Genomic DNA, 57671 nt, shown 5'->3' on the forward strand with positions numbered 1-57671 from the left:
ACACCGGGAATTCCGCTTTCCTCTCTGTCGCTCAAGCAAATCAGTATCGAATGCAATTCCTTGGTTAAGCCAAGGGATTTCACATTCGACTTAACTCACCACCTACACACCCTTTACACCCAATCAATCCGAGTAACGCTTGCCACCTCCGTATTACCGCGGCTGCTGGCACGGAGTTAGCCGTGGCTTCCTCTGCCGGTACTGTCACCCGGCGGCTTTGTTAGAGCCCCCGAGATTCCTCCCGGCTAACAGTGCTTTACGACCCGAAGGCCTTCATCGCACACGCGGCGTCGCATTGTCACCCTTTCGGGCATTGCAAAAGATCCTCGACTGCAGCCTCCCGTAGGAGTCTGGGCAGTGTCTCAGTCCCAATGTGGCTGACCATCCTCTCAGACCAGCTACCCGTCAAAAGCCTTGGTGAGCCGTTACCTCACCAACAAGCTGATAGGACGCGAGCTCATCTCCAAACAGTAGGCCTTGCGGTCCCTACTTTTTATCACAGCTCGATGCCGAGCCGTGGTCTTATGCGGTTTTAGCCTCGGTTTCCCAAGGTTGTTCCCCATTCGAAGGTAGATTGCTCACGCGTTACGCACCCTTTTGCCACTATCCCTTGCGGGATCGTTCGACTTGCATGCCTAATCCACGCCGCCAGCGTTCACTCTGAGCCAGGATCAAACTCTCCAATTGTAAATATGGATAAATTCGATCTTGGCTTATTCCCACAATATATTATTGTAGGGGCTTGGTCGGTTCAAAACTCGTTTACGAAAGAGCAGAAACAAAAAATCCGCCCAGGGGACGGATCTTTAAATCCTTCGACAGGCTCAGGATTTAATCCTGAGTTACATCGAAGGATTAAACAAAAATAGCGTCGTGACGACGCTATTGAAGTTGCATCCTCTGATACCTATTCTATTCCAAAATTGTCAAGGCGAAGTGATCAATACCTTCTCCCCTTTTTGCCATATGTTAACGCTTAATGGCGTGGTATCAATATAGCATATTTCGAATTTATGTCAAGCGTTTTTTTAATAAAAAAGTTACTTTTATTTTTTCAAAGATATTTATGGACATTCTTTAATTTAACGTTATTTTTCTAAAGTTTTTTCCTAATCTTACCTTATATGTTTTGCCACACTTGAGACTACCATCAAAATTATCTTGCCTGATGCCATCTACCTCAACAGCGCCTTCCAATATTTTCCTCTTTGCATCGCCATTACTTTTCGCAAGGCCGGAGGCACATAAAGCCCAGACAAGCGGAACTTCTATCTCATTTACTTCGAAATCTTTTTTATCTGTTATATTTTTATAAAAATTTAAAAATTCTTCATGAGATATAATCTTTTCTTGAGCATCCTGCGGAAAGCCCTTATCTTTGAACGCTCTGTCAAATTCCTCAGCCTGTTTCAGGGCCTCTTCTTCACCGTGGTATTGGGATACTATTATCTTCGCCAGATTGACTTTCGCGGCCTTAGGGTGGAGTGAGCCCGCCGTAACATCCGCCTTCACTTTAGCGACGTCCTCGTCGGTCAATAATTCATAATACTTATACATGAGCTCATCGGAAACGGACATGAGCTTGCCGAACATATCCTTGGCGCTCTCGTTGATACCCACGTAGTTACCGAGCGATTTCGACATCTTATTGACGCCGTCCAGGCCCTCGAGAAGCGGCATCGTCAGGACTACCTGCGCCTCCAGGCCGTATGATCCCTGGACATCACGGCCCACAAGAAGATTGAACCTCTGGTCGCTGCCGCCAAGCTCAACATCAGCCTTCAGAGCCACGGAATCATACCCCTGAAGCAGCGGGTACAGGAATTCGAGCATAGTGATATTCTTCTGCTGTTTATACCGGTTCGAAAAATCGTCGCGCTCGAGCATCCTCTGGACGGAATAACGCGCCATGAGCTCGCCTATCTTCACGATATCCATCTTTCCTAACCATTCACTGTTAAAACGGATCTCTATCTTTTTGACGTCGAGGATCTTGGATATCTGGCGTTCGTATGTCTTCGCGTTCTCCTCGACCTCTTTTTTTGTCAATTGCGGCCTGGTCTTGGAAACACCGGAGGGGTCGCCTATAAGCGCGGTATGGTCGCCTATAAGGAATACGACTTTATGGCCGAGGTCCTGGAAATGGCGCATCTTCCTCAAGAGAACGGTATGCCCCAGATGGATATCCGGGGCGGTGGGGTCAAAACCCGCCTTTATAACAAGAGATTTATTCGTCTTTATGGCGCGCTCGAGCTTCTTCTTCAGCTCTTCGAGCTGAATTATATCGACAGTCCCGCGCTTAATGAGTTCCAACTGTTTATCTATATTCTTTTCCATATGGTCAAAACCTACTTACGGTCGAAGAATGGATTCTTTCCTGTAACGCTAAGCGGTAACCCCAGGGCCTGCTTCACATCTTTCGATAAAAGTTCCAGGGCCAGCGCCGCTTTGCCGATGGAATACATTACCCTGTTATCGACATGCAGCTTTCCGGCTACCGAAACGGCCGATGAGATAGAGATGCCGAGGTCTATGGAATTATACGAGCATACGCCCGGCCCTTTCTTCAATTCGTCGCAGGTCGTATATCCGCAGAACCCGCAATTCAATCCTGCCGGATTTGACTTCACGCCGATGATCACGACAGCCGGAGAACCGGCTATCGCATTGGCGTCGCGTTCCATGCTCGGCCTGGAATTCGACTTAGCGAGTTCCTTCATCTTCTTCGTCAACTTCTCCACAGAAGCCGCGTCATCGATAACTATTATCTCTATATTATCGATGCCGCGCGTCTTCGGCGCGGTCCTCGCCGCAACGGCCATAAGCTGGGAAACGCCGACAACCGCAGACCTCTCCAATTCGGGCGATCTTCGCATTACCGGTTAAACTCCCTTCAAACTGAGCGCTATCTTATGCTGGATGGAATCGACCTTCAAGACCTTGACCTTAAACTCATCACCGACCTTGAACTTCTCTTCCAGTTTTTCGCCTTCGGACAGCGGTATCTCGGAAATATGCGCCAATCCTTCCAGGTCTCTATCTATCTCTACGAACAACCCGAAATTGGCGACTTTGGTGACCTTACCGGACATTACCGTATCCTGGATATATTTGGCCGCTATGTCATCCCACGGGTCGGGACTCAGCTGCTTAACGCCGAGAGATATCCTCCTGTTCGCGGCGTCGACAGCAAGGACTACCGCCTCGACCTTTTCGCTCTTCTTGAAGACGTCCTTCGGATGCCCTATCCTCTTTGTCCACGAGATATCGGAAACGTGGATAAGGCCGTCAATACCGTCTTCCAATTCAACGAAAGCGCCATAGTCGGTTAGGTTCCTGATCTTCCCTTTAACCCTGGTTCCGACCGGGTATTTCGTCTCCACTTCAAGCCACGGATTCGATTCAAGCTGCTTCAAGCCCAGGGATATCTTCTTATTATTCTTGTCGACATCCAGGACCTGGACCTCGATGCGATCCCCTATAGCGAGAAGCTCATTCGGGCTGGCATACTTCTTCGTCCAGGAAAGTTCGGAGATATGAAGAAGCCCCTCAACCCCCTTTTCCAGTTCTACAAACGCGCCATACGGGACAAGATTAACCACGATCCCTTTTATTTTGCTTCCGGAGGCGTACTTTGTGTCTACCGTCTCCCATGGATTCTGCGTTTTCTGTTTTAATCCAAGGGAAACCTTTCCGCTGGCTGTGTCGAAATCCAGCACTACTACTTCTATATTATCGCCTATCGCAAGGACCTCGCTTGGGTGCGATACTCTGCCCCAGCTCATGTCGGTTATATGCAAGAGCCCTATTATCCCGGCCCCAAGATCGACGAACGCGCCGAAATCGGTTATGTTGCGGACTATGCCGCTGACAGTCGAGCCTTTCTGGAGGTTATCGAATATCTTCTTCTTGTCCTCATCTTTCTGAGCCTGTAACGCGTCCTTGCGGGAAACGACTATATTCTTCCTGGCCTTGTTTATCTTCACGATCTTGAACGGGAAAGCCTGGCCTATGATCTGGTTAAGGTTCCCGAAATTCTTGAGCGATGCAAGGCTGGCCGGCAGAAACGCCTCGACCCCGATGTTCACCATGAACCCGCCCTTTACTTTCTTCGAGACCTTACCGTCCACCATATCGCCTTCGCCGTACCTGGCGATAACCATCTCCCACCCGACAGCGCGCTCGGCTTTCTGCTTTGAAAGCACCACCATGCCGTTCTCATCTTCTTTCGACTCCAGATACACGTCCATCTCGTCTCCGATCTTGATAGATTCCGGATCGGAAAATTCAGATATCGAGATGGCCCCTTCGGATTTATAGCCAATATCAACGATGACGTCTTTAGCGGTAACGCCTATCACCTTGCCTTTGACGATCTGCCCCTCTTTGATATTTGCTATACTATCCTGGTACAGTTTCGCAAAATCCGCAGTCGCGCTCACCCCCTCTTCATCTTTTTCCAGCTGTTCTACATCGTTATTGTTTTCTTCGACCATTAACGAAACAACCCCTTTCTGTGTTTGAATTTGACTACACGTTTAAGTTAAAAATTAAAACTCAAAAAGTAAAAGTTATGTGTCGCTAAAGCGACCCTGCATATTTAGGTCCGAAGGACATTACACTTTTGCCTTTTTACTTTTACCTTTTAACTTTATTTTGCTTACTACCTGTCTTACTACCCACTCGGGAGTCGACGCGCCGCTCGTTATGCCTATAGTATAACCTGGCATGAACTTTTTCCCGCGCAACTCGTTCTTACTCTCCACAAGAAACGACCTCTTTAACACTTCCTTACATACCTCAAAAAGCCTTTTGGTATTAGCGCTATCTTTCCCTCCGACCGTCAACATCACATCGACCCTTCTGGCCAACCGTCTTGCTGCCCCCTGCCTCTCTTCAGCATCCTTGCATATGGTGTTGAATATCCTGATCTCTTTGGGCCTCTTCTCTATTATCGTTTTGACAACATCCAGGAAATTGTCCGTCGATTGCGTCGTTTGGGATATTATGCTTACTCTGTCGCTGTGCCGCACTCTTAAGCGGGCAGCCTCCTTCTTGCCCTTGACCACCGATACGCCGTGTTTTACAAAATCTACCAGCGCCTTAACTTCCGGGTGGTTCACATCCCCTACTATCACCACCGCGTATCCTTCGTCGCTCAGGCGCTTGGCTATCCTCTGGGCGTTCAGGACAAACGGGCAGGTCGTATCTATCAGCCTCAGCCCCTGTTTCGATATGCGTGCGGCTATCTTAGGGCTTATCCCGTGGGACGATATCACGATCGTCCCTTCCTTAATACCGCGTATATCTTTTACGACCTTTAACCCTTTACTTGACAGATCGTCTACTACCTGCGCGTTATGTATTATCGATCCGAGAGAATATATAGGCCCCCTTTTTTTCAGGGCGGCCTGAGCCATCTCTATCGCCCTTTTAACTCCAAAACAGAACCCTATCTTCTCGGCCAAGACTATTTTCACCCAGCCCTTTCTTCCTAATTTAGCGCTACTCATAGAAAGGACTGGGTTCATACTTATCTTTTAAATTGGCTATCCTCAGCATTATCTCGTCGCTGATCTTCTGGTACGATTCCTTATCCCTTTTTCCGTAATAACTCTTATCAAATATTATCGGTTCCCCGATGAATACGGCCACAGGGTGACGTCTTAGAGTATTCAATCCTCTCGGCAGCGCGTCGAACGAACCGGCTACATAAGCCGGCACTACAGGCACATTCGCTTTCGTTATGATGAAACCGACGCCCGGTTTGGCGTCCTTCAATTCCCTATCCTTTGCCCTGGTCCCTTCCGGGAAGATCACGAGCGGCTTACCGCTTGCCAGTACCTCAAAAGACTTCTTGAGGGCGCCCAGATCTCCGCCATGCCTCTTCACCGGGAACGCATGGACTTTTCGCATTGTCCAGGCAAAACACGGTTTCTTAAAAAGGTTATCCCTGGCCATAAAGTTCAGGCTTCGGTATACGGAGGTGCCGAGTAATATAGGGTCGAAATAGCTCACGTGATTGGAGACCATGATGAACGCGCCCTTTTCAGGGACATTTTCGCGTCCTACGACCCTGAGGCCCAGATACAACTTAAAAAACACCAGAAAAAGAGCCCAACCCAAAAAGTACATCATTTTTTTTCAGAGATATGTGAGAATAACTTTTCGACGACTTCATCGATCGAAAGACTGGTCGTGTCAACTACCACAGAATCCTTCGCTTTCTTTAAAGCCCCCACGGCGCGTTTCATATCAGATTCATCGCGCTCTATTACGTCTTTCAGTATCTCTTCCAGCTTGACTTTCCGGCCGGAGCCCAGAAGTTCTTTATACCTGCGCTTCGCTCTCTCTCCGGGATCCGCGTCAAGATAGAATTTGTAATCCGCGTCAGGGAATACTACGGTGCCTATATCCCGGCCTTCAAGCACAGCGCCCTGCCTCTCGCCTATGGAGCGCTGCAGTTTTACCATCTCATGCCTGACGCCCGGGACGCGCGCTATGAACCTTACCTTACTCGTAAGTTCGGGTGTCCTTATGGCCAGGCTCACATCCTTACCGTCGAGAAAGACCTTCTTCGATCCGTTTTCGTCTTTCAGGTCTATCGCCGTAAAGCGCGCCATAGCTGTCAAAGAATCACCGTCATCCAGATCCATGCCGCCATTTATCGCTTTTAACGTCAGCGCCCTGTACATGGCGCCGGTATCTATATATAGAAGCTCCAGCTTCTCGGCCAATCTTTTCGATACTGTGCTCTTGCCGCTGCCTGCCGGCCCGTCTATAGCTATTATCAGGCTTTTACCGCTTCTTTCCATATATAACGAATTTATCCCGCTTCGCTTTCGAACGCCGCAATATGCGGACCAGCTTCCCGTAATCTCCGTCAGACAAGGCCTTTTTTATCGTATTGAAATAGTTAATGAATAATTTCCCGGCCTTAACAACCTCCGCCTTGTTCGTCATAAATATGTCGGCCCAGAGTTCAGGGTCGCTCGACGCCACCCTGGTCGTATCCTTAAATCCCTCCGCAGCGTAAGCGATCTCCTTAGCCGGAACTGCCCCTGCCAGGCTGAAGGCTATAATATGCGGAAGATGGCTTATGAGAGAGACGCTCTTATCATGCCTTGAGGGGCTCATCACTTCGACCTCGGCGCCCAATGCCCTCCAAAACCTGGTCACTTTCCTTAACGCGCTTCTGCGCGTCTTCACCGTCTTTACGACTATGCACGGCGCGCCTTCCATCAGGTCGTCTCTTGCGAATTCCACTCCAGTATGCTCTGAACCGGCCATAGGATGAGAGCCGACGAAAAATATCCCTGAACGGCTTGTCATCTTATCGATCTGGGCGGTGATCCATCTCTTCGTGCTGCCTACATCGGTTATGATAGCGCCTTCTTTGGCAAAATCGACCGCGTCGCGCGCTAAGAGCGGTATGGATGAGACCGGCGTCGCGAGTATGATAAGGTCCGCGTCGTGCATTCCATCCCTGACGCTCATTGTGCCCTTATCTACAGACTTGCGCTTCAGCGCCTTCTTCATCGTGGAACTACGCCTGAAGACGCCTGTCACTTCCTCGGCCAGGCCGCTCTTTTTTACCGCAAGGCCGATAGAACCGCCGATGAGACCTACGCCGATTATCGTGACCTTGTTGAACATCCTCATATTTCCCGTCCTACCGCCTCTGCCACTCTTCTCAATTCAGTCATCAGTTTCGCGAAATTAGACGGATACAGGGATTGCTCGCCGTCGGAGAAAGCCTCCTCGGGATTAGGATGGACCTCGATGATCAGGCCGTCCGCTCCGGCCGCAATACCCGCTTTCGCGCAGCTCCCGACAAGCCCCCATCGCCCTGTAGCGTGTGAAGGGTCAACGATTATAGGAAGATGACTTAAGTTCTTCACCACCGCAACAGCCGCTATATCCAGCGTAAAACGGGTCGCGTCCTCAAACGTCCTTATGCCCCTTTCGCACAATACCACATTAAAATTTCCCTCCGAAAGGATATATTCCGCCGACATGAGGAACTCTTTTATTGTATTCGACATGCCGCGTTTCAAAAGCACTGGTTTTCTGGTCTTGCCGACCTCCTTAAGGAGATTAAAATTCTGCATATTCCTGGCCCCGATCTGGATGATATCGGCATACTTTAACATTATATCGATATCCCGCACGTCCATAAGTTCCGTAATGATCTTTAAGCCTGTCTCCTTCTTTGCCTCAGCCAGGAGCTTTAGGCCTTTCAGGCCCATACCCTGGAACGCGTACGGAGACGTCCTCGGCTTGAAAGCGCCGCCCCTCAGTACCGTCGCACCGGCCTTCTTTACCTGCTTCGCGATCTCTATTAAAAGCTTTTTGTTCTCTACGGAACATGGGCCGGCCATGACCGCGATCTTCTTCGATCCTATCTTGACGCCGTCGCCGATATTTACTACACTGTCCTCTTTCTTAAAATCCCTTGAGGCCAGCTTATAAGGCTTCAGTATCGGCATCACCTTTTCTACGCCGGGAAACACCTCTAAAGGCTGGGTCCTTATAAGCTCTTCCTCTCCGATCACGCCGACGATAGTCCGCTCGACGCCTTTCGAGATCCACGGTTTCAGGCCAAGCTTCTTTATCCTGCTTACAAGGTGGTCCAGGTCACTTTTAGTCGCGTTGGGCCGTAATACAATTATCATGCGGCAACTCCTTGTAATAGTAAGTCGTAAGTTATAAGTTTTAAGCTAGTTGTAAAATTTACTTACTACTTACAACTTACGACTTAAAACTTTCTTCAGCGCTCTTATGAACTTCTCGTTCTCTTTGCGCGTACCGATCGTAACGCGTATCAACGTATCAAAACCCCATGCCTTCATGTCGCGCACTATCACGCCTTCCTTCAGGAGGCTTGCGAATACCTTTTTGCAGTCCGCCTTTGCGTCGATGATCACAAAGTTCGTCGCGCTGGCCACATAGGAAAGCTTCATCTTGCGGAATTCCGAATAGAGGAATTTCTTTTCCCGGCCAACATGTGCAAGCGTTCTCTTCAGGAACGCCTTGTCGTCGAGCGCGGCTATCGCCGCCGCCTGCGCCAGGAGATTAACGTTAAAAGGCTCTCTCGTCCTCTCCACATAACTGATCACTTCCGGACAGGATATGCCGTAACCGATCCTCAGACCCGCAAGACCATATACTTTTGAGAAAGACCTGCTCACGATCAGATTCGGCATATCGAGATAATCAAGCCCGTTGGGGTAATCCTTCTTTTCATAATCGGCAAATTCAAAATACGCTTCATCCAGGAAAACGATCGTCCTGGAAGGGATCCCCTCCAGGAAATTTTCCAGCTCGGACTTCGTCACATAGGTGCCTGTAGGATTATCGGGATTGGCGATGAAGACCATCTTCGTCTTCTCCGTTATGGCCTCTTTCATGGCTTTCAGGTCGTGCTTGAGATCTCTTGCCAGCGGCACGAACCTTATCTTCGCGCTGTGCAGCTGCGAGACTATCTCATATATCAGGAATGTGGGCTTAGCTATTACAACCTCATCCCCTGAATCAACGAACGTCCTTACGGCCATCCCTATTACCTCATCGGAACCGTTCCCTAATATTATGCCATCCTCATTAACGCCCAGGAATTTCGCCAGTTTCTTCTTCAGGTAAAAAGCCGACGCGTCCGGATACCTGTTTATATCCTTGATGCTTTTTCTGACCGCGGCAACTGCTTTAGGGGACGAGCCGAGGCAGTTCTCGTTCGAAGCGAGTTTTATGACCTCTTTCAACCCCTCCTCCCGCTGGACCTCCTCTATGGGCTTTCCCGGGACATAGTTGCGGACATTTAGTATATTTTGGCGGACGATATTCTTCATTGTATAACCCTTTTGTGTAATGTTTAATGTGTAACGTGTAATGTGGATTTAATGGCTAATTGTGATGCAAATAATTACTTGAGCGAATTTTCCATTACACATAACCGCATTACACCAGCATTACACATCGCACTTTGCACATTACACATATTACACGCTATCCCCGTTCGGATACGAACCGAGGACCTTCAAGTACGACGAATGCCTCTTAAGACCCTCTATCGCTTTCTTTACTTTCATATCTAAGTAATGGCCTTCCAGGTCGACGAAGAAGTAATACTCCCACGCCCTGACCCTCGACGGCCTCGACTCTATCTTCGTCATATTTATCTTATATTTTTTGAACGGCACAAGCATGTCATGCAGTGCGCCTGCCCTGTCCTTAACCGAGAACATCACAGACGTCTTATCGTCTTTCGTCGGCTTTGCGTCGGTCCTGCCTATAACGAGAAAACGCGTCACATTATGCGCGGCGTCTTCTATGCCTCTGTAAAGGACCTTAAGCTTATACTTCCTTGCGGCAAGCTCACTCGCTATGCAGGCAGAGCCGCGTTCCTTCGCGGCGATAGAAGCAGCCTTCGCCGTGCTGGAGACCTCGATAAGTTCTGCCTTAGGCATATTCGATTCAAGCCATATCCTGCACTGCCCGAAAACCTCCGCCTTGGAATATATCTTCTTTATATCTTTCTTGTTCGCCGCATTCGATAACAGGCTGTGCGATATCTCCAGATATATCTCCGAACATATCCTTAGCTCGGAATCGGCGAACATATCGAGTGTGTGGTTCACCGCGCCCTCTATGGAGTTCTCTATCGGGACGACCCCATAATCTGTCCTCCCCTTTTCAACCTCGCTGAAGACGTCTGTTATGGTGGAACAGCTTTCATAGTTCACACTCGACCCGAATTTTTTCATGCTTGCCAGATGCGTGAAAGTGAACTCCGGCCCTAAATACGCTATCCTGATGGGCCTCTCCAGCTGCAGCGCGCTCGACATCACTTCCCTGAATATCGCTTTTAACGAATCGTTGGATATCGGCCCTTTGTTTTGCGATAGCAGATTACTATAGACGCTCTTCTCTCTGTCCGGCGCATAGATCGACTCCTTTGACTTACCTTTTATCCTGCCTATGTGCAGTATGACTTCCGCCCTTTTGTTCAAAAGCTTCAGTATCCCGGCGTCTATCGCGTCGATCCTTTTACGTAAGAGCTTCAGGTCCACCCAGCCCCTCCTTTTTGGTATCGATGTTCATTTAATCCTATTTAATATAGCCATTTTGACATAGAAATTCTTACCATTATATGCAATAAAATTTTAGAAGGGGCTGGGTCCATTTACTTTACCCTCCCCGCTCGTCTTAAGCCTGCGCATGAGCATGATCTTGCCCTGCCGTCTCTTGCGGCTCGGCGCTCTCTTGCGAAACAAGCTTTCCCGTTTCAGCGTTCACTATATCGGCCTTTTCTTTCTCCTTAACGAAATCGAGATCACTCTCCTTAAACTCTTTCAATTTAGGAAGCTCCTCGAGCGATTTCAGCCCAAAATGCTGCAGGAATTCGGCTGTAGTCCCGTAAAGTATCGGCCTGCCAGGCGCATCGAGCCTGCCTTTCGTCTTTATAAGCTGCCTCTCTTCAAGAGTGCTCAGGACGCCATCCACGCTGACCCCTCTTATCGCCTCTATATCGCTCCTCGTCAAAGGCTGTTTATAAGCTATTATAGCCAGAGTCTCCAATGACGGGCCTGTCAGCTTGTCAGGCGGCCTTTTATAAAGCGCCGATATCCACCGGCTGTATATAGGGTCCGTCAACATCTGGAACCCGCCCGCTATCTCCTTTACGCTGAAGCTCCTGCCGGAAGCGGAATATTCCTTATTTATGTCTTCTATGATGGCCCTGACTTCCGTGGGCTCTACATCCTTTAAAACATCCTTCAGCGTATCTATCGATACGGGCTTATCGCTCACAAAAAGGAGCGCTTCAATTATCCTCTTCCTCTCTTCTCTATCCATTGTCATTACCGGGCTCTTTCTGCTCTGCCCCTCCCTCTGCTTTCGTTTCCGCAACAGGAGGCGCAGGGTTGATAGCCTCCACGTTCCTTTTGATCTCTATTTCTCCGAAATGCGCCGCCTGCCCCACCACAACCTCTTTTATCTTGATAAGTTCCAGGAGCGCGAGAAATATCGTTATGATCTCGGCCTTGTTCTTGGCCGCCTTAAATAGTTCCGTGAATAATATCGTCTTCTTATCGACGAGCATGTGCAGTATGTCGTGGATCTTATCGGATACGGTAAACTCGTCTTTAATTACCTTATAAAAAGCGTCTTTCGGTATATCCTTCAGGACCTTGGTAAAAGCCGTTATGAGATCGAAAAGGCTTGCTTCAAAAAAATCGTCTTCAGCGGGTACATAATCGTCCAGGTTGGCGCCGCTGGAGCCCACCCTGGCAAAAAAATGTTTATGGTGCGACTCCATCTGCAGAAGCTCGGAAGCCGCCTCTTTGAACTTTTTGTATTCAATCAACCTCCGGACAAGTTCGGCGCGCGGATCCTCTTCCTGCGCCTCCTCTTCGGTCTCATCCGGCGGCAGCAATAGCTTTGACTTTATGTGCATCAAGGTCGCCGCCATCACAAGGAATTCTCCGGCTATGTTAAGGTCCAGAAGCTGCATCAGCTCAAGATACTCAAGATACTGGTCCGTTATCTTTGCTATCGGTATATCATATATGTCGACTTCTTCTTTCTGGATGAGATAAAGAAGAAGGTCGAGCGGCCCTTCGAAGACCTCTAATTTGACTTTATATGTCATGATTTGATATATGCGTTCACTTTTGTGTAATGTGTAAAGTTTAATGTGTAATGTTGGTGTAATGCAGTTATGTGTAATGGTAAATTCTCTTCCATTACACAGTAATCCATTACACTCGCATTACACATTACACATATAACATTACACAAAGTTGATAAGTCTTTTCACTTCGCTCATCGTCTCAGCAGCGGCGGCCTTCGCTTTACCCGCGCCCCGGACAAGGATATCTTTCACGTCCGCGTCCGAGATTTTCGCTCTCCTGACCCTTATCGGCTCAAGATTATCTATAAGGATCTTCGCAAGCCTCCTCTTACATTCGGTACATCCTATGCTCGCGCCTTCGCACCATTCCCGCGCATCTTTCTTCGTATCGCCGTCTGCGAACGTAGAAAAGTAACTGAATACATTGCATATATCGGGATGGCCCTTATCATTCAGTTTGATCCTTTGCGGATCGGTTATCATCTGCGCCACTTTCTTCTCTATCATCTCGGGAGCGTCTGAAAGCGAAATAAAATTACCATAACTCTTCGACATCTTCCTATTGTCCAGGCCCAGTAATTTTGCCGTCTTGGTGAGTAACGGCGCCGGCTCCGGAAAAAGCTCTTTCTTATATAATCCGTTAAACCTGCGTATTATCTCTCTCGTCAATTCGAGATGCGGCACCTGATCTACGCCCACCGGTACGGAATTGGCCCTATAAACCGCTATGTCCGCGGCCTGAAGGACCGGATAGCCCAAAAACCCGTATGTTGTCAGCTCCCTGCCTTTTATTTCGCGCAGCTGCTCTTTGTATGTCGGGCATCTCTCGACCCACGCTAACGGCGTGATATCGGAAAAAACCATAGCAAGCTCGAGATGTTCCGGCACGTGCGACTGAACAAAGATGACCGCCTTATCAGGGTCGAGGCCCGCTGCCACAAAGTCCCTGACCATCTCATAGGAATTCTCGCTCATCCCTCCGGGGTCTTCGTATTCGCTCATGAGCGCGTGCCAGTCGGCTATCATGTAAAAACAGAGATACTCGTCCTGCAGCTTCACCCAGTTGCCCAATGCGCCTACGAGGTGGCCGAGATGTAATTTTCCCGTCGGCCTCATTCCGCTTAAAATTCTTTTTCTCATCGCAAACCCGTACTTTAGTAGTAAGCTATAAGCCGTAAGCTGTAAGTAATTTTAAAACTCTAAAATTCCATTTCATATAATTTTTACCACTTACGACTTATGGCTTTTTCGAATCCAGTCTCCGCGCGACCTTCTCTATCTGGTATATCTCTATCAGATCGCCGACCTTTATATCATCATGCCTGTCGAGGCCTATACCGCATTCGACGCCCTCAGCGACCTCGCGCACATCGTCCTTGAACCGCTTGAGCCCCGATATCTTGCCTTCGTACACGACCTGTTTGTCCCTGATCAGTTTCACCACCCCTGCGCGAACCATCTTGCCCTTGACCACCGTGCATCCGGCTATCGTCCCGGCCTTCGTGACCCTGAAGACCTGCTTCACGGAAGCCCTGCCGACGAAGACTTCTTTCGAATACGGCTCGAGCAAACCTTCCATGGCGGCGACAACATCCTGTATCGCTTCATATATTATCCCGTATGCTTTTATCTCTATGCCCTCTTTCGCGGCCAGTTCCTGCGCGCCTTCTTCCACTTTTACATTGAACCCTATGACAACGGCATTCGATACGACCGAGAGCATTACATCCGATTCGTTGATATTGCCGACATCGGCGTGGATAATATCTATCTTCACATCTTTCGTATTCAATTCCAGCAACGATTTCTTCAATGCCTCCACGGATCCCTGGACGTCACCTTTTAAAAGAATAGCGAGCTCTTTTGCTGTGCCTTCTTTCATCTGCGAATAGAAATCTTCCAGAGTCACCCTCTTGGCCGTCTTCAGCTTACGGGCGCGCGCCTCATCCTGTTTCAATAGTGACAGGGTTCTCGCCTTCTTCTCGTCTTTTACGGCAAAGAATTCATCCCCTGACATCGGGACGCCCGACAATCCGAGTATGCTGACAGGCTTCGATGGGGGCGCCGATTCGATGCGGTTGCCCAGATGGTCCATCATAGCCTTGATCCTGCCGTAATGCATGCCGGTAAGCACCATATCTCCGACACGCAAAGTTCCGTTCTTAACAAGTATCGTAGCTACAGGCCCTTGCCCGCTTGAAAGCTTTCCTTCTATGACAACGCCGCGCGCTCTAAGGTGCGGGTTTGCCTTCAGCTCCAGCAACTCTGCCTCCAGGAGGAGCATCTCGAGCAGGTTCTCTACGCCTTCTCCGGTCTTGGCCGATACGGGTACAGTTATCGTCTTCCCGCCCCAGTCTTCCGCCATCAGCCCGACCTGGGAAAGCTGGCCCTTGACCTTATCGATATTAGCGCTGGGAAGGTCGCACTTATTAAGTGCAACGACGATCGGAACGCCTGCGACCCTCGCGTGATCCAGAGCCTCTTTTGTCTGAGGCATTACGCCGTCGTCGGCCGCAACGACCAGAACGACTATGTCCGTCGCGTTCGCGCCGCGCGCCCTCATTGCCGTGAACGCCTCATGGCCGGGCGTATCGAGGAAAGTAACCGAACTATTCTTGAACTTTACTTCATAAGCTCCGATATGCTGGGTTATGCCGCCTTTCTCCTTATCCGCAACCTTTGTCTTTCTTATAAAATCGAGAAGACTCGTCTTGCCATGGTCAACATGGCCCATGAATGTGACCACGGGAGGACGGCCCGCGATATGCTTGATATCCTGTTTCTCCTCAAGCTCCCTGTGTTCTTTTTTGATCTGGTCCTCTATTTTCGGCGGCCTTTTGAAATCTATCCCGTAGTCCTTCAAGATCCCGATCACTATGTCTTCACCGAGGTTCTGGTTGATCGTGGCAAAGATATTCTTCGTCATCATCTTTCCGATCAGCTCATTAGCCTTCACTCCTATCTTGGACGAGAGATCTTTTACGGAGATGGGGATCTCGAATTCCAACACTCTCGCTTTTTCTTCCTCTTTAACGATTTGCGGTTCCGGGACAACCGGCTTTTCCGCAACGGCTGCCGCAACAGGAACTGCGGGCTTTGCGGCCGGACCTTGCGGCTTTTCAGGAAGCTTCGGAGCCTGGCACGGTTCTACTTTCACGGCCTGCGGCCTCACCGCTGGGGCTGCGCTTTTCGGTACCGCAACCGGCGGCTTTGCCGCCGGAACTTGAGTCTTTACTGCCGGCTTCGGTTCAATTTTCGGCGCTTCGACAACCTTCTTCTCTTTGATAACGGCAACTTTCTTCTTTACAGCAACGACTTTGACCGACTCTTTTTTCGGTTTCTGCTTTGTTGTATGAGCGGGTCTTGGCGACAACGCTTTTACCGGCTTTGAGACCTTCTTTGCCGAAGCTGCCTTTGCCTTATCCTTGGAATCTTTGGGTTTTTTTATCATTTCATCCCTTTGGCTGAATTGATTATCTTCTCAGCCGTCTTGGGCCCTATACCTTCGAGTCTCTTCAGGTCTTCTACGGCCAGACTCCTGATCTTTTCCACTGTATCATATCCGGCCTCTATCAATATCTTCTCGGTCTTCGCGCCGACGCCGTCGAGCTCGGAAATATTCGTAAGGCTTTCCGCAACTGCGGGCTCTGCATCCTGTTCGGATGGCCCTTCTATAACGGCCTCCTTAAGAACCTCTCCCTCTTTGGCGGGCTTTGCCTTTTCCTCTTTGCCCCTTATATCCATCTCCCATCCGATAAGCCTGGACGCCAGCCTGATATTCTGGCCGTGTTTGCCGATTCCTATCGAAAGCTGGTCGTTAGGGACGATCACTTCGATCTTCTTATTGGCTTTATCGACTCTTATCTCCTGTATCTCGGTAGGGCTCAATGCCGCCTTCACATATTCTTTGATGTCGTCGCTCCACCTGACTATATCGACGCGCTCGCCCTGCAGCTCCCTTACTATGTCCTTTACCCTGGATCCTCTCATGCCGACACACGCGCCGACCGCGTCCACCTTTTCGTCTTTAGACCACACGGCAAGCTTCGTCCTCTCCCCGGCATCGCGCGATATGGACCTCACCTCAACTATCCCCTCCGCTATCTCGGGCACCTCTATCTCGAAAAGTTTTTTGACGAACATCGCGTCCGATCGAGAAAGCATTATCTGGGGCCCATGCGACGTCTTGTTGACCTCAAGTATATACGCGCGAATCCTGTCGCCCTGTTTATAGCGTTCTTTGGGGCATTGCTGCGACCTCGGCAATACAGCCTCCGTCTTCCCAAGGTCTATTATCAAGTCGCCTTTTTCGAATCTATGGACAAGCCCGCTCGTTATCGTCCCGACTCGTTTTTGATAGTCTTCAAACACTATGTCGCGTTCGGCCTCTCGTATCTTCTGGACGATGACCTGTTTTGCCGTCTGTGCGGCTATCCTGCCGAATTCAGCCGACTTTATATCTTTTCCTTCGCTCAATATCTTTATCTCGCCGGTAGCCCTGTCGATAGTAGCCGTTATTTCGGCCTCTTTATTCCCGAGAATCTTCCGGGCAGCGCTGGCAAGGGCAGATTCAATAGCCTTGAACAGAAACTCCTTATCTATCCCTTTTTCGCGTTCCATATGTTCCAGGACTGTTAACAATTCTTCATTCATCTTTCACCTCGTAAACACTTTTGTGAAATGTGTAAAGTTGAATGTGTAATGTCAGTGTAATGGAAATATGTGTAATGGAAAATTCGCTCTAATTAGTATTTGTTTTGCATTACACGATAATCCAGTACACCTGCTTTACACATTACACATAAAACATTACACAAAGTTGCCGTCAGTCATTTAAAACTCTAATCTCAACCGTGCCCTGGCTATCTTGTTCTTAGGTATAACGGTGCTCATCCCGTTCGACTCTATGACCACATTCTCTTTATCCATTCCGACGAGTTTCCCTTCATGCGTCTTCCTGAGGTCGATAAGCTCGAAAGTGGATATATCAAGCTCTTTACCCATGGATCGCTCAAAATCCCTGTCGGTTATTATCGGCCTGTCAAGCCCTGGGGAAGAGACCTCCAGTATATAACGGTCCTTGATCATCTCCTCTTTATCCAATAAACCGCTTAAATAGCCGCTAAGATCTTCACATTCCTTTATGCTGATACCTTCGGGCGTGTCGACCAGAAGTCTAAGGGTCAAACCTCCCTGCTCGCGCTTATAAGTGATCTCCACCAGCTCTATGCCTTTTTCCTGTAAATAGCTGTCTATCAATAACTTGACGCGTTCTGTCATGTCCATATTTTAATCCTGGATTTTTGTCCCGAAAGATGGCCATTATCAAAAATTATATGCCTCTAAAAGGTATCTTTCGGGATTAAATTAGCCCCAACACAAAGACATGCAGCAACTTATGTCGGCCTTCGGCCTTCCATAAGTTGTGGGCTAATCTAACAAAAAAAAATGGGTTTATTGAACTAAACCCACTTTCCCCCCTTTACGAAAGTATGAATATTTATACTATAATAAGGGTATCATGTCAAGAAATATTTTTTATGGACTTAAGGTGGGATTCCAGGTCCTGAGACTTGACCTCATCGACCTTTCCGGTCTTCCTGTCTTTCACTTCCACAATGCCCTTCTTGGCATTGCGCTCGCCTATAACGATCTTTATTGGTATTCCGATCAGGTCTACGTCTTTAAACTTAATTCCTGCTGAGATCGACCTGTCGTCATAAAGGACATCGTATCCGTCTTTCGTAAGGTTATTGTAAACCTCATCCGATAGCTCTTTCACCTTCTTGTTTTCCGCGTTTAGCGCCAGGATAACGATCTGATAGGGCGATATTGCCGCCGGCCAGATTATGCCGTCTTTGTCGTTTGACGTCTCTATTAGGCTTGCGATTATCCGGTTTACGCCGATACCATAACAACCCATAACGACTATGTTCTCTTTACCTTCCTTATCGAGGAACTTCGCGTCCAGCGATTGTGAATATTTTGTGCCGAGCTTGAATGTATGGCCTATCTCTATCGCCTGCTTTATCTCTACCGGCTTTCCGCAGGAAGGGCATCCGTCGTCCCTGGTTATAACCCTCAAATCGCCGAACTCCTTTACCTCAAGATCCCTGTCCATATTGACGTTTATGAGATGCGCGTCTTTCTTGTTCGCGCCTGTGATGAAATTGACCATATTCTTAACGCTGTCATCCGCAATTATCCTGACAGAGCGGAGCCCGACCGGGCCGGAGAAACCTACCGGCGCGCCGGTCGCTTCTTCGACGGTCTTTACGTCCGCAAGTTCGAGGACTGCGCACTTCAGAAATTTTTTCATTGGCTTCATGGTCACCCCTTATAAGCACCGCGATTATCCTGTCATCGGCTTTATATAGAAGTGTTTTGACGAGTCTCGACGGTTCGGTCTTTAGCAATTCGGAAACTTTTTCGATCGTAGTAATCCCGGGCGTCTCAACCTCGGTTATCGGCATTTTCTTCTCTTTTGAACCCTTGCCTGCCCCGCCTCTTGTTCCGGTTCCGGCGGGGCCCTTTGCCTCATCTTTACACGCCGCTACCTCTGTGCTCGCTGCGTACGAACACTTGGAGCAGACGACGATCCTGTCCTCACCCGCTTCCGACGGGACCATGAACTCGCAGGATGCGCCTCCTCCCATCATCCCGGGATCGGCTTCGACGGCGACATACGGAAGTCCGCACCTTTCGAATATACGGCAATACGCCTCATGCATCTTCCGGTAACTCTTCTCCATGCCTTCGGCGTCGCAGTCAAAGCTGTAAGCGTCCTTCATTATGAATTCGGATGTCCTCATAACGCCGAACCTAGGCCGCGGCTCATCCCTGAATTTTGTCTGTATCTGGTAAAATATCTGGGGCAGATCTTTGTAAGAGCTTATGTTGTTCGCCACAAGGTCTGTTATAATCTCTTCGTGGGTAGGGCCGAGGACGCACTCCTTGCCGTGGCGGTCCTTGAACTTTATGAGGACCGGCCCGAGCACATCGTAACGGCCTGTCTTCTTCCATATCTCCGGAGGATGTATTGCCGGCAGAAGCACTTCCTGGGCGTCTTTCGCGTTCATCTCTTCCCTTATGATCTTTTCGACTTTTTCTAGAACGCGAACGCCTAGCGGAAGATACGAATAAGCCCCCGAGACGAGCTTCCTTATAAAACCGCCCCTTACCATAAGCTTATGGCTTATGACCTCAGCGTCCTGCGGGTCTTCTTTCAATGTCGGTATAAAAGCCTGTGTCCAGCGCATAAAATAGCTTTCAGCCGTCAGCTATCAGCTTTCAGCTTAATGAATTTTAATATCTCTTTTACAAAGTCCGATTCTTTTACTCTCTTTACAATTTTACCGTTTTTGAACAGCACACCTGATTTTTTCCCGGCGGCTATACCTATATCAGCCTCTCGAGCTTCCCCCGGACCATTCACCTCGCAACCCATAACTGCGATCGTAAGCGGACGTTTAGCTGTAAGCGGTAAGCTGTAAGCTGTAAGTTTACGCTCTAACTCATTGACAATCGCTGCCAGGTTGACCTGGCAGCGGCCGCACGTCGGGCAGGATATCACGTCAGGGCCAAAATTCCTCAAGCCTAACGAGCTCAATATTCGCTTACCCGCGATCACCTCTTCTACCGGATCACCCGTAAGGGAGACTCTTATCGTATCGCCTATGCCATCTAAGAGAAGCGCCCCAATCCCTATAGACGACTTCACTATACCTTTATCATATGACCCGGCCGCCGTAACCCCCAGATGGAGCGGATAGTCGCAAAGTTTGGCCATACGCCTGTATGACTCGACCGTTGAGACTACATCTGACGCCTTAAGCGATATGATTATATCACGAAAGTCGAAATCCTCAAACAGTTTGATATATCCGAGCGCCGCGTCAACAAGAACGGACGAATTACCCTTTCCCCGCACCTTAATGACAGATCCTGAATTAACGCCTATCCTCACCGGTATCCGAGCCTTCTTCGCTGCCTTGATTACCGCCGCGATCTCGTCCGAATCGCGCATGTTACCGGGATTAAGGCGTATCTTGTCCGCCCCGCCGGCTATCGATTTGAGAGCCAGGCGATAGTCAAAATGTATATCACATATGAGCGGTATATTAATGCGCTTCTTTATCGCCCTGACAGCCTCGGCGTCCATAAGGTTCTTCACGGCGACGCGTACAATATCGCAGCCGCACTTCTCCAAAGCGTTTATTTGCGATACAACGCGGCCGACATCGGCAGTCTCTACCTTTGTCATCGACTGGATAGTGACGTCAGCGCCGCCTCCGATCTTCACTCCGCCTACATTTACCTGTCTGGTCTTTTTTCTATTTATCATCGAGTTAACCTTGACCCATGCTTGACCTACTTCTTAAAAATCCCCATTACTTTGGTCCCGATACCGAACTTTACAATATCGTTATAAAATATGAATATAGTAAGCAATATGAGACAGCTTATGCCTATATTCGTTATTATCTCCTGCGTCTTAATAGATAGAGGCCGGCCTCTCAGTTTCTCCAGCGCCAGAAATATGATATGCCCCCCGTCGAGAACCGGAAAAGGCAATAAGTTAAAGATGGCAAGCGAAGCGCTCAATATTCCCATAAGGTGAAATATATAAATAAACCCCATCCTGGCAGCCTGACCGGTCACCACGAATATTCCTATCGGACCGGTCATCGATTCTTTCACAGAGATCCGTCCTATAAGGATCGACCATAGGGCCTTATATGTCATGACAGTCAGGTTTATCAGTTTCTTCCACCCCATATTCAGTGAATCGAGAAAACCGTACTTAACTTTCTCTATCTTCTGAGAAGGGGATATCCCTATAAGGGCAACCTTGACCTCTTTGCCGAAAATATCCTTCGTCTTGCGGACTACAGGCGTAATATCTTCTTCAAATGTCTCCCCTTTTCTCTCTATTAGAATACGCATTGACCCTTCCGTATGTTTATATATGGCCTCTGTCATGTCTTCCCAGTATTTGACGTTCTTCCCATCGATGGACACTATCTTATCCCCTACGGCTAAACCGAATTTTTCGGCGGGATAATCTTTTAAAAGGCCTCCGATCTCCGTCGTCATGGTCGGGCTGCCGAACATGAATATGACGGCAAATACGATGAAAGCGAGCAGGTAATTGGTGAGCGGCCCGGCCAGTATTATCTGCGCGCGGTCCCAGACCCTCCTGGAAAGAAATTCCCACTTCTCACGTTTAAGCGCTTCATGCGGCTCATCGCCGGCCATCTTGATATATCCGCCAAGCGGTATGGCTGACAGCACGTATTCCGTCTCGCCTCTTTTTATCGACCATAACTTCGGGCCGAAACCGAAAGAAAATACCTCAACTCTTACACCAAGGCGCTTGGCCGCGGCAAAATGTCCAAGTTCATGCACAAGCACAAGAACGCTCAATACGATAATAAAATATACTAATGACAGCACAGTGACCTCGCTTCCTCTCTGGCCCACCTGTCCGCTTCAAGGACATCGTATATGGAGGGCTCACGATCTATGTTTTTATGGCGCGACAGGACTTTCTCTATGTTTTTCGGTATATCCGAGAACCGGATCTTTTTACCGAGGTACGCGCCTACCAATTCCTCATCGGCTGCGCATAGGGCCGCAGGCGCAGACCCCCCGTCCCTAGCGGCCTGCCGCGCGATCGACAAGCACGGGAATTTTTTGACATCGGGCTGGCGGAAAGTTAGTGCCGCGATCCTGGAAAAATCGACGTTCCTCGCCAGGCTCTTCAGCCTGTTCGGATACGTAAGCGCGTATTGTATCGGAGAGCGCATATCAGGCGCCCCCATCTGAGCCAGGATCGCGCCGTCTGTCAGCTCCACCATGGAATGGATGATAGCTTCCGGGTGTATCAATACCTCTATCTCCTTTTCATTGATATCGAACAGGTGTTTAGCCTCTATTATCTCCAGCCCTTTGTTCATCATGGTCGCCGAATCGACCGATATCTTCTTACCCATTTTCCACCTCGGGTGGCGAAGAATAAATTCTCTCGGCAATTTATCGAACTTTTTTACCGGCACATCCAGGAGAGGCCCGCCGCTTCCGGTAAGATATATTTTCGCCAGGAACCTCTCCCTGCCTTCAATACATTGGAATATCGCGCTGTGTTCGCTGTCAATAGGCACGATCCTGACATTATGTCTCCTGGCTTCGCTCTTGATTATCGAGCCGGCGCAGACAAGCGACTCTTTGTTCGCGAGGGCTATCCTCTTCCTGTGTCTGATCGCTTCGATAAGTGGTATCAGGCACACTGCACCGCTAAGCGCGAAGAGCACTACGTCCACATCGCTCCTGGACGCGATCTCTGCCAGACCGTCCATCCCGCAGACGATCCTCGTCCCGGAGGGTACGGTCCTCTTCAGCTTTTTAGCAAGCTTGTCGTCTCGTATAGCTATGACCTTGGGGAGGAAGGCGCGGGATTGTTTTGAGAGGAGCTCTGCGTTGGAATCCGCGGAGAGAGCGACTACTTCGAACCTGTCTTTCAGGCTCGATACTACCTCCAGGGCGTTCACTCCGATAGATCCTGTAGAACCGAGTATGGCTATTTTTTCCATCATTTAAGAAGTATCACTACGTAGAAATAAAATATCGGCGTCGTAAACAAAAGGCTGTCTATCAGGTCGAGAACTCCCCCAAACCCGGAAAGGTTAGCGCCTGAATCTTTCACCGCGCAATCTCTCTTGATTAGAGACTCCGCAAGATCGCCGACTTGAGCCAGAATGCCGAGAATGGCGCCCAGTACCAAAAGATGCGCGAAATGAATTTGCGGCAGGTATGGTTTGCTCGCAAACGCGCTCAATATGCTGCAGGCGAGCCCTCCCAAAGTCCCCTCAACCGTCTTGTTCGGGCTTATCCGCGGTATAAGACTGTGCTTGCCGAAAAAGTTTCCGAAAAAGTAGGCCCCGATGTCGCCCATCTTTGTGACTATTATAAGGAAAGCGACGAGACGCGTGCCGCCGGGCAGGAACTTCAGCTTTATGAAAAAGGAGAAGAACCACGCTATATATAAAAGCCCGAACAGAGTAACTGCGATGCTTGCAAGGGCCTGAGAGCTGTCCCGCCTTATGAACTGAAGAACGAAGATGAAGAGGCATGCTATGACTATAAAAAAAGGCTCAAGCGTAAAGTAGCCCTCGCTGCCCATCTGAAAATATATTATAGCCGGAACAAGCATTCCGACGATAATGCCGAAATATTTATATACGAATATGCCCTTCTTTTCTACTATGTTGAAATACTCAAATAGGCCCACCCCTATCATCGCGGACGCCAGGAGAGAGAATGCCCAGTTTGGGAAACAGAATGTCACAAGCGCCGCCAAGGTTACGATCAAAGCGCTTGTGCCTATACGCCTTGAGAGACTGTAGCTATCCACCGTACCTCCTCTCCCTGTTCTGATATTCCATAACGGCTTTTTTCAGATCGGCCTTCCTGAAATCGGGCCAGAGCTTCTGTGTTATATAAATTTCCGAATACGATATCTGCCACAGCAGGAAATTTGATATTCTGTATTCCCCCGATGTCCTAATCAGAAGGTCCGGATCGGGAAGGCCTTTGGTATAGAGCGCTCCGGAGAACATCTTCTCGTCTATTTGCTCGACGGGAACGGAACCACTTTTCACCTCAAGCGCGACAGCCCGGACTGCATCCAATATCTCCGCCCTGGATCCGTAATTTAACGCGAGATTGAGTATCATGCCGGAATTGTTTTGCGTTGAAGAGATCACGCGCCTTATCCGGTCTTGCGTAGGAGCGGGAAGCTCGTCTATATGTCCAATGACGGATAGCCTGATATTGTTCTTATTGAGAGCGGCCTCTTCTTTATCGAGATATCTGTCGAGCAATTTAAAGAGCGCGCTTACCTCGCCGGGCGGCCTCTTCCAGTTCTCCGTCGAGAAGGTATAGAGCGTAAGCACCTTTATCCCCGATTCACGAGCGGCCGTGGTTATCTCATCGACGGATTTAGCCCCTGCGCGGTGGCCCGCTATCCGCGGAAGGCCGCGCGCCTTTGCCCAACGGCCGTTGCCGTCCATTATGATCGCTACGTGTTGAGGGATGTTCTTGAACTCATTCATCGATTCTCTTTATCCGCCTTCGCCATGTATGCAGCAAGAAAGCTTGGCTTCGGCGGATTGTTTAAATATCAACTATTAGAATCCGATATCTAAACAACAATGGGGGATATTTACATCCCCCACGTTGAGCTTCCGTCTATTATCTTATGCTTGATACCTATTTTACGGTCTCCTGACCTATCTTTGATTCCTCGGCCTGTTTTGCCTCCTCAGATATCCTGCCCTGCGTCTCCTCATAAGACTTCTTGGTAATATCTTTAGGCAATATTATGATCTCGACCCTGCGGTTCCTGGCCTTGCCCGCCTTTGTCTCATTCGACTCTATGGGCCTGAATTCGCCGTACCCTATAGCCGACAGCCGCTTAGGTTGTATTCCGCAGTTGTCTATGAGGTAATGCAATACGCTCGTTGCCCGCGCGGCGGAAAGCTCCCAGTTCGATTTCCAACCGGAATGCTTGATCGGCACATTATCCGTATGTCCTTCAACGCCGATATCCCTGTTCGGAACGCTTTCTTGCAGGACGCCGGCGATCTTGTTCAATACGGGATGGGCGCTCTTTTTCAGCTTCGCCTTACCAGAATCGAACAGGACATCGTTAGTCATAGTTATAATGAGTCCTCTCGACGTCTTCTCCAGGAGTACCTGATTGCCACTTATCTCTCCCGCGAGCTTATCCTCAAGCAAACGCTTGGCCTGCTCCAACTCTTCGATCTGTCCGGTCAATTGCCTTATCTTTTTCTCCTGCTCCGGCTTTCCTTTGTAAAAATTCATTGCGCAGCCGCTAATCGTAACGGCAAAGATCGCTGTCAAGAACAATAGACCTAATTTCTTCATAGCTCACTCCCTCCATTTATGTTATACGAAAAATATTATCACCCGGCTGTTTCAAAGTCAAGGATATTCCAGAACGCCCGGCCATTATGCCTTCTTTGTGAATGTCTGTTTCCTGTCAGAACCTACCGATATCAGCACTATCTGCGTTTTCAATATCTCCTGGATCCTCTTCAGGTAGTTCTTAGCATTCTTCGGGAGTCCTGCGTAAGACGTTATGCCTGTAGTATCCTCTTTCCATCCGGGAAGCTCCTCATAAACGACTTCGCAGCCGCCGAGCGCGTTAATATCGTAAAGAAAATCCTTATATGTCTTACCTTTATATCTATAAGCAGTGCCGATCTTCAGCGTATCGAGGTCGTCCAGGACGTCGAGTTTCGTCACTACGATCTCATCTATGCCGTTCACCATTACGGAGTGTTTCACAACAAGGCTGTCGAACCAGCCGCAACGCCTGGGCCTGCCTGTAGTCGCTCCGAATTCCTTCCCCTTCTTCCTTATCCTGCCCATCAGGCCCTCCGAAAACTCTGTCGGGAACGGGCCTTCTCCGACCCTCGTCGTATACGCCTTGACTATGCCTATGACCTTATCTATCTTAGTAGGGCCCACTCCTGTGCCGGTAGACGCGCCTCCCGCGGTCGAGTTCGAGGATGTAACGAACGGATATGTCCCGTGGTCGACATCGAGGAGAGTGCCCTGCGCGCCTTCGAATAATATGCTCTTATTCTTCCTGATCGCGCTATTCAACAACAAGGTCGTATTGCAGACGTATCCCCTGATACGATCGGCGTAATCGAGGTACTCTTTATACAGGGAGTCGAAAGCAAATCCTTCTGCGCCGTATATCTTAGTAAGGATAGCGTTCTTCTCTTCAAGTATCCCTTCCAGCTTCTCCTTAAAAGCTTCTTTTTCCAGAAGATCCATTATCCTTATGCCGCTTCGTGCGACCTTGTCGGCATAACACGGCCCTATCCCTTTCTTCGTAGTGCCTATATTCTTTTTTTTCTGCTCTTTCAGTTCATCTAGCCTCTTATGGTATGGGAATATCACATGGGCGTCTTCGCTGATGAACAACCTCCCATCGGTGGCGATGCCTTTGCCCTTCAGCATCTCCATCTCTTCCAGCAGCGCCTTGGGGTCGATCACCACTCCGTTGCCGATTACGCATATTTTCTTCTTGTGCAATATCCCCGACGGCACGAGATGGAGTATGAATTCCTCGCCGCCTATTACAACAGTATGGCCGGCGTTATTTCCGCCCTGGTACCTTACGATGAAATCTACCTTGGGGGCATATATATCAATGACCTTGCCTTTGCCTTCGTCGCCCCACTGCGCTCCAAGTATCACTATATTAGGCATACCTCATCATCTCCTTGGGATCGAAGGCGGCTGCGGCGGCGTTTTCGGGACCTGAGGAACGCTTGCCGGCGCAGACGGCGTTTTAGGGACTTGAAGAATGACCGGCGGGCGCGATTGACCGGCGCGAGCGGCCTGTACCTGGGCATTTATGACAGCCTGCTGATGAGCGGCCATAACAGCCTGCTGGCTGGCCCTCGCAGCTTCGAGCTGCCTGTTCAATACCTCCGCTCTCAACCTTCCGACTTCATTGTTAATACGGTTAAAGAACTTAAGCAATGTCTCTTTATCCGACATCTCAAGCTTCTTGCCGCTTAATTGGTATGATATATTGTCCTGCTTATCCTTTATCGCTTTTATTTCCGGGATGTAGTCTAGGACTTCGGGATCGTTCTCGAGGGTAAATTTTATCTGTTCGATGAGCTCTTCTTTTGTCAGCTGGCTGACAGGTTTCCTGGCTGGTGCGTCTTTTTTTGATATCTTGGCCGCGGCGGGCTTGGCCGTCGTATTCTTTTCTTCCGGATAAGCCGTCGAAGAAAAATAGAGCAGGCAGGCCCCTACCATCAGCATCTTGATTATTTTCATAATATCTTCTTTTTTTGAGGAACTAGGGCGCCATCGTAAATATCTGGCGGGCTATCTCCGGATATTTGGCTATGAACCGTAATTCGTCTTCTATAAGCGGCCGCTGAGTATGCACGTTGGCATATCTGACCAGCTCCAGTATCTTCGTAGCCTCTTTTTCGTCATTAAATTTCACTTCGAGCTTATCATAAACGTTCCTGAACCCTTTTATACCGCTGTATTCGCCCGCCGTGATCTGTCTTCCCGTATCTATTATCTCGGGCTCCCCCCTGCCCAACTCCTCAAAATCGTAGAGCTCGTAATTTCTCCTGTCCTTCAGGGCTCCGTCCGCGTGTATCCCGGACTCATGAGCAAAGGCATTAGCCCCTACTCCGGGCTGATTGATAGGTATGGGAACGCCGAATGCGTAGGAGGCGTATTTGGCTATCTTCCATGCATGAGATAATTTGATACGCTCATCGAGTATGTACCTGCCGCTGAAGCCGCTGGAATATTTAATTGCCAGGATAACGCTCACCAGATCCGCGTTGCCGGCCCTTTCCCCCATACCGTTGACCGTAGTGTTTATATAAGCGTCCACGCCGGCATCGATCGCTGCTTTTGCCCCGGCGACAGAACAGGCCACGACCATCCCGAGGTCGTTATGACAATGCAGCTCTATGGGCAGCTTGACCTCTTCCGCCAAAACCTTTATCCTCTCATAGATCGTGAAAGGATCGTCATATCCAAGCGTATCGCAATACCGTATCCTGTTGGCTCCCGCCTTCTTGGCCGCGCGCGCGAACTTGATAAGATAATCTATACGCGTCCTCGACGCGTCTTCAGCGTTAACGCCGATCAACTCTATGCCGAGCCTGCGCGCCGCGTGGAGGGCTTCGACCATCTCCTTTATCACGTCTTCTTTTGTGTATTTGCCCTGGAACTTCCCGTTTATCATCTGGTCCGATGTGGATATCGAAAGATTGAGATTTTTCACCTTGGTCATCTTGCAGGCCTTCTCCACGTCATCCTTAATAGCCCTTATCCAACCGCTCAATTTTATCGGCTTCAATGCGCCGCTTCTCACAAGCTCCAGGTTTGCGTTCAGGTAATTGGTCTCGTGCCTTGTAACGGGGAAACCGAACTCAGATTGCGAGACTCCCATTTCGTTTAAATAGATATTGATCATCGTCTTCTGCAGTTTAGCCAAACCAAGCCGCGAGGTCTGCACGCCGTCGCGGTTCGTCACATCGAGGATATATATCTTTTTTTGTTTTTTCATGATCGATTACCTTTCTAAGATAGTTGTAAGCTATAAGTAGTAAGTTGTAAACAAATTGTTTATAGCTTATAACTTAAAACTTACGACTTACAACTTAACCAGCTTGACTTCGTTGATATTCTTCGCCTTCCGCATCTCTTCCAGGACCTTCTTCGGGACATCGCTATCTATGTTGAGTATGCTGACGGCCCTGCCGCCTTTTTCGTCGCGGCCGAACGACATGCCGGCTATATTTACGCCGTTCTTACCTAATATGGTGCCGATCTGCCCTATTATGCCGGGGACGTCATTGTTACAGATCACCAGCATATATCCTTCAGGCACGGAATCGACGTAGAACTCGTTTATCTTGACTATCCTGGGATCGACCTTTGTAAATAATGTGCCTGTAAGCACGTTTGTCATCTTGTCGGTCTCTACCTCGACCTCTATCAGGTTCGCGAAATCCTGCACCTCGGCCGTCCTGGACTCTATGATATTTATGCCTCGCTCTTTTGCTATAACGAGAGCATTCACAAAATTTACGGTCTCCTGCAGTATAGGCGTGAGCATGCCCTTCATCAGGGATACCGTCAGGGGCGAAAGTTCGTATTTAAGTATATCGCCGACATACCTTATCTTCACTCTCTTGATGTGCCCCTCGGCAAGCTGCGACTGCATAGCGCCTATCTTTTCCGCCAATTTAAGGTAAGGGTCGATTATCTTGCATATCTCCGGATCTACACAAGGAACGTTCACTGCGTTGCGCACGCCGCGGCCTAGAAGGCAGTCGCGGACAGTATTCGCGATATCAATAGCCACATTTACCTGCGCCTCTTCCGTAGACGCGCCAAGGTGCGGCGTAAGAACTACCTTGTCAAATTTCAGCAGCTTCGAGCTCTTCGGAGGTTCTTCCTCATATACGTCTAGCGCGGCTCCCGCGATCTTCCCGGACTCTAGCGCTTTTATAAGGGCCTCTTCATCTATAATACCGCCTCTGGCGCAATTGATCACTCTTACGCCTTTCTTCATTACCGCGAATTCCCCGTCAGATATGATATGCTTCGTCTCTTCTGTAAGCGGTGTATGGACAGTTATATAATCCGCCTCTTTGCATAACGTCTCTACATCTACAAGTTCTATCCCGAGCTCCTTAGCCTTTTCGGCCGAAAGGAACGGATCATAAGCCAGGACCTTCATCTCGAAGCTGATGGCCCTTCTTGCTACTTCCGTACCTATCCTGCCAAGCCCTACTATTCCCAGGATCTTTCCATAAAGTTCCACACCCATAAATTTTTTACGTTCCCATTCGCCCTTCTTCATCGAGTGGTCGGCCTGCGGAATGTTGCGTGAAAGGGCAAGCATCATCGAAAAAGTATGCTCGGCTGTCGAGATGGTATTGCCGCCCGGTGTGTTAACTACGATCACGCCCTTCTTGGACGCGGCGTTGACGTCGACGTTATCGAGCCCCACACCCGCTCTTCCTATTATCTTAAGCCTGTCCGCAGCCTCTATAACGTCCTTCGTGACCTTAGTGGCGCTTCTGACCAGAAGCGCGTCATAATCTTTTATGACCTTCTTAAGGTCTTCCGGCGTCAGTTTAGTATTGACGTCGACCTTAAATTCCTTTTCTCTTTCCAGTATGTCCACCGCTTCCTTTGAAAGTGAATCGCTTATCAGAACCTTGAATGACATGATCTTCTCCTTGCTTAACCTAGTATCTTCTTAGCAGCTTCTAATCCGCTGCCTGTTTTAAATTTATATCCCAATTTCGCGAGGGCCTGTTCAAGCGCCTTAATGGATTCTATCGTATGCTCTTCGTCGATCCCGCCCATATGAGCGGCCCTGAATATCTTTCCCTTAAGCTGTTCCTGCCCGCCGGCGAAAGTGACCCCGAACTCGGTCTTCAGGAGCTTTATGATATCGTCCGCATTTATTCCCGCGGGCGCGTTAATACCTGTTACGGCCGACGACGGGGATTTCGAAAATATCTGCAAACCAAGCGCATTGGCGGCGGCCCGGAATGCTACGGCCATCTTTTGATGTTCAGCAATAACCTTGTCGACGCCTTTGGCGTTGATCTTCTCGACAGCCTTCTTCAGCCCTATAACGAGCGTAATAGCCGAAGTAAAGGGTGTATCAGTATCGATATATGCTTTCTTGTATTTTTTAAAATTGAAATAGAACTTAGGCAGCTTCGACGTCTCAACCGCTTTCCATGCCTTCTGGCTAACCGTACAGAACGCCAGGCCGGGCGGTATCATAAGCCCCTTTTGCGAACCGCATATCGCTATATCCACTCCCCAGGCGTCATTCTCAAAATTATCAGCGCCCAGTCCGCTTATAACGTCCACTATGAAGAGGGCGTCTGTCGCTTTCACGACCTCCCCGATCGCCTTGATGTCAAATACCGTTGCTGTCGACGTTTCGCAAAGCGTAGTATAAACCGCTTTCACAGACGGATTCTTCTTAAGCAGATCCTTTATGGCCTCCGGCTTAGGGCCGCTTCCCCATTCAACATCAACGGGTATTACCTCTACGCCATAAGCCTTTGCTATGTCGCCGAACCTCTCGCCGAATTTTCCGCCCCTTACCACTATTATCTTATCGCCTGCCGAAAGGACATTGACGATAGACGCCTCCATGGCGCCTGTGCCGCTTGAAGTGAAGGTGAACAGGTCCCCGGAAGTCCTGAATAACTTTTTTAAGCCTTCGGTGGCGTCCTTAAATATGCCCTGATACTCTTTAGTCCTATGGTGTATTATAGGTTTCGCCATTTCGTTTCTTATGTCTTCAGGAACCGGCGTGGGTCCCGGGGTCATCAGGTATTTTTTCATGCGCTATCTCCGTATTTTAAAGTTACGTAACGTTACGTAAGGTTAGTGAATGTTGCATAATGTTACAAAAGTACTGCAACCTTACGGAACCTTAATTAACCTTCTCTAACATTACGTAACTTCTGATTTATTTCTTCTTAGAAATATTGGCAATTACCTCGTCGACTAATCCGTATGTCTTTGCCTCGTCCGAAGACAGGAAGTAATCCCTGTCCGTATCCTTCTTTATCTTATCTATCGGCTGCTTTGTATGTTTAGCCAGTATCTCTTCGATCCGCGCGCGCAGCCTAAGTATTTCCTGCGCCTGTATGCTTATGTCGGTGGCCTGCCCCTGCACTCCTCCCCATGGCTGGTGTATCATTATCCTGGCGTGAGGGAGCGCAAAGCGCTTCCCGGGAGTACCGGCCGCAAGCAGCACGGCTCCCATACTCGCCGCCTGGCCTACGCAATATGTATTTACGTCAGGCTTAACGAACTGCATGGTATCGTATATCGCCAGGCCGCTCGTCACCGAACCGCCGGGCGTGTTTACGTAAACGTCAATATCCTTCTCCGGGTCTTCCATCTGCAGGAATAAAAGCTGCGCTATTATCAGATTGGAGACCATGTCATCTATAGCGGTCCCGATAAATATTATCCTATCCTTGAGAAGCCTAGAATATATATCGTATGCCCTCTCCGACCTGCCGGTCGTCTCTATTACCATCGGCACCAATACGCTCATACGAACCCCCCCGATTTGTTGTAATTTTACTTCTCTATTTACTTCTCTGTCACCTGCGCGTTTTTCACCAGGAACTGGATGGTCTTCCCTTCGCGCAGCTTCTCGATAAGGTTGTCAACAAGCCCTTCTTTTGCATAATATTCCTTAACCGCATCTTCGACCTTCCCGGTCTGGGCCGCTATAGATGCGTACGCTACCTTCAGGTCTTCTTCATTGACATCTATCTTTTCCGCGTTCGCTATATCGTCCAGTATGAAAAGAAGCCTCACCTGGCGTACTGCGTCATTTTTGAACTTATCCCTGAACTCGGAGTCTTTCTTATCGAGGTCTTCCTTCTTAAAGCCTTTTTCCAGCAGTCTCTCTTTCGCGTTATCCACCATGAAAGCAAGCTGCCTCTCGACATAACCCGCAGGGACCGGAAAGACGTTATCATCCGAAAGCCTGTTCAGCGCCTGATTTTCCATGTCGACCTCAGCGGTCATCTTCGCGCGCGACTCTAACTCTTTGCGGATCTCTTTCTTCAATTCCTCCAGGCTCTCTTTGCCGAGGTCTTTTGCGAACTCATCACTTAAGTCGGGCAATTGACGCTGTCTTATCTCTTTTGCCTCCACATGGTATATTGCCTTCTTACCGGCCGCTTTCTTATCCGGGTACTTCTCCGGCAGGGTAACCTCTATATCTTTCTCCTCGCCTTTCTTCATACCTAACATCTGTTCCGAAAGGCCGGGTATCATCGACTCCTTCTCCATGCACAGCCACAGGTTCTCCCGTTTCTTGTGTATCGGCTTGCCTTCTACCATGCAATCGAGGTCGCTCACCACGTAATCGCCCATCCGCACAGGTCTCTCTTCCGCCACCGTGTATTTAGCGTTCATCTCCCGAAGATTGTCCAGCGTCTTCCGGATATCCTCATCGCTGACCGCTACTTTCTTCTTCTCGACTTTAATGCCCTTATAATCTTTGAGCTTGAATTTCGGCCTGGTATCAACCCTGGCTTTAAAAGAGAGCAGCTTGCCTTCTTCAAATTCGACATCGCTTATCTCGGGCATCCCGACCGGGTCGATGCCGTGCTCTTTCAGGGCATTCCTGTAAGCGTCGGGTACGAGCCTCTTAAGGGCTTCCTCTTTAGCGTCCTTGGCATAATGCTTCTTAACCAGCTCAATCGGCGCCTTCCCCGCCCGGAAACCGGGTATGTTCGCCACTTTTGTCATTTCATTATAGATCTCATCGAACGCCTTGGAGATCGTCTCGCTCTTCAGCTCTATCTCAATTAATGTCGAGCAATCTCCCGCAGATTTTACTTTTGACTTCACCCCGCCCCTTCCTTCCTCCCCCCCTTTACCCTTCGGTTGGAAGGGCGGGGTTCATCGTTCTCCTTATTATTGAAGCGAATATTATATCACAAAAAAATTACATTGTAAATTTTTCGCCTAAATATAACTCCCTCGCCTTCGGGTCCGATATCAGGTCCTCTTTTGTGCCCGATATCAATATCTTCCCCTCTGCCATGAGATAGGCGCGATCGGTAATGACAAGGGTCTCCCTGACATTATGGTCGGTCAGGAGTATACCTAAACCCTTATCCCTGAGTTCCTTGATTATCTCCTGACATTCAGCCACAGCTATAGGGTCGATCCCGCTGAACGGTTCGTCCAGCAATATGAACATCGGATTCGTAACGAGCGCCCGCGTTATCTCAACGCGGCGCTTTTCCCCGCCGGAGAGGGTGTAGGCTTTGTTCTTCCTTAAATGCGTTATCTTCAACTCGTTTAAGAGTTCGTCGCACCTGCGGCGCCTTTCCCTGGGGCAAAATCCCAGCGTCTCCAGGACGGCCATTATATTCTCTTCTACGGTCAGTTTCCTGAATATGGACGGATCCTGCGATAGGTATCCTATGCCGTAACGTGCGCGCATATGAAGCGGCATGTTGGTAATGTCCTGCCTGTCAAATATGATCTTTCCCTCGTCGGGCTGTATTATACCGGTTATTATATAAAATGTCGTGGTCTTTCCGGCGCCGTTCGGACCGAGAAGACCTACGACCTCGCCCCTCTTGACATTGATGTCGACAGAATTCACGACGCGCCTTCCGCCGTAAGATTTCACCAGCCCTATCGTCTCGAGTAGATGCATATCACTTCTTCCTCATAATATTCTCTTCCAGGCCGCCTTCCTGGTATATCACAAGCCTGGGCCTGCCTGTCAATAATATCCTCTTCTCCGCGTCTATATAAGTCGCCTTTTCGCTGTAGGTCGTGTTTTCGCCTCTTGTTATCTTCACGTTGCCGTCTGCCACTATCTCTTTCAATTTCTTAGTGGACGTGTCCATATATATCGTTATCTTATCCGCGTCGATGGTGCCTTCATCATTGACCACCTTGACGTTCTTTGAGAAATATGCCTGGTTCTTTTCGTAATCGAACTGCACTTCGCCATCGCATGTAATGACCGTCTTGCGCTTCTTTGCTTTCTCCCCGCCGAACGCTTTGGCCTTATCAATGGGAGGCGAAGCGCCGAACATTGATATATCCCCGGTTGCGTCGACCTTATTTTCGATAGTGGCCTTTACGTTCTGCTCAAGCTGCACGTTATTCAGCGCTTTATTATACACCCCTTTGTCAGCCGTAATGGTTGCCGAAGCCTCATCCCCGTACGCCCTTGCGACTATATTGTCGAGCTTTATCTTATCGCTGGTAATGGCTTCCGCCGACTCACCCGTGACATCCCATTTCTTTTCGCCCTTCTCCGTAACGCCTTCAAGATTGAACGACAGTATCTTATGCTTCACGGAATCACCGCCGATGCCCGACGCTTCCGTATTTTTCGGAGCGGTCTCCGCTCCGCTCGCGCCTGTTATCGCGAACGACATAACGACCGCCAGGATTATCACCGCAATCTTCATGGATATATACACCATTTTTGCCTTTTTACTTTTCGCTTTTTACTTTTATCGTCTTCCATCTCCGATGCATCCACACCCACTGATCCGGGTATTTACGTATATATGTTTCCAGGACATCCGTCCATTTCTGCGTATTCGTGACCATGTCTTTTTCTTTGTCGCCCGTATCCGTCAATTCTATCGGCTTTTCTATCTGCATGGTATAGCGCGTTCCGTCCCTGATCATGAACACCGGTATCAGGTCGGCGCCGCTCGCCTTTGCCAGGGCCGCGGGACCTATAGGAGTATAGGCGTTCCTTCCGAAAAAATTTACGAATACACCTCCTACGGAATCTACGTCCTGGTCGGCCAGAATGCCGAGTATCTGATTATTACGGAGGATCCTTAACATACTCTTCGGCGACTGGTCCCTGTAAATGACATTGACATCGTGGACCTTCCTAAGGCGGTTCAGAAAAGCGTCGTATTTCGAGAAATATATGCGCTTTACGATAACGACTCCCGGATATCCCTTGACCCTGAACGTCGCCCCGACGAGCTCCCAATTCCCGAAATGGGCCGTCAGGATAATAGCGCCCTTACCTTTTCGAAAAGCGCCGTCAACGATCTCTATTCCTCTGATCCTGACAAATCTGTCTATATTAGATCTGTTTATTTTAGGGAAATTGACAAGCTCAACACCGCCCCTGACAACATTCCTGAATACCGATTCGGCTATCTTCCTTATCTCTGTCGGGCTCTTTTCAGCGCCGAATACGGAAGTCAAATTATCGACGGCAACGCGCCTGTATTTTCCGAGTATCCTGAAGCATATAGAACCTAAAATATCGGCCAGGACGCGGCCGGCCTTCAGGGGGATGATAAAGACCAGAAAGGCTACCGTCCTCCCTAAATAATAAAGATAATACCTCCTCAATTTGAACTTCATATAGCAAGCCAAACCTTCATATTATGACACTATATAATACTGATAATGAATTGTCAAGGATACCTTTAGGAGGGGCTATCGCTTTAGCGAACTATCTTTAGTGAAAACGTCTCTTTGCCGTCGCTGACCAGGACGGTATCGTTCGATATGTCGAGAACGCGGAACTTGCCTATCGTAGATCCTACGGAGACGATGATATTATTGATAATGGCCTTGTGCGGGCTATCTTTGGATGACGTAATGCCCATGAGCTTCAGGCTGGAGACCTTACTAAGGTCCCCGCTTGAGCTGTCTTCAAGCATAAAGGGGTCTCTTCCCCAGCCAAGGCTGGAAGTGTCCTTTTTTGCCGTCGTCTTTGTGGTAGAGAATAGCGGGCTCATCGCTTTCGTTTTCTCGGGCGCCGGCTCGGCGGACGCCTTAACACCCCGCATCTTCTGCATGGTCTTCTGGAGATTGATTATAAACGACAGCCCGAAGACCATCAGCAAAATCCCTATAGCAATAAGTTCAAGCTTCTTCTTTTCCATAAGCCCTGCTGTTATCCTCGGCCGATAGGCCGTTGCCTTACTCGGGGCAATACTGAGCCGGCTATTATCTGACCGCTCTGTAACCGGCATTGTGTTTTGGCCGCGAATGTATAAGCCCTGCTGTTATCCTCGGCCGATAGGCCCATTCTCCTTATGACACCGGTTTCGGCGATATGAGATAAGTATTGATACTAAGAGCGACATTCAATACGGGAGAGTCCTTGTCTCCCGCCTTAGCTATATTTACGTTTTCTATCGTCACAAATATTGGGAACTCCTCTTTCAAGGCCCTCAAGAACTCCCCGAGCTTCTTATAACTAGTCTTTAATGCCATGGATATGGATATCTCCTCCACGACACAGTCTTTGATAAGAAGATCCTGACCCTCGGCCCCTTTGACAACTACTTTCTTTGACGGGTTCATCGATGTTATCTCTATATCCATACCCTGCGCCAGCGAAGATAATTCCTTGAATACTATTTCCTCTTTTCCGGGGAATTTTTTGCCTAAGGCCTCTATCCTGCTCCTGAAAGCTATTATGCTTTGCTCAAGCGGCTTATCGGCGCCTATCGTCCTCCTGAATTCATCTATCTCGGTCTGTATGGCATTATATTTTTGCTTAAGGCCTTTCAGGCGCGCATCTGCCGGCATATATATGAATACGAGAAATACGGTAAGCGCCAGCAAAAATACCGCGGTAAATATTATTATCTTCTGTTGACGTTTTGTTATCATATTTATCATACTACTGTCACTCCAGTGAGCACGCCATGCTGAAAGTTGAGGAATCCTGGCTTCCGGCCTTGCCAAGCTGCAACGAGTCGAGCTGGGCCTCCTTGAAATATCTCGAGCTTTCCATATCCTCCATGAACTTTGCCAGGATAGTTTGAGCCGAACTGCCGGGGCCGTAAACAAAACCGCTCATATTAACGGTCTTCGCCTTTTTGTTCATAGTCAGATTTTGCAACACTACATTCTGCGGTATTATATTGCTCAACTCCTTCATTATGTTCTCGACCGGAAGCTCGCCTGCCTGCAGGCTCGACAGGAACGCCTCCCTTTCCACAGCCCTGTTTCTCAATTCCTTGACCTGCGCAACCACTTCCTGCTGGATCGGGGCGGTCTTTATCCTACGATCGTAATCGTCTATCCTGACCTTGGTAAAAAAGAACGAGACCCACAGCGCGACGACCAATATGGACGCCAGCGCCCTAAGCGAAACCTTCTCTATAAATTCAACCTTTTCGGTCCTGTATTCATGAGGCAGCAGGTTCAGGCATTTGCGATATGACACAGCAACGCCTACAAGCGCCGCTATGGACATGGCGTCATCGGCGTTCAGGGCAACCTTTGAAGTATTTATCGAAGGCGGCATGGCGATCTTCGCGACCGGGACATTCAACTCTTCCTGCAGGTACCGGTCTAGATTTTTAAGCCCGGCTCCCCCGCCCGCAAGATAGGCCTCGGAGATGTTTTCCACGCCGAATTCATGGACATAATATTCTTCGGAACGCTTTATCTCCTTGGATATCCTCTCCAGCACCGGCCTCATCAGGGAAAGGATCTGCCGGGAACTTATCCCATTCTCTAATGTGACCGCATCATACGCTATGCCAAGACGCTTTTTAGCGTCATCAGCCTGTTCTTTAGTTAGAACAATCTCCTCGCCTTTGTCGGACAGGAATTTTGATTGCAGGGCATCCGAGATAACACCGGATCCCAGAGGAATGGGACGCACGAATTCAAGCGTTCCGTTCCTGAACATAGACACCTCCGTCTTCATATTACCGGCGTCGACGATAAGCGTCGTCTTAGGATGCTCCTGCTTTGGCCCCATTTTCAGTATCGCCTCCAGGCCGAAAGGCTCTACGCTCACCGCCTCGACAGAGAGATTGGCATCCTTGACAGCTTTGATCTTCTTTTCGATCACCTCGCTTGAAACGGCGACGAACATGATATCGAACGCTTTTGAGCCGTCTTCCTTCTGGACCTCGCCTATCACCTGGAACCCTATAGCCGCGCTGGATATATCGAAATGAACCAGGTCCTTGGCCTTCCATCTTAATGCCTCGATAACCTCTCCATACGGCATATGAGGCATCTCTATCCGCCGAATGGCTATAGCTTCATCGCTGAAAGTCAGCACCGCGCTTTGGGATGAAAAGCTATTCGCCTTTACCGTCTTCTTGATCGTATCCGTAATATAATCATTGTCGCTGCCCGTAGGTATCTCAATAATGGAATAGAAAGCGATCTCGACTTCCTGCGCAAGCCGGACGCCCACTATCTTCAGGGTACAGGCGCCTATATCGACACCGATCACATTGGCGGCTTTCTTCCCAAAGTTGAATATCCTGGCGATATTCGCCGGCAATTTGATCTGCGGCATCTTGACCTGAGGCATTTTGAATTTCGTCATATTCATATCATTCTAAAAAATTTTTATCGGTACTGTTTAATATCCACCCCTGAAAGGGCGCGGAAAGAGGCCTCCCAATCCTTAAAAAGCCCCGCTCCGGTAGTCACTGTTATGCCGATGTCAACACGGCGTATTTCATGTAAATTTGTCGGGGGGGTTCCTGACGCTGTCCAGGCCGTCCCGTCAGATTTGAAATAACTGAAAATGGCTCCGGAAGATAGTCCGGTAATGTTTATATCAGGGGTGATATAGTAAGGCACCGTCTCCCACGAGCCGTAACTTCCGGACCCGGCTGAACCGAGATCCGTGTATCTGCGCTGCGGCTTCGCGCCGTTCAACGCCAGCTCGACGTCTCTCATGTCCCCGGAATAAGGATAACCGACCCGATATGAGACGCTCGTGGAGTTCGCGGCCAGTATCATATTTGCGTATCTTAATCCCATTACACCCCTGTCGCCTTCGATGAAAGAATAGAGCGCCTCCTGCGCCACTAACCTTGCCCTCGTTTCCTTCGGCAGGTATACTACCATCTGCAAAAGCGACAGCACAATCCCTGCCGTCGTCCCTGCCATGACAGCCAGTATGGTAACGGTCACGATTAACTCAACAAGCGTGAAACCTTTCGCTCTTCTATTACCATGCATGATAGCGCTCATGGATAACTGAAGTCATATATGGTATAAGGCGATTCCGAGCCGTCCACAAACACATAGGAGATAGCTACCGTATACCGGTACATCGTCCTTCCGAAAGAAAAAATAGCGCCTCGGCCGTCCTGATACGGATATATGGGATCCGACTGGACGTAGAAATACGGCTTGAATTCCACGTATTGCGGCGAACCCGTCAGCTCGAGATTCATATTACGAGCCGTCCTATCGATAAGATTGACAGATATATAATTCAACGATTGATACGGCGGAGCCGGGCAATATATCTTAACACCCTTAATGACAAGATTAGGCTTCCTGGTGTTCTTCAAAATAACGTAATAAATCCCGACACTTCCCTTAATGCCGCCCGATACGTTCAAGTAATCACTTTGCAGGCCGCCCGCGCCTTCACCGGAACTGCCTGCTCCGTAAAGATGGGCCTGGTTTGTGCCATATGTAAGAACCCTGTATACGGCGCCCGTCGAGAACGAGCCTTCGCCGGGGCAGACGCTCAACTCCACAGGGTATATATACGACTTATACAGGCTGTCCACGCGGGTCTCCAAATCATAGCCAAACCCGCCGTAGTCGCTGCTGCGCGTTATGCCCGGGCTGAGCGACCCATCGTTCTGCATACACCTGACTTCCGCCATACGCCTGTTGACCAGGCTGATCACTCTGGTGATCGAGTCTCCTTCGACGACCACACGAGAATACTCCAGAAGCATCAGCGCTATCGGTATCATCACTATGCTCATCAGGGCAATGGCTATGATCAACTCCGAGAGGCTGAAACCCCTGCGCCCGGCCGCTGTCATATATGAGCGTCCGTCTCTACCCAGGATGTCACCTTGTCCGTATTTACATCGTAAGCGGCCTTTATGGTCCTCCTGAATGTAGCCGGGCCGGCAGTTACCCTGCCGGTAGAGGTTATCTGAAACTCATTATTACCGCTGTATCCGTTCCTGATTATCACGAACTTTCGCGGTTCCGGCGAGGCCGCGAAATAGAACGACACCACTATGGTCGCGGTAGACGGGACATCGTTGTCGAAGTACATGCCGAACCCCACGTTTTTCTGGCCGTATTTCATAGTAACATTGCTGCCGAAATTTACAAAGTCCCCGGAAGAAAAATTGACCCAGTAAAACCGGCCATTCCAGTAATAACCGACGCCGGTATTCGTCATTCCTGTCCATTCGACTTTCATCTTCTGAAGAGGATAAAAGCCGTTCATGATGTAATATCCGCTTATATTAGTGATAAAAATATTTCCTACCCAGGAATCCCCGGCATGATTCTCTATTACCGGATTAGAAGCGTTGATCAATAAAAAATCCGGAGGGCTGAAAGCTTTATAATATGTATCCGGATAACTGTAACTCAGATTCAGGGGATTGCTTGAGCCCGAGGCCCTCTGGTCCAGCCTTGTTTCAGTCCCCAGCTGCATATACGACGATCGGCTCATCGTAGGATGCATTTCTTTGTATTTGCGGATAACATCGTATACGCCCGCCTCCGCCGCATAAAGCGCCTTGTCTCTCGACATACGCATGGTGGTCAGCATTGCGGAGTTTGAGATACCGCTGGCTATAGCCAGAAGAGCGATCGAAGCGATAACGATAACGATTATCACTACGATCAAAGCCAGGCCTTTTCGGTCGGACGTATGTATCATAATCATATAGTATGTGGAAAGTATATCATTATTTTCTCGCAAAGGCAATATAGGAGAGAATAAAAATGAGCGTAATGGCGCTTAAGACAAGCCCCAACTTGAATGAGAACGGGTCAAATACGAACTTTACGACGTGCGCCCCGGGCTCCAAATAGACGGCCCTAAGTATATAATCGGCCTTATAGAGCTTTGCCCTCTTATTATCGACGTAGACCTTCCACCCGGGGTACCAGGTATCGGCCAGCACCAGGAATTTGGGAGAGTTCAACGTCGATCGGATAACTACTTCATTGATGGAATATTTTGTTATTTCCGCCTTTTCCGGGGACTCCCCTTTTATCACCCAGTTCCTCGAAGGTCTCATAAAAAGGACCTTCTCCCGCAAATCCGGTTCTTCATCAAGAAGTACCTCTCTTGCCGGATCGAATTCCTTAGACATGAACCTGGCGACGAAGTCCTTTTCGTTCTTTAAAACTTTGAAAGAGTCCACTAAAAACGCCCTGGGCAGGACATTCGTATTCTCGTATAGATATCCGGATGCGCCTTCCACAGGCCGGTAGCCGCGATCCTCTACTTTCTTCTTCGATACCAGGTACTTCATGTTGAGCATATCCAGTATTCTCGTAGCGGCAGGAGAGGGGGATGTCTCTAGGAGGTTCGTGATCTTTCTATAATCCATCAGTTGTATCGAATCATATCCGCCGACATCAAAAAATCGGTACAGCATCGGCGTGTTGGCAGTCAACATGTCCTTGCTGTTCAATATCGCTTCTTCGAACGTCCTGCCTTCAATATAAGCGCTTTCCTCTTCTGTCTTAGGCGATAAGTAAAACCTGAAAAGACCAGTGTCTTTCTTCAGGTGCTCCACATTCGGCGTAGGCACATCATAAATCTTAGGATTGACAATAGGCTGATCCCCGATGGTCGCTGTAAACAGGTCCGCGACGATTAGCGATATGAAACAGAAGCTTACAACACCCTGCCTCATGCGGATGCGGGAGGCCCCAAGGAAGAGTATCAGACCTCCGAAGGTAAAGAACCCCGCAAACCTTGCCGAATTCTTAATGGCCGCTATGATGCTGAAAAGGATCGACGAATTTTCCGTAAGCCTGCTGCCTACGCAGAAGCTGAACGCTCTCTCTATCAACTTATTCGCGCATGTGTGCATCAGGAGAAGATACAATGCGCTTAATAGTAAGATCGGAAGCAGGATCATTGAGAAGGCCTTCAATCTCGGATCCTGGGATGCCCTCGCCCTGATATAAGCGTCAAAACCCGCGCCGCAAAGCATGGCCGCGGCAAATATAGTGACATACAGAAACCGAACAGGGTACCTTATCATCTTGAACCCCGGCACGAACTTATAGATAAGGTAATAGAAAGGAGTATTCCCCCCAAACGAAATGAATAGAAAGAGAATGCCGATAAACCAAAGGAACCATACCCTCCACCCTTTTTTGAAAAAGATCGTCATGGCCAGCAGGAGCGCGGAAAAGACACCGAGATAAACCAGGGCAGCCCAGCTCTGTTCGATCCAATAGCTCTCTTTGGAAAAATCCGTCCTGGAGATGAAGGGGATGAAAAAATTGAAAGTATCCCTGACAGGCATCGACCATGTCGTGGCGCCGCTATAAGCGCCTAAAAGCATTGCCCTGTCCGAGAACCTCATAAGCTCTATAAAAGGCGCAAGATGGACCATCGATAGCAGCGATCCGAAGATAACGGTTGCCGAATAATAGGAACCGACGCGCATCAACGGGCAGGACTGCCTGTTGTTCAGCCGAAAGAATAACGCGTAAAAGAGAAGGACCCATAGCGTTGAATAGAATATGGACGGCTCTCCGCCCAGGAACATCGTCCCTAAGAAAAGCGAAGAGATAAGGATGTATTTCATCTTATCATCCGTAAGTCCCTTGTCAAAAAATAGAAGTACGGCCGGAAGCCATATAACACATGAAAGAGTCGTTGGAAGGTTCAGCAATGATATGACATATCCGCTGAAAATGAAGGTTATTGCGGAGACCAGGGAACCGGAACTGCCCATACCCCATCGCCTGGCAAGGTAATAAACAAATACGCCCGCAAGCGGTATGTGGATTAAGAGGAAGACGTTAAAAGCCAGGCAGAACGGCAGGAGATAGTAGACGATACTTAGAGGATAAAATACTGCTGCCTGCTGGAACGCGAGGTTCGGTATGCCGCAGAATATATACGGGTTCCATAGCGGTATGGTCCCGCTCTTCATAGCCTCTACTGTAAAGAGCCTTACAGGATAGAAATATCTCGATAGATCCCTGAAAGCAAGGAATCCATTGCAAAATAGGGCTTCCGCAAAATAGCATGCGGTAAGCCCTATAAGCAAAGCCACTACAAATAATCCTCTATTCCTCAAAGACGCGTCTCTTACCAACTCGTGTTGTGAGCGGCAAAGATCTTGCCATGATCTGAATTTGCCGTATTATTAACATACACCCAACCTGCGGCAGTGCTGGTACCCTTACTTGATGTTGTCACGATTAAGGTGTTGACATTAGTGGCCATATTCGCGTTGGCGGGTACCCCCTGCGCCATCCAGTTTTTTATCTCATCTGTAACAGAAGGAAATCTCGCATCGTTGCCCGCGGCAGCTTGAGCGTAAAAAATAGATATCGCTGAACGGAGGCCGCCCAAAGCGCCTTGAGTGGCCGCGTTCTTCGCCTGGTTTGTAAGGTCAACAAACTTCGGCATAGCTACTGTAGCGAGTATACCCAGAATTACTATGACGATAACAAGTTCAACAAGCGTAAAACCCCTCTTCATGATACCCTCCCCTTTTTTGTATGCGCTGAACAATTTTTTACCAGTCCGTGTTGTGAGCAGCGAAGATCTTGCCATGATCTGAATTTGCCGTATTATTAACATACACCCAGCCTGCGGCAGTGCTGGTACCCTTACTTGATGTTGTCACGATTAAGGTGTTGACATTAGTGGCCATATTCGCGTTGGCGGGTACCCCCTGCGCCATCGCGTCGCTTATTTGAGTGGTATCGCTTGGAAATGCCGCAGTACCGTTAATAGCAGACTGCGCGTAAAATATAGCTATGGCCGAACGAAGGCCGCCCAAAGCGCCTTGAGTGGCAGCGTTCTTAGCTGAATCGGTAAGGTCGACAAACTTCGGTATTGCCACTGCCGCCAGGATACCCAATATCACTATCACTATCACAAGTTCTATCAACGTGAAACCCCTCTTCATGACACCCTCCCCTTTTTGTATGTGCGAAACAATTTTTTACCAGTCCGTGTTGTGAGCGGCGAAGATCTTTCCATGGTCTGGGCTTGTCGTATTGTTAATATATACCCAGCCTGCAGAAGCATTGGTAGCCTTGGCAGTCAATGTTGTGATTATGGTATTGATATCGGTGGCCATATTCGCGTTGGCGGGTACGCCCTGCGCCATCGCATCGCGTATCTCATCGGTCACGCTTGGAAACCTGGCAGTTCCGGCAACGGCATTCTGTGCATAGAATATGTATATTCCTGCTCTCAAGCCGCCCAACGCGCCCTGCGTAGCCGCGTTCTTAGCGGCATTTATAAGATCCGCGTATTTCGGGATCGCTACCGCGGATAAGATTCCTAATATGACAATGACTGTGACGAGCTCGATCAAAGTAAAACCCTTCCTCATCATCAACTCCTTTCCGCCCGCAAAAAGGGTCTAAGAGTTCCCCTTAAGCACAAAAATGATAAAAAAAATTACAATGAGCTCAAAAATTTTATAAACTCTCAAATTATGCGTAAAGTATACCATATGTTTTTAGGGTTGTCAATGCTGGAAGAGGGATATGAGGTTCCACATGGGCAAAAATATGGCAAGAGCCATGGTCAGGACCATCGCTCCAAGGACCACCACGAAGACAGGCTCCATTATGGTAGAGAGGTTCTGGATGATATAATCGGCTTCCTGGTCATAGTATTGGGAAATATTCATCATCAGCTCGTCGACCTTACCGGAGCTTTCTCCTATGGCGACCATATTTACCACAAGAGGAGGAAAAGCGCCGCTTATACGCATCGGTTCGGAAATACCTTTACCTTCTTTTACACTCACAATGATATTATCAACTGCCCTGGAGATTACCGCATTTGAAGCCGTCTTGGAAGCCATATCGAGTACCTGCAATATAGGGAGCCCGCTCCTTATCAATATCGACATAGTCCGCGTAAATCTCGAGATCACGAGCATCGTCATAGGTTCCCCGAATATGGGAGCTTTCAGCTGAAACGAATCCCATCGATATCTTCCGCCCTTTGTGTTTATATACCTATTGAAAAGGAAAGCGATGGCGCCGCCGACAACAGCCAGGATATACCAGTATTTACGCATAGCGACGCTCATGCCCATGAGTATCTTCGTCGGAAGCGGCAATCCCGTCTTGAACTGCGCGAATATCGTCGCGAATTTCGGTATTACGAACGTGACGACGACAAAGAACGCTCCGGCGAGCGCGCATAAAGTTATTATAGGATAACGGACGGCAGCTTTTATCTTATTCTTTGTATCGAGCTCTTTTTCCGTGAACTGGACGAGCCTCTCCATAATCTCATCCATCTGGCCGCTCGCCTCCGCCGCCCTTATCATATTGACGTAAAATTCGTTGAAGACCTGCGGATATTTCGAAAGGGCGTCCGAGAAGCTTACTCCCCTCTCTACGTTGGACGCGACGTCCTTTATTATACTCCTGAAAAATTTATTCTTGGTCTGCTTCTCGATAGTATCCAGGTTGGACAATAAAGTGACTCCCGCTTTCTGCAGGGACAGGAGCTGCCGCGTGAACATTATAAGGTCCGCCTCTTTCACTTTATCGAACCTGGCGAGGAATTTGGAAATGGGGTCGTTCGACTCCTCCGCTTCCGCTATCGAGATCGGCACATACCCCATAGCCCCCAGGCTCGCCGCGACAGCCTGCTTGTCGGCTCCGCTTACAACGCCTGACACGGACCTGCCGAATTTGTCTCTCGCCTTATATTTAAAATCCGCCACTTTTGCTATTCCTCCGTAACGCGTATGACTTCTTCGGGGGTCGTAATACCGCGTATGACCTTATCCAGCCCGTCGCCGCGCAGCGTCGTCATGCCTTCGCTTATCGCCACTTTTCTTATGTCGAGCGCGCCGGCCTTGGCGATGATCAATTTCTTGATCTCGTCGCTGATGACCATGAGCTCATGGATACCTGTCCTGCCTCCATAGCCCGACCCCTTGCAATGGCTGCAGCCTTTAGCCTTGTAAAATTTGACCTGTTCCTTTATTCCCAGTTCTTTAAGCGCCGCCGCTGTCGGCGTATAAGCCTCTTTGCATTCCGGGCAGAGGACGCGCACAAGCCTCTGCGCCAATATCGCCAGCACCGAGCTGGATATCAGGAACGGCTCTACCCCCATATCGATAAGACGCGATATGGAGCTGGGCGCGTCGTTCGTATGCAGGGTCGAAAAGACGAGATGGCCTGTAAGGGACGCCTGGACTGCGATCTCGGCGGTCTCTTTATCCCTTATCTCTCCCACCATCACTATATCCGGATCCTGCCTAAGTATGCTGCGCAGTCCCGCGGCGAAGGTCAGGCCCGCCTTAACATTTACCTGGGTCTGCCTGATCAAAGGTATCTCGTATTCGACCGGATCCTCTACTGTAATTATGTTCTTCTCAAGCGAATTAATGGCGGACAGGGCCGAATATAATGTAGTCGTCTTGCCGCTTCCCGTCGGGCCCGTTACCAGTATGATGCCGTACGCCGCGCGTATAAGCTTGTTAAAACCGTTAAAATCCTTTTCATTAAAACCAAGCTGTTCTACCCCGACCATGACGCTCGTCTTATCCAGGATTCTCATGACGATGTTTTCGCCGTGGATCGTCGGAAACGTGGATACCCTGAGGTCTAGGACCTTATTCTCCATCTTCATGTTAATCTTGCCGTCCTGCGGCTTCCTCGACTCCGCGATGTCGAGCTTGGACAGTATCTTTATTCTCGATGAGATTATATTCTGCAGTTCTTTCGGAGGTGTGGCTATCTCATGCAGGATGCCGTCGATCCTGAATCTCACGCGGACGAGATTCTCTTCGGGCTCTATATGTATGTCGCTAGCCTTCTCTTTTATCGCCTGCATCAGTATCAGGTTGACCAGCCTTACAACGGGCGCCTCTTCCGCTGCCTTGGTCAACGCCTTGGATCCCTGGCCGTCCGGAGTGATGGCGGCAAGCTTGGCGGCATCTATCGTCTTTATGACCTCGTCCAGCCCCCCGGGAGAACCATAATATTGGTCTATGGCAAGCCTTATATCGCTCTCCGTTGAAAGGACAGGCTCTATTATAGGTATCTTAGACTTCATCCTTACTTCATCGATCGCCATTATATCACGAGGATTTGCCATGGCAAGGGTCAGGCTGTCGCCGACCTTGAAGAGCGGGATCACCTTGTGTTTTCTGGCGAGATCTTCGGAAACATTGACGAGAACGTCCGGGTCTATCAGGTAGTTCTTCAGTTCGATGACCATCACGTTCATCGATTCGGCTACAGCGTGAGCTATCTTATCTTCCGTAATATATCCTAGTTTCGACAGCGTCTTATCCAGGGGAAGCCCTGTCTTCTTCATGTCCTCCTTGGCGCGGTCTATCTGATCGGCCGTAACGAGCTTCTTTGCCAGCAGGATATCTATGATAGCTTCTTTTTTAGCCATACCCCTATTCTCTCCGGATCAGACTACTTTGACAAGTCCCAGCGAGGCGACGAACGTCTTTCCTTATTTGTAATAAATGCCGAGAGCAGGTCTTTGTCTTCGTTGGATATCTTAGTGAATTGTATGCCCAGCCTGTAATGCCCCTGTGACTTCATTGAGCAGGACCTGACCGAGCCGGTCACTCGCATCGGCTCTTTGCGATCCTTGCCCGCTTCTGCGGCAAAAGGGGCGGATTCTATATTAATATCCAGGATAACGCCCGGCGGTATCAGATAAAGCGAATCCAGGCCGCAACCCTGCACGCTTATATCCAGAAGCCCTGCTTTCTGAAAGACCGCTTTGCCGGACGCGTCTTTCGCGGGCACATTCAATTTTATCGTCTTCTCTGTCGCTTCATCGATCGCGTATTCCGCGAGAAAATTAACGGGCTCCCTCTTTTGCCCTCTCGTTTCCATCGGCGCCATAACTGCCTCCCCGTATTCAAACTTTTTCTTTTTTACTTAAAGTATCTTTCGGTTGCCAGGTCCCACTTCCCCTGCGTCTTCAATATCATGTCGCATATCTCGCGCACCGCGCCGCGGCCGCCCATCTTAGAAGTCACATAATGGGCTTCCGCTTTCACTTCATCCATCGCGTTCGGTACGGCTACGGCAAACCCGACCCTTTTCAATACGGGTATGTCTATGAGATCGTCCCCTATAAAACATACATCTTCCGGCGACACTTTAAATACCTTTAACGCCTTATTGAAAGGTATCAGCTTATTCATGAATCCCTGATATGTTTTCGCGACCTTCATGTCACGACCGCGCAATTTGACTATCCTGGACTTCTTCGCCGTGATTATGGCGCTCTTTATACCGGCCCTATTCAGGAGGGTTATCCCGAAACCGTCCTGGACGTCAAAGAATTTCAACTCGTCGCCGTAGATGCTGTATATTATCCGGCCGTCGGTCATCACACCGTCGATGTCTAGGATCAACAGCTTGATGCGTCTTGCTCTCTCGGTAATTTCCTGATTTATAGAATTTAACATTTAGGCACCAAGAACAGTTATAAGTTGTAAGCTGTAAGTTTTAAGTAAAAATTTTAAGATATTCCTCAAACTTATAACTTACGACTTAAAACTTACTACTTTCCACGCTATTTTTATGCCAGCTACACCAGTCCCGCCTTCAGCAGGTCCTGGACGTCTATCAGTCCTATCGGCCGCTTTTTGTCGTCGACAACCGGTATCTCATCTATCTTTTTGGAGCGGAGTATATCGAAAGCTTCCGCGGCCAGTTTCTCTTTCTTTATCACGACCGGACCTTTAGTCATCACGTCCTTGACCTTCATGTTTATAAGGCCGGGTTTAGATTCGAGGTGGCGCCTGAGGTCTCCGTCCGTGAATATGCCCGTAAGGGCGCCTTTACGGTCGACTACGCTCGCGCTTCCCGCCCTTGCTTTCGTTATCGCCAGGAGCACGCGCTTGACGGTAAAATCTTCGCCTACCACAGGGCTTTCGTGCCCTTTTCTCATTATGTCACTCACCTTCAATAACAGACGTTTGCCGAGTATGCCGCCCGGATGATAGAAAGCGAAATCCTTCTCTTTAAAACCTTTCTTTTCCAGAAGGGCGACCGCAAGAGCGTCGCCCATCGCGAGCATTGCCGTCGTCGAGGTCGTGGGCGCCAGCCCCATGGAACAGGCTTCTCTTTTTACTGATACATCGATGGTGTAATCGGCGATCCGCCCTAGCGTGGAACGCACATTACCGGTCATCGCAATAATACGCGCCCCTATCTTCTTCACTATTGGCAGGAACTTCACTATCTCGTCCGTCTCGCCGCTATTGGAAAGCGCCAATATCAGGTCGTCCTTCGTCACCCGCCCAAGGTCCCCGTGAAGAGCTTCGGCGGGATGGAGATACAGGGAAGGCGTGCCGGTCGAAGAGAGCGTGGCGGATATCTTCTGCGCGATAAAACCCGGTTTACCCATGCCCGTTACTATCACGCGCCCCTTTATCCTGCAGACCGCGTTGACGATACCTTCGAAGTCGGCGCCTACCCGCCTCATGAGGCTGGAGAGCGCGTCGCGCTCGATCCTCAATACTTCCCTGGCGATCCTGTCTGACATTATTTCACCGCCTCTTCCACTTTTCTAAGCTTTACCAGCATCTTCTCCAGCTCGTCCAATCCCAGCGAGTTAGGCCCGTCGCTCGGCGCTTTTTCGGGATCCTCATGGACCTCCAGGAAGACCCCGTCCGCGCCGCAGGCTATCGAAGCCATGGCCAGATACGGTATAAATTTGCTTTCGCCGCCCGAACGCTCCCCCAGGCCTCCGGGCATCTGGACGGAATGCGTGGCGTCGTATATCACAGGATATCCGAACTCTTTCATGATCATTATAGAGCGGAAGTCGCTCACGAGATTATTATAACCGAAGGCAACGCCTCTCTCAGTAAGGAGTATATTCCTGTTCCGGGCGGATTCGATCTTTTTTATAATATGCCTTATGTCCCAGGGCGCGAGGAACTGCCCCTTTTTAATATTGACCACTTTGCCGGTCTGGGCGGCGGCTACTATTAGATCGGTCTGTCTCGAGAGGAACGCCGGTATCTGGATGATGTCGAGGACCTTTGAAGCCTCTCTTATTTCGGCTTTGCAGTGGACGTCGGACAATATGGGGACCTTGAGTTCGTCTTTAACGCGTTTTAATATCTTAAGCCCTTTTGTCAGCCCGGGGCCGCGGTAGGAATCTATTGAAGTGCGGTTCGCTTTATCGTAACTTGATTTATATATGAACGGGATGCGCAGACGTTTGGTAATATCCTTAAGGGCTTTGGCGTGTTTAAGCGCGCTCGCTTCGGATTCGATCACGCATGGCCCGGCTATCAGGACAAAGGGGCGGCCTGCGCCTATCTTCACGTTGCCAATATTAATTTCTCGCGTCATGTTCATGTCCAGGTTACGTAATGTTAGAGAATGTTAATTAAAGTTACGTAAGGTTACCGCACTTTTGTAACATTACGTAACCTTCACTAACCTTACGTAACATTATGTAACCTTTTTCCTATTTCTCCCTCTCCTTTAACAGCGCATCCTCGGCCCTTTTCAGGTCTTCGGGCCTGTCTACGCCGACCGTGTCGAACTTCGTCTCGACGGTCTTTATCTTATATCCGTACTCGAGGACCCTCAGCTGTTCGAGCTTCTCGGCATTCTCCAGCGAGGATTTCGGGAGGTTCCTGAAAGTGAACAGGAAGTCTTTTGTAAAAGCGTATATGCCTATATGTTTGTAATAGACGGGTCTCTTCTTCTCGTCTTTCGACGCGGTCCTGTTGTAAGGTATCGCGTATCTGGAAAAATATAAGGCGTATCCGTTCCTGTCGACGACCACCTTGACCACATTTGAATTCGTAAGCTCTGAATCGTCCTCCACCTTCTTTATCACGGTTGCCATCTGGGCGATCTTCTCTTCGCCGAGGGCGATCACGAGGTTGTCTATTATTATAGGTTTGATCAGGGGCTCATCCCCCTGGATATTCACGGCGATCTCTACGTCAAGAGGATTCACCACCTCGGCAAGACGGTCGGTCCCGGAAGGCTGGTCCGGGGAGGTGTAGATGGCCTTGCCTCCGAATCCCTGGACGACCTTCAATATCCGCTCGTCATCGCATGCGACGACAAGGTCGTCCAATGTCTTAGCCTTTTTGGCGTTCTCCCACACGTGCTGAATAACGGGCTTGCCCAGCAGGTTCGCCAGTACTTTTCCCTCGAATCTCGTCGCGCCCCAACGGGCCGGTATAACTCCTATCGCTTTCACTTTTCCAGCTCCCTCTTAATTCGTTCTATAAGCTCACCCGGCGTAACGACAGCTATGCCGACCTTCCCTACGACTATCCCCGCGGCGCAGTTCGCCACATGCGCCGATTGCACAGGATCGAGTCCGGACGCAAGAGACAGGGTATAGCTCGCTATGACGGTATCGCCCGCGCCGGATACATCGAAGACTTCCTGCGCGACTGTTGCTATCTGCTTCATCGGTTTCGCTTTCTGGAATACCGCCATCCCGTTCTCACCCAGTGTTATAAGGGCGATCCCGCATTTAAGTTTTGACAGTAATTTCCTGCCGGCGCTCACCAGGCTCTTATCGTCCTTGATCTCGAACCCTACGGCTTTAGACGCTTCGTGGTTATTAGGAGTGATCAAGGTCACGCCTTTATAGAATTTAAAGTTCTCCTCTTTCGGGTCGACCGCGATTATCTTCTTGTATTTTTTTGCCAGAGGAATGACTTTGCTTAGCAACTTAGGCGTTATGACCCCTTTGCCGTAATCCTCAATGATCACGGCGTCGACCGACCTGATGACATTCCCTATGCGGCGGATCATCTTCTGGACGATCTCCTCGCTTATGGACTCCGCCCTCTCTTTGTCGATCCGGACGACCTGCTGGTGCTGGGCAACGACCCTCGTCTTCAATATCGTCGGCCTGGATTCGTCCTTAAATATTCCCGTAGTATCTATACCATCCTGTGAAAGAACGCCTTTCAGCACGGCTCCCCGGTCGTCGTCTCCCACTACGCCTATGAGCGATACATTCGCGCCTAACGACCTGAGATTGTTAGCGACATTCGACGCGCCGCCGGGCATGTAACTCTCTTTTTTGACCCATACCACCGGGACGGGCGCCTCGGGAGAGATACGGCTGACGTCGCCCCACAGGAATTCGTCCAGGATGAGGTCTCCGATCACAAGGACCTTCACCTTCTTGAATCCCATTATCGTTTTTTTAATGCCGGCTATGCCTAAAGATCTCATATCTTCTCGATTATGGAACGGTATAAAAGCGGCATCATTATCTCGTGATGGCCGATCATGTTATATGCCTTACCGCCCGTGGACGTCGGCCTCGAAAGGATGTTCTGATGCGGCCTGTACTGGTTTATCATGTCAAAATTGGCGGTAGTGAATACCCTGGCCTTGTAGCCCAGGTTCCTGGCGACGGTCAATGCCTTTAGGAAGACCTCGGGCAGTATTACCGCCGAACCGAAATTTATCGCCACGCCTTCGTCGAGCCTGGAGACGCTGTATATGAAATTTTTAAAATCGAGCAGCGACCCTTCTCCTATGGCTTCTCCGTTAGCGGACGGATGTTGATGTATTATGTCGGTCCCTATGGCAACGTGCACTGTAACGGGCGCGTCCATGGCATGACCTGTCGCGAGAATACTCAGATCCCTGTGAGGCAGCTTCGAACTGACTATGCTGCCGCCCACAGACTCTCCTATTCCCATGCCCTTAGAGAAACCCGAGTTTATAGCGTCGTTTATGAAACTGGCCGTCTCTTTGGCCATCCCGAAAGAACCGTCGACTATCCCCTCGCCCACATCTTCGCTCGTCCTTCCTATCATGGCTATTTCCGTGTCGTGGATTATTCCCGCGCCGTTCAACGCGACGGCCTTAACGACCCCTCTCTTCATAAGGTCTATGACGAGCGGCGAGAGCCCGCATTTTATCACATGCGCGCCCATCATCAATATGACCATCTTATCTTTTTTATACGCCTCGACTATAGCGTCAGTAAGCGCTCTCAGATTCCGGCTCGCGAGGATGTCCGGCAGGCCGTCGTAAAAGTCCTTGAAACCGGAACCCTTCTTCGTGACCTTGGCGAAATCCTTTATCGCTACTTTGCACTTCCGCGCGTCAAGGGATATCGTCTTTATTTTGGTCAGGTCGACCTTTTCTCTTTTCATGAATATGTCCTTATTATATATAAAACGTTATAAGTTTATCACGACAGGAGCATATCGTCAAATATTAATATCACGGGCCTCGGGCCTCTCACAGGCCGCCTATTTCCCAGTCCTTGCTCTTGAACCTTTTCAGCTCCCCTTTGATGCCTATTTCCACGACCTCGGTTATCCTGACCTCAAAGATGACGAAGTTCTCGGTAATGACGACTTCGAAGCTCTCGTGCTTCGACGTACCGCGCACGTCATCTATAATGTGCTTGGCGGTAAGGCGGATCTCCTTGTCGAGCATCTCCTTGCGCATCTTCTTATATTTCGGCCCCTTCTCTATTATCTTTACCGTGCCGTTCAGCTGATAACCTTTAAGCGTGCTGGGATCGATGAGCGACATCGACGCCCTCGGATTGATCTTCAGGTTCCGCCATGTGGTGCTTATCGTATAATCCACAAGATACATGAATTCATTATCCGTCTTCAATAGGAATTTGGGCGCCGCGTTAGGCCGCCCTTTAAAGTCGCACGTGGCGATACTTATGAACTCCCTCGTCTCCAGCAATTTTATCAGCTCTTTTGAAAGCATCTCTGTCTCCCGGATATCAGGTCGCAATAATAAAACCTGTTATCCCTTAATATGGTCTCGCCTGTTTTGAATTCAATTTTTTTCCCGAATATCGGGCCGTCGAAAGCGAATGAATGGAATTCGCCGTTCTCGCCGCATGGGTCTACATTCGCCGGCAGCGAGTTTAGCAGCTCTTCGTCGAAGACCCTGCCGGCGAACGAGCCGTCAAGCGCCTTCGAGTCCACGCATGTCAACACGCTCCGGAATCCGGAGCGGATGAAATCACGCGCTAACTTTGCTGTATCACGCTTCCATAAAGGAAAGACGCCTTTCAGCCCCACGCTCGCCAGTTTGTTTTCGCGATAAAGTCTTAGGTCTTCCAAGAATATGTCGCCGAATATCACTGATGTCACACCGGTAGCCGCATATCTCGTCAGGACTTCGGCCATTGCCTCTTCATACTTAGCGTTATCGCAGTCCTTGCTGATCAGCGCCTTCTCGAGCGGCAGGCCTATCGAAGCGGCCTGCTCTTCGAGGAGGACTTCGCAGACGCCGTGCATGCTTACTCTGCCGTAATCTTGCGTGACCGTCGTAAGAAGGGCGACGACATCATATTCGCGCAGCTTCCTTATTTCATAAAGGGCCATCGCGGAATCCTTCCCGCCTGACCACGCCATTATCGCTTTTTCCATCCATGCCTTTCGCTTCGTCCATCTACGCGTCTAATAAAATTTACGGGTCCTGTGAAATTCGCGCCAGCGAATTTCATCCCGAGAACGCGACTATTAGGAGCGTTCGAGGGACTACCACTAAAGTTTTTTACTCAAACCTAAGCCTCGTTATTCGAGCACTGAAAATATTCGCTTATAATAAATTTTTACGGGTCCTGCTGCTCCTTCGACTTTTTCTTTTAAAGGGCTCGTATGGGTTTACAATCTGACTATTTCTTTATACTATGAGGGGTAGATAACGGTCTAACTTGACGCTCAGTTATTTATATCGGTATATTCTGTGCGCGTATCTATGTATCCCGAACTACATCTCCTTAACATTCGGGCACCCCATCCAATCCGCCTGTCATCAGCTCCATCGGATTGGGTTTACAATCCCGTGAATTCTATCGCGTATCTATGTGCACCGAACTACTCTCTTCTGTATTCGGGACACCCCATCCCTGCCCGCCAGACTTAGCTTGCTGCGATCAGGCGGGCATACTTCGCCCTTTATTGAGAAAAAGTCTGGAAGGAGCATCACCCGTAAAAATTTCCAGCGCCATCATAACTTAGTATGCGGTTTATTATTTGTCCCCGATCGTAAAGCACTCCTGACTATCTTGAAATAACTGCTATCCTCAATGTAAACTATTTTCGCTTCTACCTCTTTCAGATCTTTTATTATCTTAAGAACATCTTTAAATAAATATTTTATAGCTCCATCATAAATAATATGACCACGATGGAATATAAAACAACTATCATGCGCAGGAAAATTATGCACAAGCCCATTTCGCAAGTTATTGAAATATTGCAGCTTCTTGATATTAACGGCTTCACAACATTTTCTTATTTTTTTTATTATACGAATCTTCCTGGCAAAATCTATACTACTCAACACATCTATGGTAATAGATTGTCTTGCATCTTCTGAGCATGTATTACAGTATCTTTTTAAAATTATTCTATCTATCAGAAACTCCATTACCACGTAAATTTCTAGAACAACGTATCGAATTTCTGAAAAAACTTTAGAATAATCACTCTTTATCTCTTCGGATCTAAAAAAATCAAAAAATACGGTTACAGCATCAGATGCCTTCCGTATTTTTTCTTTTGCCTCTTTAGCACTATATTCTAGTACATGTGAATATTTCATTTTATGCCTTCTTTGATAGCTAAACCTAAGGGACACTTATAAATTTACAATTAGACCTGTCCCTTGTTTCAAAAAGCTCATTTCACTCTATTTAATCACCCACCGGCTTCACTCTGTTAGTGGTCTAGTTGTGACTTCTGCCGGTGAAAGTTCATCAGCAAATTTTTCGCTCCTCAGATGGCGGAAGTTGCGGGCGGTTGCCGAAGCGAATGTCGTAAAATTTCGATACCTTATGGCGGTCTTCCCGCCGAAGGCGGGAAACAAGGCCGAGTAAACCTGTCAACAGCATGCCCTCAGTCCGGGTTACGAGGCCATCGAAATTTTACCACAGCAAATTTACATGCCTAATCATTGCTGTCCAAATTACCAAAAAGTTAACTGGGCCTGTTGCGATATCCCAGTAGGCATTTTACTTCGTTCATGGAACGGAGCGCTGAACCAGTCCCATAGGTCGCGCCTGGCGAAGAGATTCACAGGCAGTATCGAGCAAAGTGTGTAAAGTGACCAACCGAACTTTGACTTGAATTTTAGATACGAGAGCATAAGATATGCCGTTAACGCGACCCATAATTGGGACAGCAGGGCATTTTTAGACGTGCCTACAAAGCTTTTTACCTTTAATTGCTGTTTAATGGCTTTGAAGAACAGCTCAATCTGCCATCGTTCTTTGTAAATACGGCCTATTGTCTTGGCGCTCCAAGTGAAGTTATTAGTTAATATATCGATAGTCTTACCGGTATCAGGGTCTTTGGAGCGAACGCGGCGTAAGAGATTGGCGCATTTATCTTTCGTCTGATATCCTGTCATCTTTATTGTCTGGTCACTTAGTATGTACCTGAACTTTGAGACGTCTCTGCGCTCGACAACGGTATAAACAGCGTTCTTCTTCAACCTGGTCACGAATATGATGCCTTTATCGTCGAGAGATTTAAACCACGAGAAGTCGATATAGCCCATGTCGAATATAGCGACGTCATTCTTCTCCAGCGGTATGAAGGGAGTGGCCTTATTGTCATTGTCTTTACCGTTTGTTACTATCATAAACGTAGGCAGATATCCGGAGTGATCGAGTTTTATATGGATCTTAACGGCGCCTTTTATGGCCCTAAACTTAGCCCAGTCATAGAGCGACAGGCAAAGGTCTACGGTTGTGGCGTCTATGCTGTATAAAGGGTTCTTAAAACAGAATTTATGCTTAGGGGCGATATCCTGACATTTGGACAGCATATCAAAAAAGACTTTTTTAAAGAGCTCGTGCGGCCTATGCTCATTGGCATAAGCAAGCGTCGACCGATGGGTTGGGGTTATGCCTAAATGATAGAGAGCTTTTGATTGAGTGGCAAGACCAGCCTCTATGGTCCTTAAGCTATCC

The 57671-nt window shown here is 49.0% G+C and carries 57 protein-coding genes and 1 rRNA gene (1 of these 58 running past the window's edge); all 58 read right to left on the bottom strand.

Features of this window, described 5'->3' with window-relative positions; all coding sequences use genetic code 11:
• Positions 1-687, bottom strand: a 16S ribosomal RNA gene (locus WC592_06120); the annotation flags it as partial.
• 390 nt (positions 688-1077) lie between these two features.
• Positions 1078-2337, bottom strand: coding sequence for a tyrosine--tRNA ligase (tyrS, locus tag WC592_06125; protein ID MFA4982025.1), 1260 nt, complete (start codon positions 2335-2337; stop codon positions 1078-1080).
• Between the two features lie 11 nt (positions 2338-2348).
• On the bottom strand, positions 2349-2876 hold the full coding sequence (locus tag WC592_06130) for a DUF2148 domain-containing protein (GenBank protein MFA4982026.1): 528 nt from the start codon (positions 2874-2876) through the stop codon (positions 2349-2351).
• Between the two features lie 6 nt (positions 2877-2882).
• Positions 2883-4496: a 30S ribosomal protein S1 gene (locus tag WC592_06135; protein MFA4982027.1), complete on the bottom strand. Its 1614-nt coding sequence runs from the start codon at positions 4494-4496 to the stop codon at positions 2883-2885.
• A 120-nt stretch (positions 4497-4616) separates the two neighbouring features.
• Positions 4617-5480, bottom strand: coding sequence for a 4-hydroxy-3-methylbut-2-enyl diphosphate reductase (locus WC592_06140; protein MFA4982028.1), 864 nt, complete (start codon positions 5478-5480; stop codon positions 4617-4619).
• Positions 5481-5505: 25 nt separating this feature from the next.
• On the bottom strand, positions 5506-6105 hold the full coding sequence (locus tag WC592_06145; protein ID MFA4982029.1) for a lysophospholipid acyltransferase family protein: 600 nt from the start codon (positions 6103-6105) through the stop codon (positions 5506-5508).
• Positions 6106-6134: 29 nt separating this feature from the next.
• On the bottom strand, positions 6135-6815 hold the full coding sequence (cmk, locus tag WC592_06150; GenBank protein MFA4982030.1) for a (d)CMP kinase: 681 nt from the start codon (positions 6813-6815) through the stop codon (positions 6135-6137).
• Positions 6799-7662, bottom strand: coding sequence for a prephenate dehydrogenase (locus tag WC592_06155; protein MFA4982031.1), 864 nt, complete (start codon positions 7660-7662; stop codon positions 6799-6801). Before WC592_06155 ends, cmk begins: the two co-directional genes overlap by 17 nt.
• A complete protein-coding gene (gene aroF / locus WC592_06160; protein MFA4982032.1) occupies positions 7659-8675 on the bottom strand; it encodes a 3-deoxy-7-phosphoheptulonate synthase in 1017 nt (338 codons plus the stop codon). The genes WC592_06155 and aroF overlap by 4 nt, the downstream gene beginning before the upstream one ends.
• 69 nt (positions 8676-8744) lie before the next feature.
• Positions 8745-9848, bottom strand: coding sequence for a histidinol-phosphate transaminase (hisC, locus tag WC592_06165; GenBank protein MFA4982033.1), 1104 nt, complete (start codon positions 9846-9848; stop codon positions 8745-8747).
• Positions 9849-9998: 150 nt separating this feature from the next.
• Positions 9999-11069: a prephenate dehydratase gene (pheA, locus tag WC592_06170; GenBank protein MFA4982034.1), complete on the bottom strand. Its 1071-nt coding sequence runs from the start codon at positions 11067-11069 to the stop codon at positions 9999-10001.
• Between the two features lie 136 nt (positions 11070-11205).
• On the bottom strand, positions 11206-11859 hold the full coding sequence (gene scpB, locus WC592_06175; protein ID MFA4982035.1) for an SMC-Scp complex subunit ScpB: 654 nt from the start codon (positions 11857-11859) through the stop codon (positions 11206-11208).
• On the bottom strand, positions 11846-12649 hold the full coding sequence (locus WC592_06180; protein ID MFA4982036.1) for a segregation/condensation protein A: 804 nt from the start codon (positions 12647-12649) through the stop codon (positions 11846-11848). Before WC592_06180 ends, scpB begins: the two co-directional genes overlap by 14 nt.
• 141 nt (positions 12650-12790) lie before the next feature.
• Positions 12791-13771: a tryptophan--tRNA ligase gene (trpS, locus tag WC592_06185; GenBank protein MFA4982037.1), complete on the bottom strand. Its 981-nt coding sequence runs from the start codon at positions 13769-13771 to the stop codon at positions 12791-12793.
• 97 nt (positions 13772-13868) lie between these two features.
• The gene (gene infB, locus WC592_06190; GenBank protein ID MFA4982038.1) at positions 13869-16082 is read right to left on the bottom strand and encodes a translation initiation factor IF-2; all 2214 of its coding nucleotides are present in this window, start codon (positions 16080-16082) and stop codon (positions 13869-13871) included.
• Positions 16079-17284, bottom strand: coding sequence for a transcription termination factor NusA (gene nusA / locus WC592_06195; GenBank protein ID MFA4982039.1), 1206 nt, complete (start codon positions 17282-17284; stop codon positions 16079-16081). Before nusA ends, infB begins: the two co-directional genes overlap by 4 nt.
• A 180-nt stretch (positions 17285-17464) precedes the next feature.
• Positions 17465-17911: a ribosome maturation factor RimP gene (rimP, locus tag WC592_06200; protein MFA4982040.1), complete on the bottom strand. Its 447-nt coding sequence runs from the start codon at positions 17909-17911 to the stop codon at positions 17465-17467.
• A 244-nt stretch (positions 17912-18155) separates the two neighbouring features.
• Positions 18156-18938, bottom strand: a complete 783-nt coding sequence (locus WC592_06205; GenBank protein ID MFA4982041.1) for a His/Gly/Thr/Pro-type tRNA ligase C-terminal domain-containing protein — start codon at positions 18936-18938, stop codon at positions 18156-18158.
• Complete coding sequence (gene proS / locus WC592_06210) at positions 18823-19890, bottom strand: proline--tRNA ligase (GenBank protein MFA4982042.1); 1068 nt, start codon at positions 19888-19890, stop codon at positions 18823-18825. Before proS ends, WC592_06205 begins: the two co-directional genes overlap by 116 nt.
• Before the next feature lie 17 nt (positions 19891-19907).
• On the bottom strand, positions 19908-20975 hold the full coding sequence (gene ispG, locus WC592_06215) for a flavodoxin-dependent (E)-4-hydroxy-3-methylbut-2-enyl-diphosphate synthase (GenBank protein ID MFA4982043.1): 1068 nt from the start codon (positions 20973-20975) through the stop codon (positions 19908-19910).
• A 26-nt stretch (positions 20976-21001) separates the two neighbouring features.
• Entirely contained in the window at positions 21002-22114 is a 1113-nt protein-coding gene (gene rseP, locus WC592_06220; GenBank protein MFA4982044.1) for an RIP metalloprotease RseP, read from the bottom strand.
• Positions 22075-23226: a 1-deoxy-D-xylulose-5-phosphate reductoisomerase gene (locus WC592_06225; protein ID MFA4982045.1), complete on the bottom strand. Its 1152-nt coding sequence runs from the start codon at positions 23224-23226 to the stop codon at positions 22075-22077. The genes rseP and WC592_06225 overlap by 40 nt, the downstream gene beginning before the upstream one ends.
• Positions 23223-24044 carry a phosphatidate cytidylyltransferase gene (locus WC592_06230; protein ID MFA4982046.1) on the bottom strand — a complete coding sequence of 274 codons (822 nt, stop codon included), beginning with the start codon at positions 24042-24044 and terminating at the stop codon, positions 23223-23225. The genes WC592_06225 and WC592_06230 overlap by 4 nt, the downstream gene beginning before the upstream one ends.
• Positions 24037-24744, bottom strand: a complete 708-nt coding sequence (locus WC592_06235) for an isoprenyl transferase (GenBank protein MFA4982047.1) — start codon at positions 24742-24744, stop codon at positions 24037-24039. Before WC592_06235 ends, WC592_06230 begins: the two co-directional genes overlap by 8 nt.
• A 157-nt stretch (positions 24745-24901) precedes the next feature.
• Complete coding sequence (locus WC592_06240; protein ID MFA4982048.1) at positions 24902-25579, bottom strand: OmpA family protein; 678 nt, start codon at positions 25577-25579, stop codon at positions 24902-24904.
• Between the two features lie 84 nt (positions 25580-25663).
• The gene (locus WC592_06245; protein ID MFA4982049.1) at positions 25664-26938 is read right to left on the bottom strand and encodes an adenylosuccinate synthase; all 1275 of its coding nucleotides are present in this window, start codon (positions 26936-26938) and stop codon (positions 25664-25666) included.
• A gap of 6 nt (positions 26939-26944) precedes the next feature.
• Positions 26945-27520 (bottom strand): hypothetical protein, encoded by a 576-nt coding sequence (locus WC592_06250; GenBank protein MFA4982050.1) that lies wholly within the window; start codon positions 27518-27520, stop codon positions 26945-26947.
• Positions 27521-27542: 22 nt separating this feature from the next.
• The gene (locus tag WC592_06255) at positions 27543-28781 is read right to left on the bottom strand and encodes a homocitrate synthase (protein ID MFA4982051.1); all 1239 of its coding nucleotides are present in this window, start codon (positions 28779-28781) and stop codon (positions 27543-27545) included.
• A gap of 87 nt (positions 28782-28868) precedes the next feature.
• Positions 28869-30455, bottom strand: a complete 1587-nt coding sequence (serA, locus tag WC592_06260; GenBank protein ID MFA4982052.1) for a phosphoglycerate dehydrogenase — start codon at positions 30453-30455, stop codon at positions 28869-28871.
• A 14-nt stretch (positions 30456-30469) separates the two neighbouring features.
• Complete coding sequence (locus WC592_06265) at positions 30470-31597, bottom strand: alanine--glyoxylate aminotransferase family protein (GenBank protein ID MFA4982053.1); 1128 nt, start codon at positions 31595-31597, stop codon at positions 30470-30472.
• A 127-nt stretch (positions 31598-31724) separates the two neighbouring features.
• On the bottom strand, positions 31725-32321 hold the full coding sequence (gene clpP, locus WC592_06270; protein ID MFA4982054.1) for an ATP-dependent Clp endopeptidase proteolytic subunit ClpP: 597 nt from the start codon (positions 32319-32321) through the stop codon (positions 31725-31727).
• Positions 32322-32359: 38 nt separating this feature from the next.
• Positions 32360-33634: a trigger factor gene (tig, locus tag WC592_06275; GenBank protein ID MFA4982055.1), complete on the bottom strand. Its 1275-nt coding sequence runs from the start codon at positions 33632-33634 to the stop codon at positions 32360-32362.
• A gap of 97 nt (positions 33635-33731) precedes the next feature.
• Positions 33732-34454, bottom strand: a complete 723-nt coding sequence (gene lptB, locus WC592_06280; protein MFA4982056.1) for an LPS export ABC transporter ATP-binding protein — start codon at positions 34452-34454, stop codon at positions 33732-33734.
• A 1-nt stretch (position 34455) separates the two neighbouring features.
• Positions 34456-35223 (bottom strand): LptA/OstA family protein, encoded by a 768-nt coding sequence (locus tag WC592_06285; GenBank protein ID MFA4982057.1) that lies wholly within the window; start codon positions 35221-35223, stop codon positions 34456-34458.
• 25 nt (positions 35224-35248) lie between these two features.
• Positions 35249-36151 carry a lysophospholipid acyltransferase family protein gene (locus WC592_06290; protein MFA4982058.1) on the bottom strand — a complete coding sequence of 301 codons (903 nt, stop codon included), beginning with the start codon at positions 36149-36151 and terminating at the stop codon, positions 35249-35251.
• A gap of 83 nt (positions 36152-36234) precedes the next feature.
• The gene (locus WC592_06295; protein ID MFA4982059.1) at positions 36235-36678 is read right to left on the bottom strand and encodes a hypothetical protein; all 444 of its coding nucleotides are present in this window, start codon (positions 36676-36678) and stop codon (positions 36235-36237) included.
• A 151-nt stretch (positions 36679-36829) separates the two neighbouring features.
• Entirely contained in the window at positions 36830-37423 is a 594-nt protein-coding gene (gene pilO, locus WC592_06300) for a type 4a pilus biogenesis protein PilO (GenBank protein MFA4982060.1), read from the bottom strand.
• Positions 37424-37430: 7 nt separating this feature from the next.
• Positions 37431-39098: a pilus assembly protein PilM gene (pilM, locus tag WC592_06305; GenBank protein ID MFA4982061.1), complete on the bottom strand. Its 1668-nt coding sequence runs from the start codon at positions 39096-39098 to the stop codon at positions 37431-37433.
• 23 nt (positions 39099-39121) lie between these two features.
• Positions 39122-39754 carry a prepilin-type N-terminal cleavage/methylation domain-containing protein gene (locus WC592_06310; protein ID MFA4982062.1) on the bottom strand — a complete coding sequence of 211 codons (633 nt, stop codon included), beginning with the start codon at positions 39752-39754 and terminating at the stop codon, positions 39122-39124.
• Positions 39751-40569: a prepilin-type N-terminal cleavage/methylation domain-containing protein gene (locus tag WC592_06315; protein ID MFA4982063.1), complete on the bottom strand. Its 819-nt coding sequence runs from the start codon at positions 40567-40569 to the stop codon at positions 39751-39753. The genes WC592_06310 and WC592_06315 overlap by 4 nt, the downstream gene beginning before the upstream one ends.
• Positions 40566-41429 (bottom strand): hypothetical protein, encoded by an 864-nt coding sequence (locus tag WC592_06320; protein ID MFA4982064.1) that lies wholly within the window; start codon positions 41427-41429, stop codon positions 40566-40568. Before WC592_06320 ends, WC592_06315 begins: the two co-directional genes overlap by 4 nt.
• 28 nt (positions 41430-41457) lie before the next feature.
• A complete protein-coding gene (locus WC592_06325) occupies positions 41458-43797 on the bottom strand; it encodes a YfhO family protein (GenBank protein MFA4982065.1) in 2340 nt (779 codons plus the stop codon).
• 35 nt (positions 43798-43832) lie between these two features.
• Positions 43833-44228: a type II secretion system protein gene (locus WC592_06330; GenBank protein ID MFA4982066.1), complete on the bottom strand. Its 396-nt coding sequence runs from the start codon at positions 44226-44228 to the stop codon at positions 43833-43835.
• Between the two features lie 37 nt (positions 44229-44265).
• Positions 44266-44661 carry a prepilin-type N-terminal cleavage/methylation domain-containing protein gene (locus tag WC592_06335; protein ID MFA4982067.1) on the bottom strand — a complete coding sequence of 132 codons (396 nt, stop codon included), beginning with the start codon at positions 44659-44661 and terminating at the stop codon, positions 44266-44268.
• Positions 44662-44697: 36 nt separating this feature from the next.
• The gene (locus tag WC592_06340) at positions 44698-45096 is read right to left on the bottom strand and encodes a prepilin-type N-terminal cleavage/methylation domain-containing protein (GenBank protein ID MFA4982068.1); all 399 of its coding nucleotides are present in this window, start codon (positions 45094-45096) and stop codon (positions 44698-44700) included.
• Positions 45097-45231: 135 nt separating this feature from the next.
• Positions 45232-46449: a type II secretion system F family protein gene (locus WC592_06345; GenBank protein ID MFA4982069.1), complete on the bottom strand. Its 1218-nt coding sequence runs from the start codon at positions 46447-46449 to the stop codon at positions 45232-45234.
• A 5-nt stretch (positions 46450-46454) separates the two neighbouring features.
• Positions 46455-48137, bottom strand: coding sequence for a type II secretion system ATPase GspE (gene gspE, locus WC592_06350; protein MFA4982070.1), 1683 nt, complete (start codon positions 48135-48137; stop codon positions 46455-46457).
• 23 nt (positions 48138-48160) lie between these two features.
• Complete coding sequence (locus WC592_06355) at positions 48161-48601, bottom strand: PilZ domain-containing protein (GenBank protein MFA4982071.1); 441 nt, start codon at positions 48599-48601, stop codon at positions 48161-48163.
• Between the two features lie 32 nt (positions 48602-48633).
• Positions 48634-49173: an HAD hydrolase family protein gene (locus WC592_06360; GenBank protein MFA4982072.1), complete on the bottom strand. Its 540-nt coding sequence runs from the start codon at positions 49171-49173 to the stop codon at positions 48634-48636.
• 122 nt (positions 49174-49295) lie between these two features.
• Entirely contained in the window at positions 49296-50255 is a 960-nt protein-coding gene (locus tag WC592_06365) for a KpsF/GutQ family sugar-phosphate isomerase (protein ID MFA4982073.1), read from the bottom strand.
• Positions 50255-51073, bottom strand: coding sequence for a 3-deoxy-8-phosphooctulonate synthase (gene kdsA / locus WC592_06370; GenBank protein MFA4982074.1), 819 nt, complete (start codon positions 51071-51073; stop codon positions 50255-50257). The genes WC592_06365 and kdsA overlap by 1 nt, the downstream gene beginning before the upstream one ends.
• Before the next feature lie 118 nt (positions 51074-51191).
• Complete coding sequence (gene kdsB, locus WC592_06375; protein ID MFA4982075.1) at positions 51192-51941, bottom strand: 3-deoxy-manno-octulosonate cytidylyltransferase; 750 nt, start codon at positions 51939-51941, stop codon at positions 51192-51194.
• On the bottom strand, positions 51938-52936 hold the full coding sequence (gene rfaE1, locus WC592_06380; protein ID MFA4982076.1) for a D-glycero-beta-D-manno-heptose-7-phosphate kinase: 999 nt from the start codon (positions 52934-52936) through the stop codon (positions 51938-51940). The genes kdsB and rfaE1 overlap by 4 nt, the downstream gene beginning before the upstream one ends.
• A complete protein-coding gene (locus tag WC592_06385) occupies positions 52933-53871 on the bottom strand; it encodes a hypothetical protein (protein ID MFA4982077.1) in 939 nt (312 codons plus the stop codon). Before WC592_06385 ends, rfaE1 begins: the two co-directional genes overlap by 4 nt.
• An 88-nt stretch (positions 53872-53959) precedes the next feature.
• Positions 53960-54448: a pyridoxamine 5'-phosphate oxidase family protein gene (locus WC592_06390; protein ID MFA4982078.1), complete on the bottom strand. Its 489-nt coding sequence runs from the start codon at positions 54446-54448 to the stop codon at positions 53960-53962.
• Positions 54430-55119, bottom strand: a complete 690-nt coding sequence (locus WC592_06395; protein MFA4982079.1) for a diphthine--ammonia ligase — start codon at positions 55117-55119, stop codon at positions 54430-54432. Before WC592_06395 ends, WC592_06390 begins: the two co-directional genes overlap by 19 nt.
• Before the next feature lie 583 nt (positions 55120-55702).
• Positions 55703-56299, bottom strand: a complete 597-nt coding sequence (locus WC592_06400; protein MFA4982080.1) for a hypothetical protein — start codon at positions 56297-56299, stop codon at positions 55703-55705.
• Positions 56300-56662: 363 nt separating this feature from the next.
• Positions 56663-57671: the 3' portion of an IS4 family transposase gene (locus tag WC592_06405; GenBank protein MFA4982081.1), read on the bottom strand. It continues 158 nt past the right edge of the window; the window shows 1009 of its 1167 coding nt (coding positions 159-1167); its start codon lies off the right edge, out of view; its stop codon occupies positions 56663-56665.

The organism is Candidatus Omnitrophota bacterium, from assembly GCA_041648975.1.
Lineage (GTDB): Bacteria > Omnitrophota > Gorgyraeia > 2-01-FULL-45-10 > 2-01-FULL-45-10 > JAQUSE01.

Coding starts and splice junctions, on each gene's coding strand:
- WC592_06180 (MFA4982036.1), bottom strand. CDS start 12,649: ATGACATATAAAGTCAAATTAGAGGTCTTCGAAGGGCCGCTCGACCTT.
- WC592_06365 (MFA4982073.1), bottom strand. CDS start 50,255: ATGTCAGACAGGATCGCCAGGGAAGTATTGAGGATCGAGCGCGACGCG.
- rfaE1 (MFA4982076.1), bottom strand. CDS start 52,936: ATGAGATCTTTAGGCATAGCCGGCATTAAAAAAACGATAATGGGATTC.
- proS (MFA4982042.1), bottom strand. CDS start 19,890: ATGCGCTGGACACAGGCTTTTATACCGACATTGAAAGAAGACCCGCAG.
- gspE (MFA4982070.1), bottom strand. CDS start 48,137: ATGGCTAAAAAAGAAGCTATCATAGATATCCTGCTGGCAAAGAAGCTC.
- WC592_06250 (MFA4982050.1), bottom strand. CDS start 27,520: ATGAAAATAATCAAGATGCTGATGGTAGGGGCCTGCCTGCTCTATTTT.
- WC592_06340 (MFA4982068.1), bottom strand. CDS start 45,096: ATGATGAGGAAGGGTTTTACTTTGATCGAGCTCGTCACAGTCATTGTC.
- rimP (MFA4982040.1), bottom strand. CDS start 17,911: ATGACAGAACGCGTCAAGTTATTGATAGACAGCTATTTACAGGAAAAA.
- lptB (MFA4982056.1), bottom strand. CDS start 34,454: ATGCATCTACTCGAGACGATAGGGCTGGTGAAATCTTACGGCGGAAGG.
- aroF (MFA4982032.1), bottom strand. CDS start 8,675: ATGATAATTGTATTACGGCCCAACGCGACTAAAAGTGACCTGGACCAC.
- nusA (MFA4982039.1), bottom strand. CDS start 17,284: ATGAATGAAGAATTGTTAACAGTCCTGGAACATATGGAACGCGAAAAA.
- WC592_06130 (MFA4982026.1), bottom strand. CDS start 2,876: ATGCGAAGATCGCCCGAATTGGAGAGGTCTGCGGTTGTCGGCGTTTCC.
- WC592_06385 (MFA4982077.1), bottom strand. CDS start 53,871: ATGAAAAGAGAAAAGGTCGACCTGACCAAAATAAAGACGATATCCCTT.
- WC592_06285 (MFA4982057.1), bottom strand. CDS start 35,223: ATGAAGATTGCGGTGATAATCCTGGCGGTCGTTATGTCGTTCGCGATA.
- WC592_06310 (MFA4982062.1), bottom strand. CDS start 39,754: ATGAGCGCTATCATGCATGGTAATAGAAGAGCGAAAGGTTTCACGCTT.
- ispG (MFA4982043.1), bottom strand. CDS start 20,975: ATGATAAATAGAAAAAAGACCAGACAGGTAAATGTAGGCGGAGTGAAG.
- WC592_06135 (MFA4982027.1), bottom strand. CDS start 4,496: ATGGTCGAAGAAAACAATAACGATGTAGAACAGCTGGAAAAAGATGAA.
- WC592_06240 (MFA4982048.1), bottom strand. CDS start 25,579: ATGAAGAAATTAGGTCTATTGTTCTTGACAGCGATCTTTGCCGTTACG.
- WC592_06355 (MFA4982071.1), bottom strand. CDS start 48,601: ATGGCGCCGATGGAAACGAGAGGGCAAAAGAGGGAGCCCGTTAATTTT.
- trpS (MFA4982037.1), bottom strand. CDS start 13,771: ATGAGAAAAAGAATTTTAAGCGGAATGAGGCCGACGGGAAAATTACAT.
- cmk (MFA4982030.1), bottom strand. CDS start 6,815: ATGGAAAGAAGCGGTAAAAGCCTGATAATAGCTATAGACGGGCCGGCA.
- pilO (MFA4982060.1), bottom strand. CDS start 37,423: ATGATAAATATGATAACAAAACGTCAACAGAAGATAATAATATTTACC.
- WC592_06400 (MFA4982080.1), bottom strand. CDS start 56,299: ATGAAATATTCACATGTACTAGAATATAGTGCTAAAGAGGCAAAAGAA.
- kdsA (MFA4982074.1), bottom strand. CDS start 51,073: ATGACGCGAGAAATTAATATTGGCAACGTGAAGATAGGCGCAGGCCGC.
- WC592_06330 (MFA4982066.1), bottom strand. CDS start 44,228: ATGAAGAGGGGTTTTACGCTTGTTGAACTTGTTATCGTCATAGTAATT.
- WC592_06225 (MFA4982045.1), bottom strand. CDS start 23,226: ATGATGGAAAAAATAGCCATACTCGGTTCTACAGGATCTATCGGAGTG.
- WC592_06255 (MFA4982051.1), bottom strand. CDS start 28,781: ATGAAAAAACAAAAAAAGATATATATCCTCGATGTGACGAACCGCGAC.
- WC592_06335 (MFA4982067.1), bottom strand. CDS start 44,661: ATGAAGAGGGGTTTCACGTTGATAGAACTTGTGATAGTGATAGTGATA.
- WC592_06390 (MFA4982078.1), bottom strand. CDS start 54,448: ATGCTTTCAAAAGAGCTGATAAAATTGCTGGAGACGAGGGAGTTCATA.
- WC592_06235 (MFA4982047.1), bottom strand. CDS start 24,744: ATGAATGAGTTCAAGAACATCCCTCAACACGTAGCGATCATAATGGAC.
- WC592_06360 (MFA4982072.1), bottom strand. CDS start 49,173: ATGTTAAATTCTATAAATCAGGAAATTACCGAGAGAGCAAGACGCATC.
- WC592_06395 (MFA4982079.1), bottom strand. CDS start 55,119: ATGGAAAAAGCGATAATGGCGTGGTCAGGCGGGAAGGATTCCGCGATG.
- tyrS (MFA4982025.1), bottom strand. CDS start 2,337: ATGGAAAAGAATATAGATAAACAGTTGGAACTCATTAAGCGCGGGACT.
- scpB (MFA4982035.1), bottom strand. CDS start 11,859: ATGACAATGGATAGAGAAGAGAGGAAGAGGATAATTGAAGCGCTCCTT.
- WC592_06245 (MFA4982049.1), bottom strand. CDS start 26,938: ATGCCTAATATAGTGATACTTGGAGCGCAGTGGGGCGACGAAGGCAAA.
- WC592_06155 (MFA4982031.1), bottom strand. CDS start 7,662: ATGAGGATGTTCAACAAGGTCACGATAATCGGCGTAGGTCTCATCGGC.
- serA (MFA4982052.1), bottom strand. CDS start 30,455: ATGTCATTCAAGGTTCTGATAAGCGATTCACTTTCAAAGGAAGCGGTG.
- pilM (MFA4982061.1), bottom strand. CDS start 39,098: ATGACGAAATTCAAAATGCCTCAGGTCAAGATGCCGCAGATCAAATTG.
- WC592_06320 (MFA4982064.1), bottom strand. CDS start 41,429: ATGATACATACGTCCGACCGAAAAGGCCTGGCTTTGATCGTAGTGATA.
- clpP (MFA4982054.1), bottom strand. CDS start 32,321: ATGAGCGTATTGGTGCCGATGGTAATAGAGACGACCGGCAGGTCGGAG.
- WC592_06315 (MFA4982063.1), bottom strand. CDS start 40,569: ATGACAGCGGCCGGGCGCAGGGGTTTCAGCCTCTCGGAGTTGATCATA.
- WC592_06290 (MFA4982058.1), bottom strand. CDS start 36,151: ATGAAGTTCAAATTGAGGAGGTATTATCTTTATTATTTAGGGAGGACG.
- WC592_06295 (MFA4982059.1), bottom strand. CDS start 36,678: ATGGAAAAGAAGAAGCTTGAACTTATTGCTATAGGGATTTTGCTGATG.
- infB (MFA4982038.1), bottom strand. CDS start 16,082: ATGATAAAAAAACCCAAAGATTCCAAGGATAAGGCAAAGGCAGCTTCG.
- WC592_06265 (MFA4982053.1), bottom strand. CDS start 31,597: ATGAAAAAATACCTGATGACCCCGGGACCCACGCCGGTTCCTGAAGAC.
- hisC (MFA4982033.1), bottom strand. CDS start 9,848: ATGAAGAATATCGTCCGCCAAAATATACTAAATGTCCGCAACTATGTC.